General features: G+C 47.8%; 38 protein-coding genes, 2 tRNA genes and 9 pseudogenes (2 of these 49 cut by a window edge). 40 read left to right on the forward strand and 9 right to left on the reverse strand.

Annotation, left to right across the window (positions count from 1 at the left end; translation table 11 throughout):
• Positions 1–1051: the 3' portion of an N-acetylglucosamine-6-phosphate deacetylase gene (gene nagA, locus ACTWJ7_RS09185; protein ID WP_301881472.1), read on the forward strand. It extends 143 nt beyond the left edge of the window; the window shows 1051 of its 1194 coding nt (coding positions 144–1194); its start codon lies beyond the left edge, outside the window; the stop codon is at positions 1049–1051.
• A gap of 163 nt (positions 1052–1214) precedes the next feature.
• Here nagA and ACTWJ7_RS09190 read toward each other — a convergent pair whose 3' ends face one another.
• Together ACTWJ7_RS09190 and ACTWJ7_RS09195 are read right to left on the reverse strand one after the other, a co-directional pair.
• On the reverse strand, positions 1215–1694 hold the full coding sequence (locus ACTWJ7_RS09190; RefSeq protein WP_443145354.1) for a HupE/UreJ family protein: 480 nt from the start codon (positions 1692–1694) through the stop codon (positions 1215–1217).
• A gap of 26 nt (positions 1695–1720) precedes the next feature.
• Complete coding sequence (locus ACTWJ7_RS09195; protein WP_443145355.1) at positions 1721–2443, reverse strand: hypothetical protein; 723 nt, start codon at positions 2441–2443, stop codon at positions 1721–1723.
• A gap of 350 nt (positions 2444–2793) precedes the next feature.
• On the opposite strand from ACTWJ7_RS09195, the gene ACTWJ7_RS09200 reads away from it, so the two are divergent.
• The 3 genes from ACTWJ7_RS09200 (at position 2794) to ACTWJ7_RS09210 (ending at position 10214) form a co-directional block, all read left to right on the forward strand.
• Positions 2794–5094: a lamin tail domain-containing protein gene (locus ACTWJ7_RS09200; protein WP_443145356.1), complete on the forward strand. Its 2301-nt coding sequence runs from the start codon at positions 2794–2796 to the stop codon at positions 5092–5094.
• Positions 5000–9658, forward strand: a complete 4659-nt coding sequence (locus ACTWJ7_RS09205; protein ID WP_443145357.1) for an S-layer homology domain-containing protein — start codon at positions 5000–5002, stop codon at positions 9656–9658. Before ACTWJ7_RS09200 ends, ACTWJ7_RS09205 begins: the two co-directional genes overlap by 95 nt.
• A 184-nt stretch (positions 9659–9842) precedes the next feature.
• On the forward strand, positions 9843–10214 hold the full coding sequence (locus ACTWJ7_RS09210; RefSeq protein WP_301881400.1) for a hypothetical protein: 372 nt from the start codon (positions 9843–9845) through the stop codon (positions 10212–10214).
• Positions 10215–10838: 624 nt separating this feature from the next.
• On the opposite strand, the gene ACTWJ7_RS09215 is transcribed toward ACTWJ7_RS09210, so the two are convergent.
• Positions 10839–12194 (reverse strand): dipeptidase, encoded by a 1356-nt coding sequence (locus tag ACTWJ7_RS09215; protein ID WP_285078369.1) that lies wholly within the window; start codon positions 12192–12194, stop codon positions 10839–10841.
• Positions 12195–12423: 229 nt separating this feature from the next.
• On the opposite strand from ACTWJ7_RS09215, the gene ACTWJ7_RS09220 reads away from it, so the two are divergent.
• The 8 genes and pseudogenes from ACTWJ7_RS09220 (at position 12424) to ACTWJ7_RS09255 (ending at position 25211) form a co-directional block, all read left to right on the forward strand.
• Positions 12424–14826: an AraC family transcriptional regulator gene (locus ACTWJ7_RS09220; RefSeq protein WP_301881401.1), complete on the forward strand. Its 2403-nt coding sequence runs from the start codon at positions 12424–12426 to the stop codon at positions 14824–14826.
• A gap of 340 nt (positions 14827–15166) precedes the next feature.
• A pseudogene (locus ACTWJ7_RS09225) lies at positions 15167–16095 on the forward strand (ABC transporter permease).
• Between the two features lie 47 nt (positions 16096–16142).
• Positions 16143–17028 (forward strand): annotated as a pseudogene (locus ACTWJ7_RS09230) (carbohydrate ABC transporter permease).
• A gap of 18 nt (positions 17029–17046) precedes the next feature.
• Positions 17047–18551 (forward strand): annotated as a pseudogene (locus ACTWJ7_RS09235) (extracellular solute-binding protein).
• Between the two features lie 232 nt (positions 18552–18783).
• Entirely contained in the window at positions 18784–20763 is a 1980-nt protein-coding gene (locus ACTWJ7_RS09240) for a glycosyl hydrolase (protein WP_443145358.1), read from the forward strand.
• On the forward strand, positions 20754–22118 hold the full coding sequence (locus tag ACTWJ7_RS09245) for a hypothetical protein (protein WP_443145359.1): 1365 nt from the start codon (positions 20754–20756) through the stop codon (positions 22116–22118). Before ACTWJ7_RS09240 ends, ACTWJ7_RS09245 begins: the two co-directional genes overlap by 10 nt.
• Positions 22119–22221: 103 nt before the next feature.
• Positions 22222–23043: a polysaccharide deacetylase family protein gene (locus ACTWJ7_RS09250; RefSeq protein ID WP_301881404.1), complete on the forward strand. Its 822-nt coding sequence runs from the start codon at positions 22222–22224 to the stop codon at positions 23041–23043.
• A 56-nt stretch (positions 23044–23099) separates the two neighbouring features.
• Complete coding sequence (locus tag ACTWJ7_RS09255) at positions 23100–25211, forward strand: glycoside hydrolase family 88/105 protein (RefSeq protein WP_443145360.1); 2112 nt, start codon at positions 23100–23102, stop codon at positions 25209–25211.
• Positions 25212–25451: 240 nt separating this feature from the next.
• Here ACTWJ7_RS09255 and ACTWJ7_RS09260 read toward each other — a convergent pair whose 3' ends face one another.
• On the reverse strand, positions 25452–26327 hold the full coding sequence (locus ACTWJ7_RS09260; protein WP_301881407.1) for a DUF72 domain-containing protein: 876 nt from the start codon (positions 26325–26327) through the stop codon (positions 25452–25454).
• 317 nt (positions 26328–26644) lie between these two features.
• Here ACTWJ7_RS09260 and ACTWJ7_RS09265 point away from each other — a divergent pair, with 317 nt between their 5' ends.
• The 5 genes from ACTWJ7_RS09265 to ACTWJ7_RS09285 all read left to right on the forward strand — a co-directional run bounded on the left by ACTWJ7_RS09265 (position 26645) and on the right by ACTWJ7_RS09285 (position 30716).
• Positions 26645–27388: a class I SAM-dependent methyltransferase gene (locus ACTWJ7_RS09265; RefSeq protein WP_301881408.1), complete on the forward strand. Its 744-nt coding sequence runs from the start codon at positions 26645–26647 to the stop codon at positions 27386–27388.
• An 18-nt stretch (positions 27389–27406) separates the two neighbouring features.
• Positions 27407–28396, forward strand: coding sequence for an MBL fold metallo-hydrolase (locus ACTWJ7_RS09270; RefSeq protein ID WP_301881409.1), 990 nt, complete (start codon positions 27407–27409; stop codon positions 28394–28396).
• Positions 28397–28590: 194 nt separating this feature from the next.
• Positions 28591–28986, forward strand: coding sequence for a hypothetical protein (locus ACTWJ7_RS09275; protein ID WP_301881410.1), 396 nt, complete (start codon positions 28591–28593; stop codon positions 28984–28986).
• Entirely contained in the window at positions 28983–30026 is a 1044-nt protein-coding gene (locus ACTWJ7_RS09280; RefSeq protein ID WP_301881411.1) for an FAD:protein FMN transferase, read from the forward strand. Before ACTWJ7_RS09275 ends, ACTWJ7_RS09280 begins: the two co-directional genes overlap by 4 nt.
• A gap of 33 nt (positions 30027–30059) precedes the next feature.
• Positions 30060–30716, forward strand: coding sequence for a ferric reductase-like transmembrane domain-containing protein (locus ACTWJ7_RS09285; protein WP_301881412.1), 657 nt, complete (start codon positions 30060–30062; stop codon positions 30714–30716).
• Between the two features lie 74 nt (positions 30717–30790).
• Here ACTWJ7_RS09285 and ACTWJ7_RS09290 read toward each other — a convergent pair whose 3' ends face one another.
• Entirely contained in the window at positions 30791–31357 is a 567-nt protein-coding gene (locus ACTWJ7_RS09290; RefSeq protein WP_079347397.1) for a phosphatidylglycerophosphatase A family protein, read from the reverse strand.
• Positions 31358–31570: 213 nt separating this feature from the next.
• Here ACTWJ7_RS09290 and ACTWJ7_RS09295 point away from each other — a divergent pair, with 213 nt between their 5' ends.
• From ACTWJ7_RS09295 to ACTWJ7_RS09335, 9 genes and pseudogenes are all read left to right on the forward strand, one after another.
• Positions 31571–32626 (forward strand): GerMN domain-containing protein, encoded by a 1056-nt coding sequence (locus ACTWJ7_RS09295; RefSeq protein ID WP_079347395.1) that lies wholly within the window; start codon positions 31571–31573, stop codon positions 32624–32626.
• Positions 32627–32771: 145 nt separating this feature from the next.
• Positions 32772–33530, forward strand: coding sequence for a ribonuclease PH (gene rph / locus ACTWJ7_RS09300; protein WP_024632518.1), 759 nt, complete (start codon positions 32772–32774; stop codon positions 33528–33530).
• 1 nt (position 33531) lies between these two features.
• A complete protein-coding gene (locus tag ACTWJ7_RS09305; RefSeq protein WP_079347393.1) occupies positions 33532–34155 on the forward strand; it encodes an XTP/dITP diphosphatase in 624 nt (207 codons plus the stop codon).
• A gap of 369 nt (positions 34156–34524) precedes the next feature.
• The gene (locus tag ACTWJ7_RS09310) at positions 34525–35367 is read left to right on the forward strand and encodes an STM4015 family protein (RefSeq protein ID WP_301881414.1); all 843 of its coding nucleotides are present in this window, start codon (positions 34525–34527) and stop codon (positions 35365–35367) included.
• A gap of 12 nt (positions 35368–35379) precedes the next feature.
• Positions 35380–35964 carry a hypothetical protein gene (locus ACTWJ7_RS09315; RefSeq protein WP_443145361.1) on the forward strand — a complete coding sequence of 195 codons (585 nt, stop codon included), beginning with the start codon at positions 35380–35382 and terminating at the stop codon, positions 35962–35964.
• A complete protein-coding gene (locus tag ACTWJ7_RS09320) occupies positions 35910–36734 on the forward strand; it encodes an STM4014 family protein (RefSeq protein ID WP_443145362.1) in 825 nt (274 codons plus the stop codon). The genes ACTWJ7_RS09315 and ACTWJ7_RS09320 overlap by 55 nt, the downstream gene beginning before the upstream one ends.
• A pseudogene (locus tag ACTWJ7_RS09325) lies at positions 36727–37511 on the forward strand (STM4013/SEN3800 family hydrolase). Before ACTWJ7_RS09320 ends, ACTWJ7_RS09325 begins: the two are co-directional and overlap by 8 nt.
• Before the next feature lie 67 nt (positions 37512–37578).
• Entirely contained in the window at positions 37579–38976 is a 1398-nt protein-coding gene (locus tag ACTWJ7_RS09330; RefSeq protein WP_301881416.1) for an STM4012 family radical SAM protein, read from the forward strand.
• Positions 38973–39835, forward strand: a pseudogene (locus ACTWJ7_RS09335) (STM4011 family radical SAM protein). Before ACTWJ7_RS09330 ends, ACTWJ7_RS09335 begins: the two are co-directional and overlap by 4 nt.
• Before the next feature lie 141 nt (positions 39836–39976).
• Here ACTWJ7_RS09335 and asnB read toward each other — a convergent pair.
• A pseudogene (asnB, locus tag ACTWJ7_RS09340) lies at positions 39977–41820 on the reverse strand (asparagine synthase (glutamine-hydrolyzing)).
• A gap of 195 nt (positions 41821–42015) precedes the next feature.
• Between asnB and ACTWJ7_RS09345 the strand changes: the two are divergent.
• The 3 genes from ACTWJ7_RS09345 to ACTWJ7_RS09355 all read left to right on the forward strand — a co-directional run bounded on the left by ACTWJ7_RS09345 (position 42016) and on the right by ACTWJ7_RS09355 (position 42908).
• Entirely contained in the window at positions 42016–42306 is a 291-nt protein-coding gene (locus tag ACTWJ7_RS09345; RefSeq protein ID WP_443145363.1) for a hypothetical protein, read from the forward strand.
• 25 nt (positions 42307–42331) lie between these two features.
• Positions 42332–42688, forward strand: a complete 357-nt coding sequence (locus tag ACTWJ7_RS09350; RefSeq protein WP_079347381.1) for a hypothetical protein — start codon at positions 42332–42334, stop codon at positions 42686–42688.
• 91 nt (positions 42689–42779) lie between these two features.
• Positions 42780–42908, forward strand: coding sequence for a hypothetical protein (locus ACTWJ7_RS09355; protein ID WP_301881421.1), 129 nt, complete (start codon positions 42780–42782; stop codon positions 42906–42908).
• Positions 42909–42987: 79 nt separating this feature from the next.
• On the opposite strand, the gene ACTWJ7_RS09360 is transcribed toward ACTWJ7_RS09355, so the two are convergent.
• Positions 42988–43281, reverse strand: coding sequence for a DUF4870 domain-containing protein (locus tag ACTWJ7_RS09360; RefSeq protein WP_079347379.1), 294 nt, complete (start codon positions 43279–43281; stop codon positions 42988–42990).
• A 281-nt stretch (positions 43282–43562) separates the two neighbouring features.
• On the opposite strand from ACTWJ7_RS09360, the gene ACTWJ7_RS09365 reads away from it, so the two are divergent.
• The 5 genes from ACTWJ7_RS09365 (at position 43563) to ACTWJ7_RS09385 (ending at position 49038) form a co-directional block, all read left to right on the forward strand.
• Positions 43563–43636, forward strand: a tRNA-Arg gene (locus tag ACTWJ7_RS09365).
• A 264-nt stretch (positions 43637–43900) separates the two neighbouring features.
• On the forward strand, positions 43901–44665 hold the full coding sequence (locus ACTWJ7_RS09370) for a class I SAM-dependent methyltransferase (protein WP_367620553.1): 765 nt from the start codon (positions 43901–43903) through the stop codon (positions 44663–44665).
• Positions 44666–45047: 382 nt separating this feature from the next.
• Positions 45048–46010: a S8 family serine peptidase gene (locus ACTWJ7_RS09375; protein ID WP_443145364.1), complete on the forward strand. Its 963-nt coding sequence runs from the start codon at positions 45048–45050 to the stop codon at positions 46008–46010.
• Positions 45962–48820, forward strand: coding sequence for a S8 family serine peptidase (locus ACTWJ7_RS09380; protein WP_443145365.1), 2859 nt, complete (start codon positions 45962–45964; stop codon positions 48818–48820). Before ACTWJ7_RS09375 ends, ACTWJ7_RS09380 begins: the two co-directional genes overlap by 49 nt.
• A 2-nt stretch (positions 48821–48822) precedes the next feature.
• Positions 48823–49038, forward strand: coding sequence for a hypothetical protein (locus tag ACTWJ7_RS09385; RefSeq protein ID WP_443145366.1), 216 nt, complete (start codon positions 48823–48825; stop codon positions 49036–49038).
• A gap of 230 nt (positions 49039–49268) precedes the next feature.
• Here the strand turns inward: ACTWJ7_RS09385 and ACTWJ7_RS09390 are convergent, their stop codons facing one another.
• Together ACTWJ7_RS09390 and ACTWJ7_RS09395 are read right to left on the reverse strand one after the other, a co-directional pair.
• Positions 49269–50501, reverse strand: coding sequence for a CynX/NimT family MFS transporter (locus tag ACTWJ7_RS09390; RefSeq protein WP_301881424.1), 1233 nt, complete (start codon positions 50499–50501; stop codon positions 49269–49271).
• A 553-nt stretch (positions 50502–51054) separates the two neighbouring features.
• A tRNA-Arg gene (locus ACTWJ7_RS09395) sits at positions 51055–51128 on the reverse strand.
• 232 nt (positions 51129–51360) lie between these two features.
• Here ACTWJ7_RS09395 and ACTWJ7_RS09400 point away from each other — a divergent pair.
• The 6 genes and pseudogenes from ACTWJ7_RS09400 to lonB form a co-directional block, all read left to right on the forward strand.
• Positions 51361–52293 carry a hypothetical protein gene (locus ACTWJ7_RS09400; RefSeq protein ID WP_443146356.1) on the forward strand — a complete coding sequence of 311 codons (933 nt, stop codon included), beginning with the start codon at positions 51361–51363 and terminating at the stop codon, positions 52291–52293.
• A gap of 138 nt (positions 52294–52431) precedes the next feature.
• A pseudogene (gene tig / locus ACTWJ7_RS09405) lies at positions 52432–53771 on the forward strand (trigger factor).
• Between the two features lie 377 nt (positions 53772–54148).
• A complete protein-coding gene (gene clpP, locus ACTWJ7_RS09410; protein ID WP_024633993.1) occupies positions 54149–54739 on the forward strand; it encodes an ATP-dependent Clp endopeptidase proteolytic subunit ClpP in 591 nt (196 codons plus the stop codon).
• Positions 54740–54751: 12 nt separating this feature from the next.
• Complete coding sequence (gene clpX, locus ACTWJ7_RS09415; RefSeq protein WP_024633992.1) at positions 54752–56005, forward strand: ATP-dependent protease ATP-binding subunit ClpX; 1254 nt, start codon at positions 54752–54754, stop codon at positions 56003–56005.
• Between the two features lie 123 nt (positions 56006–56128).
• A pseudogene (ispG, locus tag ACTWJ7_RS09420) lies at positions 56129–57225 on the forward strand (flavodoxin-dependent (E)-4-hydroxy-3-methylbut-2-enyl-diphosphate synthase).
• Between the two features lie 168 nt (positions 57226–57393).
• Positions 57394–57671, forward strand: a pseudogene (gene lonB / locus ACTWJ7_RS09425) (ATP-dependent protease LonB); it runs 1476 nt beyond the window's last position.

A 57671-nucleotide genomic window follows, 5' to 3' on the forward strand; every position in this document is an offset into this window, starting at 1 on the left:
TGAACACATTCGCCGTGAAGCCGTATCTGTGCCTGTTTCCAAGCATGGTGTCATTGTCCCTGGGTTTATAGATATCCATGTACATGGGGGTAACGGAGAGGACTTCATGGACGCGAGTAAGGAAGTGTTGGATAAGATCACTTCATTCCACAGCACACAGGGGACCACTGCAATGCTGGCTACGTCCATGACAGCGCCCAAAGATAGCCTGGATCGGGTATTGTCTGAAGTGCACAGCTACCGTTCCGGTGAAATGCCTTATGCACAGCTGGAAGGTGTACATCTGGAGGGTCCCTTTTTCAGTCCCAAATGGCCTGGCGCACAAAACCCAGATCATATCGTATTGCCTAATGTGTCTTGGCTTGAGGCGTGGGAAAAACAATATCCGGGCCTGATTCGTCAAGTCACACTGGCGCCAGAACGTGAGGGAGCGCTGGAAGTCATTTCGTGGCTGCGAGAGCAGCGAATTACGGCGGCATTAGGTCATACGGATGCTACTTATGAAGAAGTAGAGCGGGCTGTTGAAGCCGGACTGCATCATGCAGTGCATACATTCAATGCGATGACACCGCTGCATCACCGGAATCCCGGAGCTGCCGGAGCGGTGCTCAGTGATCCACGCATTAGTGCAGAGGTTATTGCAGACGGTATTCATGTACATCCAGCGGCGATCTCACTCATCGCACAATTGAAGCAAGCTTCCGATCAAATCGTGCTAATTACGGACGCCATGTCTGCTGCCGGGCTGGATGATGGGGAATACAAAATTGGCGACCTGCCTGTGATTGTTAAGGAAGGCGTAGCCAGATTGAAAGATGGCGGTGCACTGGCAGGAAGCACGCTCACGATGATTCGTGGTTTCCGCTATCTGGTACAGGAAGTAGGTATGAGTCTGAATGCAGCTTCACGTGCAGCCAGCCTGACTCCGGCACGTCTGCTCGGCATTGATCACCGAACGGGTTCCTTTACTAAAGGCAAACAGGCGGACGTCGTTTTGCTGAATGGTGATTTGAAAATTGAGGAAGTGTGGGTGAAGGGTAGAAGGGTGTAAGACTTCAATCTAAAGTTAAACATTAGGAGCCAATTCCACTGAGGTATAGCTCCATGAATAAAAACAAGCGTTGAAAGACAGAGCTATATGTCAATCGACGCTTGTTTTCTTTTTTTGTTTAGCAAGAATGGAAGAATTGTTAATGATATTCATTTTCTTTATCTTACAGAAGACGTTCGAAAAGCCAGAATGCACCTGCCGCTGCGATGAGGCAAGAGGCAACCTTCATACCGTTGTTGTAGGCAGAGCCCTTTTGTAAATATTTAAGGATAGGTACTGCAATTGCTACTAGGGCCAACTGAATGATCTCAATACCAATATTGAAGCTTGCCAAATCAATGGCGACCTCTTTTGCGGGAATGTGCATGCCCATAAGGATGTCTGCAAAGCCCATTCCGTGAACCAATCCGAACAGAAACGTAATTAGCCAGCGGAATCGGATGTTTCTGAGGAAAATATTTTCCACCGCGACATAAACAATGCTAAGTGCAATGCCGGCTTCAATCCACTTCGAAGGCAAATGAATAAGGTCCAGATAGGTCAGTGTAAGTGTAATGCTATGGGCAACCGTGAACGCGGTGATAGTCAGGGCATATTGCTTGAAAGTCTGCCTTCCAAGCAAGAGAGCAAGTAAAAATAACAAGTGATCATACCCTCCAAGGATATGATTCATCCCCAATTGCAGGAAGGATAACCATGCGGAACGAGTTGCAGGAGAATGTGATGTGGTTTGTTCCACCTCCTGGGTCGAACCTGAGCCTGATGACGACAGGGGGCTGGCGTTGTCATTCCTTGCTGTTCAACTGAGGGCTCGTCCTGACTGATCTGATTCTCGGTAAGCAGAATGGTCCAATCCCGTTCTTTGCCCTGAAGAATGGCCTGACTTAGCTGTCCACCCTGTGTAGCCGCAAGAAGGTTGGTATATGTTGTATTTCCGTTATCGTAGTACAGTCCGTCATTGATCGTAATGGTTGTACCAGGTGAATAGGCAGGGAACTCCCAGTGAATGGTCACATAACGGGTACCGTTCTCATCCTTCATGTCCAGGTTCAGCAACGTCTCGGCCTGCTGTCTCCCGTCGGCTTCAAGGGCAATTGAATCCCCGATCCAATCGGCTATTTTATCTCCCCATACATCCAACTCATCCGGATCCAGCTTCTCGTTATTGTTGGTGTCTGCCTTAATGTTTTCAAGGACGGAGGTTTCATCTATGGAAAAATCAAGCGTAGTCCTCTCTTGTTCGAAATCAATATTGGTATAACTGGCGCTTAGCGGATGAGCTTGGGCTACCTGTGGATATGTAATTAACACAGTCATGGTTAATAGGATTATCCAGAATACAGATAGAAGGCGGTTCGCCCCGAGATGAGTGGAAATATGTGATGCGTTCATGAAGTTCCCCCTGATGGTATTTTTGCCAAGCCTGATAATGAGGTGAATTATAAGCTTGTCGTAATTCTGTGTCAATAAATTTAACATATATTTTACTTGTTTTTAACAATTGGTGAAAAATAGTTTACATAAACATAACGCTTTACAAACAAACTCATGTTCATATGTCACTATTTGATGTATATTATCCGTGATAGTGCACATTTGCTAATGGATACTTTACATAATTTCGTGCATTATTCAAAAGTATCTCAAGTAGGACGATTGTGTGGGGAGTGAGATTAGGGAAAAAGTGTTGACGTTTAGATAAGGACTCAAGTCGGAAGGGCATCTAAGAAGGAGAGGGAAACATGAAGTTAAATGTATTCAGAAAATTCAAGCAATGCATAAACATCGCACTTGTTATGTCGCTGATGCTATCGGCTTTGTCGGGGGCATTTGCTCTGCCAGTTCAAGCGTCACCTGCAGTGGACAATGTCGTAATTAGTCAGGTTTATGGCGGAGGCGGGAATAGCGGTGCTCCATATAAAAATGATTTCATTGAACTCTATAATCCTACAGGTAATGATATTGTACTGGACAATTGGAGCATACAATATGCAAGCAGCGCAGGAGCTCAATACACGCCAGAGAACATGACGGTTCTAAGCGGAACAATCCATGCGTACGGTTATTATCTGATTAAGGAAGCCACTGGTGGAGCTATCGGTTCGGATTTGCCTACTGCAGACGTTTCTGGAAATATCGCTATGGCCGCAGGCAGTGGAAAGGTTGCATTGGTTAAATCGAACACAGCTTTGAGCGCATCACCAGGTTCAGTCTTGCTTTTGAATAATTCAGACTTGGTGGACTTTGTTGGATATGGTTCAGCCAATCAATCTGAGAAAAATCCAACAGCTGCTCTGGCCAATGCGAAAGCAGCGATTCGTAAAGCTAACCCTTCGGATACAACTGCTTCTACTGGAAAAGGAGCAGGACAAGACTCAAATGACAATTCACTAGACTTCGTTGTAACTACCCCAAATCCACGCAATTCATCTATTATTGAGACTCCTTTTGATGCTGGAGAACTGCCGCAAAGCGTCCGGCCTGTAGGGGAGAACATCCTGTTTTCAGGAGTAAACGTTATTGGCTATGATGGCGCGGCTAAAGCATCGGTCACTGTCAGTGTTTACAGCGCGGATCCATTAACAGGAGGGGTCCCCGAGATTGCCCGGACACAGTCTACACCAAGTGGGGCTTTCAGCGTGGATCTGACAGGCACTACACTTGAGACGGCCAATACCATTTACTTGACTTCAACAGAATCGGACAAGCAAGCTAGTTTCGCACTTCAGTTAAATCGTGCTCAGACTTCTGCTGAGGTGAGTGAGGCTTCATATCTGGTAGAAAACTCAAGCGGAACCGTTACCGGAATCACAGAGGCAGCAGGCAGCCTGATCTCGGTGTACGCGGACGTCGAGAAAACCCAGCCATTGGCAGCGACCTCGGGTGCGACGTCTGTCGCATCAGGTCCTGATAAGAAATTTACTTATAAATTGTCGAGCACTCCGAGCACCATCTATGTGACTCAGGTGACATACGGGAGCACCGGACGCAGTCTTGAAAGCAAGCCGGTTGCCGTACAGAAGCTGGATCTTGCGGTAATAACACCAATTCAAGATATCCGTACAGTAGACAGTAAAGGCTCATCTGTATATACGAACGGAAAAATATTCACTATTGAAGGCGTGGTTACTGTTGACAACAATGTGTTTGGAACAGGGGCCAACTATTTTTTCATTCAGGATGACACAGCCGGCATTTTGATTTATGCGGGAACAAGCCTGGGGAGCAGCATCGTCAAAGGCGATCGTCTGAAAATTACAGGCACCATTCTTGAATACTATGGCTTACTGGAATTTCAACCGCTGCAGATAGAACGGACGGCGGTCCAACAGTCGCTTCCACAATTTGTTCCAATCACAGTAACGGATCTTTCAGCTTTTGCGACGGCAGAGCCGTTGGAAGGCAAGCGTGTGCAGTTGAATGCCACAGTAACTAACGTCCCTTCGACAAGTGGGAGTGTCAACGTTACAGTTAAGGACCCTGATTCAACAAAAACTACAACTGTCCGTGTGCTTCAGGGAGCCGGCATTGATTTAACGTCCACATTACAAAAGGACAGAATGTATACAATTACAGGTATCATCGGACAATATGATTCCTCTTCTCCATATACATCGGGTTATCAGTTGATGCCTACTTCGGCCGCAGATATCACCCCGATGCTGGGCATTACACATACCCCGATCAAACAGGCTTATGTAGATGCCGATGTGACCGTAACGGCAACAGCGGATGCAGCAGAACAGGTAACCCTGTATTACCGTAGCGAAGGGGAAACTGCATATATTCCGATAACGATGAGTTTATCTGATTCATCAACATATTCGGTTGTCATTCCGGGCGAAACCATTGGAACACGCAATTTCCAATATTATATTGAAGCTGTCAACGAGGACAATAAGGCATCTACCGGAACACCGGAGACACCTTATACTGTAGTGGTGTTGGATGACACTACTGGTCCTGAATTCGGTACGCCGACACCTGCACAGGATTATCGTCAGGAGAGCTATCGTCCGAAAATTTCACTCGAAATTCAGTGATCTTAGCGGTGTGGATACTTCGACAATTGCGATGAAAGTGGATGGAATATCAGTAGAACCTGTCATCACACCGGGAGCGATCTTAACCTTGGTAGCGTATACTCCTGCTTCTGAGATGGCGCTTGGGCCGCATACCGTAATGGTAAGTGCAAAGGACAAAAAACAAAATGCAAATTCATTCTCATGGTCCTTTGAAGTTGTAGAGCCTTTCACTGGTGGTCATCAATATGCTGGGACGACACACAATCATACGAATGTGTCCCATGATGCAAGCGGAGAGCCCATAACCGCAGTTGAAGAATCCAAAAAGTATGGTTATGACTGGTTCGCCTTCTCCGACCATTCGCATGACATTGACTCGGCCCAGATTGACCAAGATACCGTTACGAATAGCGGTGGAATGCCGGAACGTACCGGCGGAGAAAAATGGAAATTGGAAAAACAGGTAGCTGAGCAGTACACCGAGGATGGGAAATTTGTTGTTTTTCCGGCATTTGAAGCGACCTCTACAACCTGGGGGCACTCTAACGTCTTTAATACCGATAATTTTATCGACCGGAAACAAAATGGCGGTCTTTATCAGAACCTGAACCAATATTATGCCTGGGTGCTGACGCAGGATCAGGCGATTGCCCAGTTCAACCATCCGGATACACCTGCTGGATCATTCAATGGATTCACTCCATATAACAAACAAGTGGATGATGTGTTCACTATGTCCGAAGTGGGTAACGGTTCTGGGCATTATGCTTACTATAATATGGAAGACACATACTTCAAGGCCCTCGATCTGGGCTGGCATCTTGCACCGACTTACGGCGAGGATAACCATGATGCTACCTGGGGACAAACGCTGAAGCGGACGATTATTGTATCCAAGGATCTTACTCCTGCTTCCTTACTTGATTCCATGCGCAAGATGCGGGTATACATGACCGAAGATCCGAATTTTAGAATGGATTTCTCGGCGAACGGCCAGTACATGGGCGCCGTGGTGGAAGGTAACACCCTAAATTTCAGTGTTTCCGGTCATGATGATGTCGCGGAGAACAAATCGATGGCAGAGTATAATTTTCTTAGCAACTCGTATGTCTCCAACGATACGATTGCAAAAGTAGAGTTGCTTTCCAACGGTAAAAAGGTTATTGACAGCATCGAGCCGAATTCAACCTCGTTTGAATGGCATCCAACGGTTGCGGTGACTGGCGGTCAGCAATGGTACATGATTCGTGTAACCCAAAAGGATGGCGAGCGTGCCTATTCAGCTCCAATCTGGTCGCAGGTTGTGCCTGTGGACGTCAAAGTATCTGGAATTGAAGTTGTAGACAATGCATTGGTGGGCAACACACCTGCAAATGTCAAGATCGGCGTATCGAACGCAGGTACAGAGGCATTGTCGAACCTGACCGTAGACTTGTACTATGACAGCAAGGACGCCGAGCATAAACTCGGCAGCGCAGCGGTCAGCTCAATAGAAGCAAATTCCGTCGCTTATGTGACTGTTCCATGGAGCAATCCGGTTTCCGGGGAGCATAAGCTGATTGCCGTTGTGTCAAGTCCTAACGGGGATGATCCATCAGATAATACGTATGAACTAAATGTGAAGGTGAAGGAGCCGCTTGGTCTAACCGTCATGATTGATGCGGCACACAAAAATGAAAATACGACAACAGATACTGGTACGTATGTCGACAAACTGCAAAATTTCACAAGCATGGTTAGACAGGAGGGTTATACTGTCGTTGAGAACAAATTGCCATTGACGGCAGATGTGCTCAAGGACGTCAAGGTACTGATGATATCCCATCCAAACGTCGATCTGACCTTCGAGGAGAATGCGGCCGTAGCGACCTTTGTCAAAAATGGCGGGGCTTTGTTAATGACCGAGAAGAGTAACTTTGGTGCCAATCCAACACTGAACAATGATTTGCTGGCAGAGATCGGTTCTCATATTCAGGTTTCCAATGATGGAATTTATGATGATTCTATCAGTGGCAACTTCTGGAGTACACCGGCTACTGCGAAGTTTGCTGTCAGACTGTTCCCAGAAATTGTAGACAACTATATCATGGATCGGGTTCCACCTATTGAGTATTACAGTGGGGCAAGTTTGTATAGGCTTGGAACGAGCGGACCGGAGCCGTTGATCACAGAGGATAACGTGCAGGTGCTGGCATTTGCCAATGAAACCTCTTACCAAAATAGTGTAAAGGCTCCGTCATATACCTATGATACGGTATCAGATGAATCGGGAGGTTCTGCTATTCCGGCCATTGCTTCCGAGCAGGTGGGTAGCGGACGTGTCATTGTGTCGGGGATGAACGTTGTTAATGATCAGCAGTGGGATGATGCTTTCGGAGATAACGGAAATAACGATTTTGGAATGAATGCAATCAACTGGCTTGCTGGAAGGGAAACCAAGGTATCGGAGATCGGTACGGCCCGTTCGTTACCGGATGGCTCCGAAGCCGTAGTGCAGGGCGTGGTGACTTCAGCGGCAGGTGTGTTCTTTGATGCTTTCTACCTGCAGGATGCAACAGGGGGTATCATGGCGTTCAAGGAAGTAACGGATGATTCGCTAAAACTAGGCGATATTGTTCGCGTATATGGATCGACTCATAATTTCGAAGGCAACAGGGAAATCACATTTGATCAGTTCAGCAAGGATGTCGTGATTGTGGGGCATGCTGATCCGGCGGAACCTAAATCAATTCATACGGGAGACTCGGAGGTAGTTGGTTATCAAGGTCTGCTTGTAAAGGTAACGGGTAAAGTTTTGTCAAAATATGATAGTAATTCTTATGTCATTGATGATAACAGTGGCCCAATGATTGTGTTTACGGACGGTTATATCACCAATCAGTCTGGTCCAGTACCGGAGCTGCAATCAGGAGATACACTTGAAGCGGTTGGAATCCTTGGCGGATTCGCCGAAGGTAGCCGCATCAGGGTGAGAGATACGCGCGAACTGAAAAAATTAGCCTCCACAGAATCTCCTGATTCAGAGGCAACACTGTCGGAGTTGGTGTTGAAAGACAAAGGCGGCAATACAGTGCCTTACACACCGCTATTTTCTAGTGAAATGATGCAATATACGACAACCGTGCCTAACAATGTTGATGCGGTTAAGATTTATCCATCAGCATCAGCAGGTGCTTTGGCAAGGATTGATATTAATGATATTGCCTTGTCGGGTGAAGGTTATACGCAGCTAGCGCTTGCTGCCGGAGCCGTTACCACGATAACGATACAGGTGACTGCTGAGGATGGCACAACTGTGAAGGTATACACCTTGAAGGTAACACGCCAGTCCGATGACAATTCCTCGGGTGGTAATGGTGCTTCACCTGGAGATAACGTAGGCACTCCGTCCATTGGCGACAATTCCTTGTCGGGTGGTGGAACAACTGCATCCGGAAGTGGCAGTACGGGCGAAACAACAACAAATATGGTTGATAAAGACAAGATGAATCATGCATTGAGCTCGGCAACAACGAAAGTACAGATTGACATGGGTACACAGGGTGAGATCACCGTAACTTCTGAGGCACTTGGTCTTTTCCTAAATCAATCCAAAGTACAGCAAGTGGTTCTCCAAAATGCACAGGGGCAATACACATTGACACCTGACCAAATCAACTGGAGCAAACTAGAGGAGCAGCTTGGCGTGACCAAAGATAAGCTTTCGCTCAACTTGAGCATCACTGCCAATGTGAACGCCTCCAGACAGGCCACCAATGCTGGAATGACTGTCATTGGAGCAACGGCGTTCACATTAACAGCAATGAACCCTGCGGGACAATCGCAGAACATTCAGCAATTGGACGAGTATGCCAACCATCAAGTTAGCGTTCTTAAAGGAACGGACACTGGTCATCTGGCTGTGCTTCGTGTGGATCAAATTAATGGCAAGACGGTATTCACACCGGTTCCGTTCACCTTGGACGGAAACAATGTCAACATTTACAGCCGAACAAACGGGTCTTATGTACTTGTTCAGCACACAGCTTCCTTCAACGATACGATGTCCCATTGGGCCCGTCAGGAGATCGAAGCTTTAGCCGGCAAATATATTATCCAAGGAGTAAACGACAAGGTATTTGAACCTAACCGTTCCATTACCCGAGCTGAGTTTACCGCTCTGATGATTCGTATGTTCGGTCTGTCTGTACCGGATATCGAAAGAAGCAGCTTTAAAGATGTATCCAATACATCATGGTATGCACCATATATTGCATCCGCAACAGAGGCTGGTCTGATTAATGGTTACACGGGCAGCAAGTTCAAGCCTGAACAGACGATCTCCAGAGAAGAAATGGCGGTCATCATCTCCAGAGGATTTGCTCTGGCGGGGTATGACACCAGCAGCACGACGAGTGTGGCATCGTTCGCCGACGGAGAACAGATTCAGAATTGGGCAAAATCAGCCGTAGGACTGTTGAATCAATATGAGATTGTCAAAGGCAATCCGGATGGAAGCTTCAAACCTAAAGGATTGGCAACACGTGCCGAAAGTGCGGCGATGTTGGGTCGTTTGAGTGAGATGCTAAAGTTTAATCCATGATTTCGATGTGAAGCTCCAATAAAACTTCATCGTTAATAGAAACAACCCTTCGTGCTGAATAGCATCCGAAGGGTTGTTTTTTTATTGTGTATACACTGGCATTTGTCGCAATGGTCCTGTCTCTGTGGTAAAATACCTGCAAATGAATTCTTACTCCTTGATCAATCGAATGGAGGTACTATACATGGAACGTAACGCTATGCTCGAATTCGACCCGTTCATCACAGAGCTGGCGGAAAAGCTGCACGTACACGGATATTATGCCTTTTATGGTGAGCACTACAATGAGACCGATATGGAGCAGTATCGCAGACATCTGTTCACCTTATTCAGCAATATCGTATGGGTGGAGCTGGAAGCACGCAAAAAATATATGATTGTTGATCATCGTGGACGCAACACGGTTATGAAATTGGTTGACGGCATGCTGAACACCCGCAGAACGCTGCGGGCCAATCTGGCGATGGCAGGTACTGACACCTCCGAAGTCCAGCAGGAAATCACGCACATGATGCAGCTTGTGCATATGTTAAATTTCACAACCTTCCGCTCATAGGTGGAGGTATATCCCGACTGTTGGTTATCTCCTTCTATTCTAGTCACAGTGCTAACGAACCTATTACACCTTATTATGAGGATTAGTCTGGATTGGAATGTCTAACGAACGTCAGCCACGCTATTCCGGTGAAAACTTGATGATCAACATGCAAAATGAGGAAATAAAGCGCCTACGATTCGTTAATTCCCCAGAACTGCGGATTTTCATCGAATAGCACGTGCTCGGTTCGTTAAAAGGAAAATAACGAGTCGTTGCAACGAATGTATCCAGATCTACCAATTACAAAAGGGGTGTGCCGTCATAAATAGGACGGCACACCCCTTTATCTATTTATATACCTACCTACTACCCATCATTTGTAAAGTAGTTCAATCGTAAAATCAGTCATGGAAAAGCGGCAAAGTAGTGCAGGGGACGAAATCGATTCTGTAGAAGCGGAGCGTTCGCCTAAAAGCTTTCTGCAAGAAAGCTACTTCGGAAGCATATGCTATCGTCGGATTTTACCCTTTGAGAAGGGGAATTCAAAAAAATCCGACGATAACAGCGATCGAAAGAACGATTCGGCACCGGAACGGCCACTCAGCACGCTTTCCAGCACTTATTTTTCACATGAACTCTACTTTACAAACTCTTCATAAACTGAACAATCGTCAACAACCCTTTATCAAAGTTCTCCAGGTTGAAATGCTCATTCGGTGCATGCAGATTCTCATCTGGCAAACCGAAGCCCATCATGACAGCCGGAATACCGAGCACGCGTGAAAGTTTCTCCACGATCGGAATGGAGCCGCCGTCTTTCGTAAACAGAGCACGAACGCCGTACACTTGCTCATACGCATCGGCTGCTTTTTGCATTACCGGATCGGAAGGATCGGTATTGAACGCAAAGGCTTTCTCAATCTGCTTCACATGCAGCGTCGCGCCTGGCTGAAGGTGAGCGCGCAGATGTGCTTCGATACGATCCAGCACATGTTGTGGATCTTGGTCCGCAACAAGGCGGCATGTGATTTTGGCATGAGCATCCTTCGGAATAACGGTTTTGGTGCCTTCCCCTTGAAAACCGCCCCATACGCCATTCAATTCCAGCGTTGGACGTGCGCCAACACGTTCCACGAATGAGTAGCCTTCTTCCCCGTACAATTGCTCCAGTCCCAGGTCTTGACGAAGCTGTTCTTCATTGAAGCCCTGCTTCACGAATTCTTCTCTCATCTCAGGAGAAAGTGGCAGAACACCATCATAGAAACCATCAACACTTACGCGACCTTGCTCATCATGCAGCGAAGCGAGCAGGGAAACCAATGCGTGCAGTGCGTTCGGTACACCGCCTCCAAATGAACCGGAGTGCAGGTCCGTATTGGCTGTGTTCAGATCCACTTCGAGCGAGCAAAGGCCACGCAGACCCGTGGAAATCGCCGGTTTTCCTTTTTCGAGCAGGGACGTATCCGAGATCAGTATCATATCTGCACGCAGCTTGTCCGTATTGTCATTCAGATAGATCGGCAGGTTTGGGCTGGAGATTTCTTCTTCCCCTTCGATGCAGAATTTTACATTCACGGGAAGTTCCTTGTTTTCGGCAAGCAGAGCTTCAACCGCCTTAATATGTATGAAGATTTGTCCTTTGTCATCCGTGGCCCCACGTGCAAACAGTTTGCCGTCCCGCACGGTAGGTTCGAATGGAGGTGTATCCCACAGGTTTAGCGGATCGACAGGCTGTACATCATAGTGCCCATAGATCAGTGCGGTAGGTTTCCCGGGTGCATGCAGGTGGTCTGCATAGACAATCGGATGTCCCGCCGTAGGAATAACCTCTACATTTTCCATACCTGCACGTGTGAGTGCATCCGCAGCCCATTGTGCCGCACGGTTAATATCCTCTTTATGCGCTGAAATGGCTGAAATACTTGGAATGGATAACCATTCATTTAATTCTGCCAGGTGTTTCTCTCTATTTTCTTGAAAATAAGCTTGTTCCTTCATTAAAAAGGGCCTCCTTCATGTTTTGCTTTACCTTATTGTAATCCATTTTGATGTGTTAATAAAACATTGGTTAAAAAATGATCTGCTACGTACCGTTTCATTCCCCTGGAAATTATGCGTATAATACAAGAAACGGATTTCATCCATATATTCTCAGATGTATTTTGCAGGGGAGTTGAGGGAGTTCCCATGACAGTTAGACCATACGCAAGCAGGCAGGTGAGCGCTGATGGAACCAGCTAGGAAGGTAAGGCTATCCGGTAGACTCACGCGTTGGCCAGGGTTCACGACAGGACGACATAAAGGGCGTTTTTACCGAAACAGTCTAATGCTTATTTTGCTCATTGCCAGCATTCCCGGACTGATTACAGGCATCGTGATGTACCAGTTGGTCGTTGGCCGGATGGAAAATGAATTTAATCAGATGCACCAAAGCCAGATTGAGAATCGGGCACGCAACGTGGACGATCAACTCGCATATCTGGAGATGACCTTGTCCCATTGGGCTTTTGAACCCAGATTTGGCAACGCGCTGCGAACGCTGGACTTTGTGTATTATTTCAACGAAACACAGGAGATTGTCACCACTCTTTATGTGCTGCAAGGCTCCCATCCGCTTATCAAAACCGCACAGCTATATTTACAGGAACCGAAATCGATTTTGTTTAACCGGGATTATAACGAGTTGAAGGATGATGCGAAAATAGAGGCCTATGATCGCTATCTGACGATGGGCAACCATGTGTATTGGACAGATTGGGTTGCGAGCCAGAGCAGCGATCAGGCAGCTCAAGCGAAGGATAGTATTCTGCATACCGATTCAGGTAATGCACTGGTTCTTGTACATAAGATTCCGGGAGAAAGCATTAATCCATTCGGTGCGCTGATCATTACGCTGGATAATGAGAAAGTCGCCAGCTTATTGAAAACGCTTACTCCTTATGACGAAGGGTTAACGTTTCTCATGGACCAGGAGGGAAATACGCTCGTTACCGGGAATCCGGCAGCTGGGAAGGGAGACCTTGCTTTTGAGCAGCAGCTCAAAGAAGAAGTCGTCCTGCATGCAGACAGCCATTCCTTCCTCTTCAAATATGAGGACGAGACCTATTCCGTATCCTATGGATCTTTGAGTCGGATTGATTCGGACTGGACGTATGTCTCTGCAGCCCCCCTGACATCGGTGACCTCGCCGGTGAAGCTTGTATCCAAAATTATTGTTATTGCGAGCGCAGGCAGTCTTCTCCTGGGGCTGGTGTTATCCTGGTTTGCTTCACGCAGGATATATTCTCCCGTAGCCAGGATGCTTCACTTATTGACGCCGGGCAGGAATGAAGTGACACCAGACACCAGGCTGGATGAATTCCAGCTGCTGGAGCAGCAGTGGAACGAGTTGACTTCGCAGAGTTTAACGGCGCACCGGCAACTGCAGGAGCAGCTGCCGCACTTGCGGGACAGTTTTGTATTACAACTGGTGCAAGGGCATCTGTATGCCTATAACGAGCAGGACCTCCAGCGGCGAATGAGGAATCTTGGCTTTGAGGTGGAAGGCCAGCAGTTTTTGCTGCTTCAGATGTATTTTACGGGATATGCTCAACTGCAGGGTCGATTTGGTAGCCAGGATACGGGGCTGGTTACCTTTGCGGCAGTCAATATTATTGAAGAAGTTGCCAAAAATGTTTTCAGTCAAATTAGCGTGATGAACTTTCATGACCTGTCTTCAGCCATGCTTGTGATTGCTCCCGAGGACGAGCCTGTAAAGTCACAAGTGTTGTTATGGGGACAGGAACTGGTGGAAGTTATTGGTCAGACATTGAAAATGAACGTGACGGTGATGGTAAGCCGTCCGGCTGCTTCCCTGCAGGAATTGCCGGGATTATTCGTAGAGATGGAGCAGGCGGTTGCTTATCGCAGCGTGGAAGCAGGGAGCCAGATTCTCGATCTGGAGGATGAGCAATGTTTCCGCAGGACGGAAGAAGCCTCGTATCCACTGGGGCTGGAACGTGAGATTCTTCAGGCGATCAGGCTTGGGAAGAAGGATGAATCGGAGCGCGTACTGGAGCAATTTATGAGCGAGGTCACCCGAGCAGGCGGTTCCGAATTCCAGGTGCAGCAGATGATGCTTCAATTGCTGGGAAGTATTCAGCATATGATGCTGCAGACCGGGGTAACGCCTTACAAGCTGTTTGGGGGCTGCAACATGTATGAGCGCTTGTCCACCATTCGCGAACCTGCCCAAATGATGAAATGGATGATCGGAGAAGTATTACTTCCTTATATACAGGAGATCGAAATGCGATCCCACGAGCCGCTGAAGCAGGTGGTGGAACGCACGATGTTGTTTATCGATGAGAATTATCAAAATGAGCTTTCCCTGGAAGGCTGTGCAGATGCGGAGCAGATGACCCCTTACGCATTAAGCAAAGCATTCAAGCAGGTATCCGGTATGAATTTCATTGATTATTTAACACGGGTACGAATGGATGCGGCGAAGCAATTGCTGCGTGAGACCACGATGAAAATCAATGATATCGCAGGCGCTGTTGGATACCAGCACAGTTACTTTAATCGGATTTTCAAGAAACAGGAAGGCTTAACGCCGAGCCGGTATCGGGATCAATGGATGGGTAAATAAACCTGTGCATAAGACTTCAACGCTGACCGGAATCCCGCTTCATGGGACTCCGGTTTTTCACGTTTTACCTCGGAAACACCTTGGGAGCAAAGAAGGATAATATTGCAAAAATGTGCAATCTCCACTGCCAAAATAGGTCCAAGTCGAAGTGCAAATGGCGTTATAGCGGGCTTTCGGGTCACTTTGCGTAACCATGCAAAAAATGAAGGTTGCCGGAAACAGGGCAGCTGTATAGTCTGAATAACAAGTCATTTGATAACGCTTACATAAATAAGGGGGAGACAATATGAGCGGGAAGACGGACTGGAATGGAAATGGCGCTACAGCAGCTCAAGTGGAAATGGCCGCATTGCCGATGAAGCGGGAGTCCAACTGGAAGAGGCAGATCAAACGAAATAAATGGCTGTACGTGCTTGTGCTTCCCGGATTTTTGTACTTTGTCATTTTTAAATACTTGCCTATGTGGGGATCGTTATTGCCTTCCAGGACTATCAGCCTTTTCTGGGCATCCGCGACAGTCAATGGGTGGGCATGGAGAACTTTACGAACTTCTTCTCCAATCCGGACTTCTTCCGATTGCTGAGGAATACACTCGTCCTTGCCTTATATGATCTTATATTCTTTTTTCCGGCGCCGATTATTATTGCTTTGTTACTCAATGAAATCCGGGTCGCTTTCTTCAAAAGAACCATTCAGACGCTCGTTTATGTACCTCACTTTGTATCCATGGTTATTATAGCGAGTATCACTTATGTATTTCTGACACCGCAAGGCGGGGTACTGTATGACCTGATCTCCTGGATCACAGGCAAACCGATCGATGTATTGGCGAGTCCGGGATCATTCCGTCCGCTCATTATTGTTCAGATGATGTGGAAAGAGATGGGCTGGGGAACGATTATCTTCCTGGCGGCACTGGCAGGTGTGGATACAGAGCAGTATGAAGCTTCAATTGTGGATGGTGCAGGACGATTGCGGCGTATGTGGCATATCACGCTTCCAGCCATTCGCACAACCATTGTCATCTTGCTCATTCTAAGACTGGGGAACTTCCTGGATACCGGCTTCGAACAGATCTATCTGATGACCAACTCGCTGAATCGTGATGTGGCAGACGTATTTGATACGTATGTATACACCGTCGGGATTACGCAAGGTGCATTCAGTTACAGTACGGCTGTCGGGTTATTCAAGTCTGTGGTCGGGATCATTCTGGTGCTCGGCAGTAACAAACTGGCCAAGAAATTCGGTCATCCCGGAATCTATTAAGGTGTGTTGCCATCCATTGCCATCCATTCATAAGGAGGAAATCGCCCATGAACAGCCGTCTATACAACAGCCCTGCCGGCAGAGTATTCGATATTTTCAATTACGTCATGCTGGGGATTCTGGGCATATTAACCGTCCTTCCTTTCCTGTATATTATAGGAAATTCATTCGCGACCGAAGCCGAGATAACCGAACGCAGCTTTTTTCTTATCCCGAAGGTATTTTCATTCAGCGCATATGAGTATATTTTCTCCTCGTCCACCATCTTCCGCAGTATAGGGGTTTCCATATTTGTAACGGTTGCAGGTACATTGGTCAATCTATTTTTCACGCTGACGATGGCATACCCGCTGTCCCGAAGTGATTTTTGGGGGCGTAATGTCATGATGAACATGGTGATTTTCTCCATGCTGTTCGGTGGCGGGATGATTCCAACCTATCTCGTCATTCGTGGACTTGGACTTCTGGATTCCTATTGGGCCCTCATGCTTCCTGGCGCGATCAGCGCTTTTAACTTAATTGTTGTCAAAAACTTTTTTCAGCAAATGCCGCCCGGGCTGGAGGAAGCGGCCCGCATTGACGGCTGTTCGGATCTTGGGGTGCTGTGGCGCATTGTTCTGCCATTATCCAAACCGGTGATTGCCACATTTGCGTTATTTTACGCCGTAGGGCACTGGAATAACTTTCTCGGCCCTCCTGTACATTTCCGACAGTGACAAATGGCCATTGCAAGTCATGCTGAGACAGATCGTTCTGCTCTCGCAGGCCAGTGTCGGCGATATGGCGAACATGGACCCCAACTTTGTACAGCCACCGGAGCAGTCCATTAAAATGGCGGTCATTGTGGTCGGTACCATTCCGATTTTGCTGGTGTATCCGTTTTTGCAGAAACATTTTGCCAAAGGTGTCATGTTAGGTTCAATCAAAGGCTAAAGCCAAGGGGGAGAACGTATGGGACAAAAGACGGGATTTAAAAAAGGTGCATTGCTACTCTCTGCATTATTAGTACTGAGTACGGTTCTGGGGGCTTGCTCCACAGAGAAAGCAGGTTCAGGAACCGCTGCAGGGGGCACGGATCAGATTACGATCATGCTTCCGAACTTTGAAGCGGAGAATCCGCCAGATAACAGCCCTGTGATTCAGAAGCTTGAGGAATTGACCAAGCTGGATGTGAATCTGCAATGGGTACCGAGCAGCTCCTATGAAGACAAATTCAATATTACGCTGGCTTCGGGCAAGCTGCCCGATGTTATGGTAGTGCTTGGCAAATCTCCGAGTTTCATTAATGCGGCTCGTACCGGAGCGTTCTGGGAGCTTGGGCCCTATCTGAAAGACTACCCGAACCTGAGCCAGATGAATGAAATTATCACCAACAATGCTTCCATCGATGGCAAAACCTATGGCATCTACCGCGCACGTGCCCTTGGACGTAACGGTGTCACGATCCGCAAGGATTGGCTGGAGAAGCTTGGTCTGGAAGAGCCAAAGACCATTGACGAGTTTTACAACGTATTGAAAGCGTTCACGAAGGATGATCCGGACGGCAATGGTAAGGACGACACTTACGGTCTGGTGGCGAGCAAATTTACGGGTCCTTGGGATAACATGCAGATTTGGTTCGGTGCACCTAACAAATGGGGCGATGATGGAAACGGAGGTTTGATGCCTGCACATGAGACACCGGAGTATATGGAAGCGCTGAAATTTTTCCGTCAAATCTATAGCGAGGGTCTGGTTAACAAGGACTTTGCCGTGATGGATGCAACCAAGTTGTCCGATCCTTTTGTGAACGGGCAAGCAGGCGTGATGGTGGATGTGGCGGATAATGCACAGCGCATGGATCAGAAAATTTTGGAGAAAGATCCGGCAGCAACGGGACACGTGGATGTGCTTCAAGCAATGGAAGGTCCAAAGGGCCTTCGTGACATGCCAACATCCGGTTATTCCGGCATGATTGCCATTTCCAAAAGCAGTGTCAAAACGGAAGAAGACCTGAAAAAGGTGCTGAGTTTCCTGGATCAGTTGAATGAACCTGAGCTGCAGGCGCTGTTGGGGAACGGTCTGGAAGGCAAGCAGTATGAGAAAAAGAGGATTACATCATTCCGACGACCGACAAACTGGCGCTGCGAGACGTACAGGGTCTTAACCAGATCCTGATGTTTATTCCAGAGGACAAAACGCTGCGTGTGCAGCAGACACCTGTTCGCCAAAAGGTTGCAGAGGTGCAGAAAGCCAATGAGGAGATCGTCATTGCCAATCCTGGCGAACCGCTGATCTCTGACGTGTATGCCCAGAAAGGACCACAGCTGGATAACATCATTAATGATGCGCGTATCAAATTCATCGTAGGGCAAATTGATGAAAAAGGCTTCCAGGATGCCGTAGCACTGTGGAAAAGCAGTGGTGGTGATGACTATGTCAAAGAAGTGAATGAGCTGTACGCTGCACTGAAGTAGATTGATGTTCCAGAGCCCGGCAGCCTTGCTCGCAGTGTAAGGGCGGCAGCCGGGCATTTCCGTATATGCATTGCTCAGGCTATCTGAAAACCAGCTTCATCTCTTTTTGTGAAATATGGCTTCCAGTCTTTGGATTTTGATGTATAATCAATGCAAAACAAACTGATTTGAACTTAAATGAACGATATTGGTAGACGAATAGCCACTCTTGAACATACAGGGAGGAAGCGACATGTGGAACGGGGATGCATTTGAAAATCCTGAAGCGCAATACCGGGTTCATCCCTTTTGGTTTTGGAATGGGGATATGGAAGAAGGGCAAATCAAACGGCAAATCGCTGAAATGTTTGCACAGGGCGTAGGCGGTTTTTTCATCTGTCCACGTCAGGGGTTGGAGATTCCCTATCTGTCTGAAGCATGGTTTGACAAGGTACGGATTGCGGTGGAAGCGGCTGCTGCCTGCGGCATGCAGGTCTGGTTATATGATGAGTACCCTTATCCAAGCGGAATGGCCGGCGGTGAAGTGACACTTGATTTTCCCGAGGCGAAGCAGCGCCAGCTTGTACATCATCAATTTCATGTTCCTGGAGGAGAAGCTGTGGAGCATGAATTGCCATGGGGAAGAGTTCTAGTCGCAAAGGCAATACCCAAGGATGCGCACGGCAAACGATTATGGCATGAATCCATTGATTTGCGCAGCAATATCGGCAATATTCAGACGGATCAGGTATATCAAGAGACAGGACTCACGTCGTATAACCGTAAGCGGTTTTTTACATATCGAACGGCTTTCCGACTGTTGTGGGAAGCCCCCGCTGGGGAATGGGACGTAATTATCTTTCAGGAAGAAGAGATAGATGATTTCAAATATTACGGCAACTTTGTTGACCCGTGTCACAAGGAAGCGATGAGCCGTTTTATTGAACTGACCCATGACCGGTATAAGGAGGCAGTTGGAGAACAATTTGAAAGCGTAATCAAAGGCATGTTCTCCGATGAAATCGCGCCACTTGGGCGTATCCCGTGGTCTCCACAGCTTCCCCGATATTTCAGTGAACGCTGTGGTTACAGTCTGATTGAGGCCCTGCCCGCTCTGTTACATGGCGATGTTCCAGATGCAGAACGAATCCGGTATGACTATTACCAGTCGCTGCATCTGCTGCTCAGGGAGTCGTACCACAAGCAGGTACATGACTGGTGCGATGAGGCGGGGATTGAATATGCGGCAGAAGTGCCCGGGGTTCGGATGACCACGCAGTTGTTCAGCCACATGCCAGGTGGAGATTCAGCGCATGAGAAAATCGGACGCCCCTTATCCTGGATTCTGGAACGGTATGGCAAGAAAATGCGCGACAATCCGAAGATGGTCAGCTCGCTTGCCCGACAGCTGGGCCGAAGCCGTAATCTGATGGAGTGTTTTCACAGTGTAGGCTGGTCGATGACGTTGCAGGATGCCAAGTGGATGATTGATCGGATGGCAGCCATGGGCACCAACTTTTTTAACTTCCATGCCTTTTTCTATACGATTGGCGGACTTGCCAAACACGATGCACCACCATCCCAGTTCCTACAGAACCCGTATTGGCGTCATTTCCGACAGTTGGGAGATTACACGGGACGTTTAAGCTATCTGATGAGCACCGGAACAGCGGATATCCGAATTGCTGTGCTTGATCCAACGACTACGTTCTGGAGCCTGATGGGTAATCCGCTACACGGATTTGAATATGGTGGAGAGGACGAAGCAGAACGGACCAAGCTGGATCGTCTCACGAACGACTGGATGCGCATTAGCTCCCACTTGCTCGAAAACAGACGTGACTATGACCATCTGGACCCCGAGCTGTTGGCCGAAGCCGTGCTGGCCGATGGCACAATTCAGATTGGCGTTGCACGTTACGAGGTACTGATTCTTCCACCGATGCTTAACCTGGAGGCAGCAGCCTGGCAGCAGGTGAAACAGTTCGTGGAACAGGGAGGAACGGTCATTTCCGTAGGCATGCCACCATATGTAGCCATCCAGCCGGGGAGCCCTGTGGGAGATGAGGCCGCTCAGTTCTTTGGTGCAGGCAACCAGCCGCACGAGGCATATTGGGGCAATACGGAAGAAACAGATCACGACAGCGGAGAATCCATGTGGCGACGGGGGCAGGGTAATGCCTATTTTCTACCTGCGGGAACAGGTCGGGGGATGACTTCTCCTTGGAATTGATCTCCCTGCTGCTGGATCAGGTACTGCCCGAACCGATCTGTTGGATTATGGAAGAAGAAAGTGCGTCGCTGCTTATGCAGACCCGTCAATTATCGGACGGAGAGTTTATGATCTTTTTGTCCAACCAGGAGGGCCAACACCTTGAAGGGCAGTTGAAAATAGTAGCCAAGCGGTTATGGTCGAGTGTGGATCTATCGGCAGGTACACGTCTGCTGGCGGAACGGCTCGATCTGGAGACCGGACAGTGTGATCCATTACCATATACCAGCAGTGGTGGGGAGTGGTGCATTTCGCAAAAGCTTGCTCCCTATGAAGCCCATGCTGTGAAGCTTACTTTACAACATGCCCAAGAGGCATCTGAGGGGGATACTTTTACTCTGAACCAAACAGGGACGAAGTCTGGCGCGGGCCGTTTAGTTACTGAGACTGAAAACGCACCCTATACCATTCAGCTACCTTCGGAAGGGCCATGGCGTCTGGAAACCGTGCAGTCCAACACACTTCGAATGGGACAGTTCAACCTAAGGGCTTCCAATGCCAACGGTGTAATTTTTGAACGTAATCCTGTTGCAGTCAAACCTTTTATTGACCAGGCGGCAGAATTATCGGAGCAACATCACCTGCCGCTCCAGTTTAACCAGGTATTTGGCACACCAAAGAAAGCATCCGTTGCCTATCCAATCCAGTGCAAATATACGACTTCATTTGAGCTGAGGACGGCATTGCCAGAATGTCTGTTATTCATGGACAGGGTGGCTATAGCGGGTGAATGGACCCTAGAAATTAACGGACAACAGATTGGACCGGATCAATTCGAGTCGATTGAAATTACCGATCACCATAATATTGGCTGCAATATAACAGAGTTGTTACACAGTGGTTTGAATGAAATGAGCGTTACCGTACAGGTCACGAGGGATGAAGAAGGTATCGTTGATCCGCTGTATCTGCAAGGGAGATTTGGTGTGGAATTCCATCATGAGGGGATGATCTCTCTTGTTCCTGAACCGGATACAGCGATTCGGATTCAGCCAGATCCCCAACCGCTTTATCCCTACTTTGCAGGAGAGATGAGTTATAAACGTAACTTCTGGCTGGATGAGCCTGCTGAAGAGATGGCGTCTTTTGACCTGGAATTCATCGACTGGCGGGTACAGGATGTGGTAGAGGTACGGGTGAATGGTTATAGTCTGGGCATTCGATGTTGGTCTCCATATCGCTGGACGGGTGAAGCCTCCTGGCTTCGAGCAGGGGATAACGATATTGAAGTACGTGTTACCAATACATTGATTGGACTGCTGGAAGGTACGTATTTTGACTCAGCCAGTCATAGCTTGCGTGAAGCGGGTCAGTGATCCGCTGAAAAATTAACATTACGAGAGAAACGGGTATGTCGGGATTACGCTCTATCATTTTCTCATCTGGAGATTCTGACTACTCAAGAGGAGGAGGAACAAGATGGGACATCGCATTCAATTCGACCGGTATCCGGGTGGCATGATGAAAGCCTTGACGTTCAGTTATGACGACGGGGTAATACATGACCGCAGACTGGTGGAACTTTTCAATCGACATGGACTGAGGGGCACATTCAATCTGAACTCCGGTACGCTGGGCAAGCCGGGTCGGATCGAGACGGCAGAAGTAGCGGAATTGTATGCCGGGCATGAAGTGGCTGTACATACGGTCACCCATCCTACATTGCCTTACGTTCCGGATGAGCTGCTGACCGAAGAGATTATGGAGGATCGGAGAGCGCTGGAACAGCTTGTCGGTTATCCGGTACGAGGTATGGCCTACCCGAATGGGGGCTATGACCGTTCACTCAGCACCAAGCTTGAATGGCTCGGTATCGATTATGCACGCACGGTTGAATCCCATGGCAGGTACACACTGCCTGAGCGACCGCTTGAATGGCATCCAACCTGCCACCATAACCATGATTTGGCGGCTCATGCTGAACGTTATATCCAGCATACGAAGACAGGTACGCCACTCTTGTTATATGTATGGGGTCACAGCTACGAATTCAATGATAACGACAACTGGGAAATTATAGAACAGTTTGCTGAGCAGATTGGCGGCCGGGAGGACATCTGGTACGCTACGAACATTGAAGTGATAGCTTACTGGAGAGCAGTCAAACGTCTGGAATGTTCAGCAGATCGGTCCATCATTCACAATCCATCGGCCATCTCCGTCTGGTTTACGGTGGATCAGCAGGTGGTTGAAGTGAAGGCTGGAGAGATATTGCGACTAACCGAACGAATCAAGGTATAGGAAGGGAGCTGACGATCATTCGTTATTTTCATGAGAACGAGGCGATTGCAGGCAAGGTGTATGATTCAATTCCGGATATTTTGACCACGGTGGCCCAGCGTTATATTGGGGATCATCCGAAACACTCCTTTTTGTTCCGGGCGTACCATCGGGGAGGCTTTCGCAGGCTTGGGGATTACCGTTATGATCTGAATCTGGATGCCAAGTGGAAAGAGGCTCGTACAGGACAGTATGTGTACGTGTGGGGCAAGCTGTGGAGTCAGCAGGAGGCTACATTAAATACGGGACTGAACTGTTATAGTCCGGTGACGGTCTACGTGAACGGAGAAGAAATCTTCAAATCCGAGCTGTTGCAGGAGTTATTTCCCGAGCGTAGAACCCAGATTCCCATTTCCGTGAAGTATGGCTGGAACGATGTGTTACTTTGTTTTGTAAAAACAGAGGTGGGTTTCGGTGGTATTTACGGCACGGCTTCATTTAAAAATTTCCCGCTTCACTTCCTCACGCCAGGCGTCGATCGCCAAGGTCAGGAGGGCTGGTTGTACTCGGAGCCAGTCGATGAACCTGTATCAATACTCCCTCGTGATGACATGACTGAAGCAGAAACGGGTCTCTCCTGGTACCCGCGCAGGGACTGGACAGAGGAGGAATTGGGAGCGGGGTGTTTTAACAGAATTCTGACAGGTGCCACGGATTCGACAGATAAATCAGATTCAGCAAATCCATCCGACACCGAACAGCATCTGGTGGCTTATGCTTGGTCCAAGCTGGATGTAATCCAGCCTGGATCGTCACCAGTAATTTTACAAGGAACGCATGACGGTGCACTGACTTTATATATAGATGGCAGGGAAGTGTACACTGCTGCGGCTACCGGAACTTTCCATGTTGAGCTGCCTCGTCGCTATGGTGCTTGTGATCTCGTAGCCAAAGGTGAAACGAAGGCTGGGAACGGCTCCTGGGGATTTACATTGAATACTGGGGAAACCTCAGATTCAAAAGGCTGGAGATTGAGACCACCTCATCCGGTTGCAGGATGTTCCGATGTGTGGCTGTACACAGGTTTATTTTCGCTCGGCTCTGAACCATCTCCCGAAGACATCGTGGTAACAGATACCGTATTTGATGATGGAGCCCAAGGGGTGTACTGGCATGTAGATCTTCCCGAAACCAGTGTTCGTCCCTATTTGGAAAATACCCATTACGGGAAATGGAATTATCCACTTGGTGTTACCCTGCTTGGCCTTCTACAGATTGGACAGGAGTTGGGGCGCGACGACTTCGTTCAGTATGTGCGGGACCATATCGGCCTGAGTACGTCGTTTGACCGTTACGGTCTATGGGATCGGGAAGGGTACGGCGCCGCGGGAATCAATAATCAGTTGTCTGCCATCGACAGTCTGGATGATTGCGGTTCATTTGGCTCTACGCTGCTCGCAGCAATGGAACTAGGCGACATTCGTGGAGGCCGGGATACCGCAGATCGTATTGCAGACTACATCACGAATGAACAGGAACGTCTGGAGGACGGGGCCTTTTACCGTGTTCGTGGCAGCGGCGAGATGCGTCAGGAAACGATGTGGTGCGATGATCTGTATATGAGCACACCTTTCCTGATGCGTTACGGTCAGTTGACGGGAGATACTTCTTATTGGGATGATGCGATCAACCAGTTTCTCATGTTCCGCAAATATCTCTATATTCCCGAACAGAAGATCATGTCCCATGTGTATGATTTTGTGCGTGGGCGGGCGACAGGTATTCCATGGGGGCGCGGAAATGGATGGGTTCTCTTTTCGCTAACCGAACTGCTATCGATTCTGCCAAGTGATCACGTCAAACTCCCGGAACTGCTGAGCTTCTACCGGGATTTATGTCAGGGCTATCTGGCTCTGCAAGGTGAAAATGGACTCTGGCATCAGGTGCTGAATCGCACGGATTCGTATGAGGAAACCTCCTGCACATCGATGTTCATCTACGCCTATGCCCGCGGTATTCGTGAAGGCTGGCTGGGGCAGCCAGAAGCCTATCTGGATGCGGTGCGCAAAGGATGGGAAGGCATGACCCGTCTGTCCATCGATTATAAAGGCAATGTGTACGGTGTATGCCGAGGTTCCGGTTATTCCTTTACTGCACTCTATTACCGGGATGATCTGGGTGGATTCTGAACGATACCCACGGTATCGGCATAGTGCTCCTGGCAGGAATTGAGGCGTATAAAATGAACCAGCAGCTGAGCGGCATTTCGCTCGACTCTTCAGTTACAGCCGTGCAGCATTAGTACAGCAACCATGGGTTCATCACATATAGCCTAATGACCAATAAAGCGGCATAGCCCTGAGGCTTGCCGCTTTTTCTTTATGGATGGAAATATTCCGTTTACATTCTGAATTGCACTGAGTTGAAGCTTAAAACAGCTCCAATTGCTCCGGTCCCTCTTCCTCCTCCGGCTCCGTACGGTCAGGAAAGGGCTTCACAGGCTGCTCCAGCAGCTCCATCATCATCTGTGCATTCGCAGCGGCGTCGCCGCCTGAGTTGTTGTTGAAAATCACATAAACATCCTTGCTCTGCTCCTGCAATTGCTCCAGATAACCCTTCCACTCCAGCAGCTCTTCCTGGTTGTAGCGATAGAGATAACGGGTCTCGCGCCAATTAGGTGCACCATTCTGGTGCCAGCCTGATACATTGCGTCCGTGCATGCGCACCAGCGTCATCTCGGCATCGGTTGCCTCGGGGACGATGGGAATAGACCCCTGGCCTGCCTGAGGTTCATCACAGACACTGTGAATCCAGCCTTGCTCCTTCATAAAAGCCAGCGTTCGCTCGCGCATGCCTCCTTCATACCAGCTGCGATGACGAAATTCGAGAGCACATGGGATACCTTCCATTCTCAGCTTTACGTCACGCAGCTCATTGACATTGTCCCGATTGCATTCAAACCACGGCGGGTACTGGAACAAGGCTGCTTGCATCTTGCCTGCTTCCATAACAGGCTCCAGCGATTCGCGAAAAGCCTTATACATCTCTGAGGTGCTGGTGAAATAGGGCTTTCCTCGCAGATGTCCTGTCATCCCTTGATAGGCTTTGACGATAAAAGCAAAGGATTCCGGCGTCTCCGCTGCCCAGCGTGCCATCCGGTCCCGAGGCTGAACGGCGTAGAAGGAACTGTCTACCTCTACGGTCGTAAAATATTGTCCATACAGACGGAGCTTGTCTTTCGCTTTGGTACGATTGGGGTATAAATCTTCCTGATCTCCCCAGCCCGTAAGTCCAATCCGAATCATAAATAACACCTCCTGTTGCTGCTGCATATCTTATGTTAGCGTTATGTTTCAGTCGTCACCTGTCGTTCATGATGTGAAAATGCCATACTGGTTTGATATCAATCCTCTATGTATAGTTAACCGATTCGCGAGGGCCTGACTATGTTTAACATTATATCGTGTGGTTCCCGGCCGTTCAACGCAGACAAATCGTGGATATTTTTGAGTTTGAAGGATAAAGACGGTACAATGGCTAAAAGCTATAGAGAAATGATCCGGCTGGTATAACAGCGTATTACGGATAGTTGGGCCAGTGACCATGTGGAGGGCGATACGTAATGACGGAATGGTATGAAAAGAGTTTTGGAGAAGACTATCTTCTTGTGTATAAGCATCGGGATGTGCAGGGTGCATACCAGGAAGTACATAAAATGATAAGCTGGTTAAAGCTTCAGCCAAAATCCAAGGTACTGGATCTGTGCTGTGGTATGGGCCGACATTCTTTGGCCCTTGCTGACGCTGGTTTCCAGGTGACCGGTATCGACCTTTCTGATGTGCTTTTACGTGAAGCACGTGAAATGGATACCGAACATCGTGTAGAGTGGTATCACGCCGATATGCGCGAGCTTCCACTGAAAGGCGGATTTGACGCCGTGGTCAATCTGTTTACCTCATTTGGTTATTTCCGAGAGGATGGAGAGCAACTTCGAGTATTATGTGCCATTCAACGGATGCTGAAGCCGGGAGGCAGCTATATTATTGATTTTATAAACACGGCTTACGTGACTCGCCATCTGGTGCAGCATTCAACACGTGAAAGCGAAGGACAGTATATTGAAGAGTTTCGCAAGATCCAGGATGGATTTGTGCAAAAAGAAATACACATCACCGATATCGCATCCGGGCAGAAACCGCGAATCTATCAGGAACGCGTCAAATTGTACACCCGCGAACAACTACGTGATCTGCTTCACGAGGCAGGACTCGTGGTGGATCAGGTACATGGCGGTTATGATGAAGAAAAGTACGATGAGCAGACATCGCCGCGGATGATTTTTGTCGGTCATCGGCCTGTGCAGTAGAGTTGGAGGAGAAAATTAATGAAGCAAACGGAATCCATATCCATGCCAGCAGGCATGCATCGGGTCAAGATTACGATGGCTTTTCCACTGCGCTGGGTGAACAGCTATGTACTTCATGAACCGGACGGAACAATAACGATTGTTGACCCGGGACCACGCAGTGCTGAGACGGAACAGGAGTGGCACGAAGCGCTGGCCGATTTCAATTTAACTTTTCAGGATATTAAGCAAGTTGTACTGACCCACCATCATCCCGATCATCTGGGGTTATCTGGCTGGATACAGCAGCAAACGGGTGCGCCTGTCCGAATGTCCACACGATCCCGCCAGGAGGCAGATTATATGTGGGGTCCTGAGGCGACCATTAACACAGTGCTACCGGAATACTATGGTTGCCATGGGATGCCGGTAGACAAGACGCAGCAGATCCGCGAACATATGGAGGGATTCAACTCACAGATTACGCCACTTCCGGTTGTGACACCGATTGAAGATGGAGAATGGCTGGTTATGGGCGGGAAAAAGTGGATTGCGGTGGAAACAGGAGGTCACGCGCCTGGACATCTATCCTTCTATGCGCCCGACTCCGGGGAAATCCTGTGTGGAGATGCGGTATTGCCACAGATTTCCCCGAATATCAGCCTGCAGCCGGGAAGTGACGATCAGCCTTTGTTGTCTTACATGGAAGGGTTGCATCGATTGGGGGCTTTGGATGTAAAGGTGGCATATCCTGGTCACCGGAATCCGTTTGGCCATTTTGCCGATCGAACCGTCCATTTGCTTACTCATCATGAGGAACGCCTTCAGAAGATGGGTGAGCGAATCTGGGAAGCACCGACGAGTGCATATGATATGTGTATATTTATGTTCGGCGACCGCTTGGGAGCACATCAGCTTCGCTTTGCGATGAGTGAGACGTTAGCGCATCTGCAAGAATTGATCCGGCGTGAGGTTATTGTACAGGAGCAGCGGTCGGACGGAGAATTCTTTTTTAGGGAGCATGGTTAGGGAGTATGCTTGGGATTACAAGACTTTGAGGCAGGGGATATTCCTGGTCAGAGTCTTTTTTTGCGTGTAACGACTTAAATAATGACTTGAATAAAATAAAGCTTTAGTCTCTCTTAACGGTTCATTCATCTTCTTTTAAGCCTGCAACTCTATGATAAATGCATGAACTTCGCCACAGAAAGCAGGGAAGAGCGATGACTAGAAAAAAACGAAACCAATGGAGAAAATGGCAAGCCTCGGCGGCAGCAACGCTGACGGTGGCTGCACTCTTTCAATATGTAAGAACTTCTGATGCCTTTGATATCGCTTATGCGGCGGCTAATGGTAACGGTATAAGCAGTACAGCCTCTACCCGGGTGGATACCCAGGATGGTGTCATGGACGAATGGACAGATAACACGGATAGCATTTCCAATGCACCGTCCAATGAGGGCTATAGCCTGGATGAGGGGACAGCCGATGGAACCAACGCCATCGTTCCGAATCAAGGCAGATCGTCGGATGGCTGGATGTCAGATCAGAGCAGCAATCAGGATACAGACTCCGGTTATAGCCGTGGCAACTATCAGTCACGCACAGGTGCATCATGAGCCGCACAGAGCAAGCCTCCCGTCTGCTTAGGTTCCGTTTCCGGGCGATGAACACGGACATCGAAGTCCAGTTGGCAGCGGGACGGGAAGAGGCTGAGCATGCGGCAGCGCTGGTGAAAAATTGGTTCGAAACGCACGAACAGCGATTCAGCCGATTTGCGGCAGATAGTGAATTGAATCGTCTGAATCGTTGCACAGGCTGGATGCCCATCTCTGCAGCAATGGATGAAGTGTTAAGTTTGGCATACGGTTATATTGGTCAGACGGAAGGGATTTTTCAGCCAGGTATCTCTCAGGCTCTGCGGGCTTCTGGTTACGATGTCAGCTTCGAGCAGCTGAAGCAAAGAGAGCTTCATCCATCAGGAACCGAACGCAAAAGGGACATCCGACAATCGGATATAACAGATATGCTGAGAGACGAATATGACTATAGCCGCCCAAGCTGGATTCAAAGGGAAGGCAGCCGAATGGTTCATAAGGACCCTGGAACCGAGCTGGATCTTGGGGGCATAGTTAAGGGCTGGGCCGTTGAGCGTATAGCGGATTGGCTGCAACGTACACTTCATATTCCGGCGGGGTTGATTAACGCAGGTGGAGATATTCAGGCATGGGGGACAATGGATCATCCGATGTGGTCCGTACATGTCACCGATCCTTATCAAGAGGAGTGTAATCTGATAGGGAACATTCAGTTTCGGAAAGGTGCAGTTGCCACTTCTGGTATTGTGCGAAGACATTGGCAGAATACGGATGGTAGCCTATCGCATCACTTAATTGATCCCCGTACGATGAAGCCAGCGGATACCGATGTGCTGCAGTGTACCGTTCTGGGCCAGCATGCATCGCAATGTGAAATTATTGCCAAGACCGTTTGTATCTTGGGAAGCATCGAAGCGGTAGGCTGGTTAAACCGACATTATGATCGGCATGACGTCCTCTGGATGACTCGGAATGGGAGCACTTATTTTAGAGGCAATACCGATACGCTTGCTGAACGCTGGCCTGGTTTTGATCCGGATCACCGCTTCAGCCTTATATAAACGCCAAGTCTATCAGATATGGGGGAGCCGCTTATGGCACAATGGATTGTAGATTACCTGCCAACGTGGAATATCATTCGAATTAGTGGGATAGTCGCTTATTTGCTGCTCTTTGCGGGTGTGTTTCTGGGGATTGCCCAAGGGATGCCCATGGCCAAAGGCAAACCCAAAGCGGCCATGTATACATGGCATACCCGGACGACCTGGCTCGCCTTCGGACTTGGACTTGTGCATGCGTTAACCCTATATATTGATCACTATAGCCCGTTCACCTGGAGTGAATTGCTCATTCCGTTTACGGCTTCAGTGCATCCAATCGGAAGCGGACTGGGTACGTTAGCCTTTTATGGTCTGGTGATCGTATTGTTATCCAGTGACCTGCGTAACAAGCTTGGCCGCAAATGGTGGTTTATGTTCCATATGCTGTCTTATCCCGTATTTATCGGTTTACTGTTCCATGGCATGGTTACCGGTACGGATTCCGGCAACGTCATTATGCGCCTGATGTATGTATTTACTGGGTTGAGCATACTTGGTATTACTGTACTTCGTGGTTTGTTGCGAGAACGCAAAGGCCCGGAAATTACGATTGGACCCAGTCGTATACAAGCTAAGCCAGCTTCAGCCGAACAGAATTGGAGAGAAGTGTATCGTTTGGCGGGAGCGGGAAGACAGGAGCATATGAAATAACGTATACCGAAATAAGTGAATATACAAAAGAAGCGGCCTGGTGGCCGCCTTTTTGTCATGATCAGAATCGTAAACTATACGATATCATCGCTGATCGGTTTTTGTCCCAAAGCTTCTTCAAGCTCCGATTGTTTGCGATGTGCAATCCGGCTGCTGGCCGCCGAGGCAATAGCCCCCACGATATCATCCAGAAACGTATGCACAGGCCCAAGGCTCTTGTCGTTCAGACGTTCAAGCACGCCGGGTTTTAATTTGTCTACATAACCGTAATTCGTGAATCCGATACTGCCGTATACGTTGACGATGGAGAACGCGAGAATCTCATCCACACCATATAACCCCTCATCATTCTCAATCATCTCCTGCAAAGGCGAAATGAGTTTGCCTTGCTCTGCCAGCAGGTCCAGCTGAATGCCTGTCAGGAATGCGTTCTGGACCTCACGTTTGCGTAACACTTTCTCCACATTGTCGATACATTCTTCCATCGTCAGATCTGGATAATACTTTTTCTGCAGCATCATGACCAGTTCCGCGATCTCAGAGATTTTGACGCCCCGCTTGTGCAGCCATTCCCTCGTGGCCTCTTCCACTTTGCGGCTATTCAGGCTGTAAGGGATTTTTTCTTGCTCAGGATGTTCCATGGGCGATTCCTCCTCTGAAGTTAGCAATGTCCTTATGCTTGTATCCTAATACGTTATTAACCGTTTTGGGTTTCTTTGCTACTTTCGATGGGGATGGAACGCCTGTTTTTGACTTTATGCATGATGCACTTGTTTAAAAAGTAGTTATTTTTTGGGCAAAGGCTCGTATACATGGTAGTACAAACTGTAAAAATGATGAGGGGGAACGTGATCATGAGTAAGATCCGTTATTTGCGTACAGCTTCTGCAGCTGCGCTGTTGAGTATTCCTGTGGTGTTATCCGGATGTGGCATGTTTGGGGCACAGTCCTCCGAGGCAATCGATCCACCGCCGCCGATTCAGGAAGCGGCTATGATTCAGGCGGCCGAAGGCAACGGATCACTCGCCAAGCTGCCGCTTACAACCGTGTATTTGCAGGACCAGCAAGGTTTGCTTGCTCCGGTATCCATGACGCTTCCGTCGGGCACGGACGTTAGCAGCCCCAAAACAGCTCTGGATACACTCGTGACGGGCGGTCCTTATGCAGGGATGTTGCCTGAAGGATTTCAGGGCGTTCTCCCGCAGGGCACTGTTGTTCAGAACGTAACGATTCATGCGGATGACAAGCTGGCAGTCGTGGAGTTCTCGGGCGACTTCGCCAAGTATGATGCCAAGGACGAGCGCAAAATGCTGGAGGCTGTCACTTGGACACTCACGGGTACACCAGATGTGCAGAACGTACAGATCTGGGTAGACGGCAAAAAGCTGACGCAAATGCCAGTAAACAGCACACCGCTGCCGGAACCGTTGAACCGGGCGGTGGGCATCAATCTCGATTTGGGTGATACATTCACCACCAACAGCAGTCCGGTGACGGTTTATTTCTCAGCCGCTACGCCAGCAGGCATCCAATATTATGTTCCGGTTACACGTCTTGTGACACCAGGTGGAGACCGGGTGCAGGCGGCGTTGAATGAACTGATCAAGGGGCCAGCCAAAGGCGGGGAGCTGGAAGAGGTTATGACAGGCGGAACCCAGCTGCAATCGGTCAAAACGTCCCAGGATGGAACCGTAACGGTTGCACTCAAAGACGACATGTTTACCGAGGGAGATGTCGTGCCAAGTGAACTGCTGCAATCCGTCGTGTTGACCACGGCTGAGAACACAGCAGGCAAGGAAGCTAAAGTCCAGATTGAATGGAATGGCCAAAAGACAGTCATGAGTGATGATAATCGGGATTATAGTGCCCCCGTATCGAAGCCTGAATATATCAACGAGATTCCAATTTAAGCCACAAAGAGCCTTCTGGCGTAAGGTTGACAGAACTCTTTGGGGACAGGATGCTTTTAACTGAACTCTTTGGTAATATAGAAGGGATTAGTAAAAGTGTGAACAAGCTCGACATTACAGGATGCTTAAGTCGTAGGAGGCAGAAATGATGAGATCTAACGGACGAACAAGCGACCAGCTGCGCCCGATGAATTTAACAATTAACACAAATAAATACGCCGAAGGTTCTGTACTGATTGAAGTGGGAGATACCAAGGTTATTTGCACAGCTACTGTGGAGGAACGTGTTCCTCCCTTTATGAAAGGGCAGGGTAAAGGCTGGGTAACGGCTGAATACTCCATGCTGCCACGTGCAACACATACCCGGAATCAGCGTGAAGCGAACCGCGGCAAATTGACTGGGCGCACCATGGAAATTCAGCGCCTGATTGGCCGGGCACTGCGCTCAGTCGTTAATTTGCAGGCGCTGGGTGAGCGTACGATTACACTGGACTGTGATGTTATACAAGCAGACGGGGGTACACGCACAACGTCCATTACCGGTTCGTTTGTAGCTCTGGCTCTCGCTGTGAACAAAATTTCCCAACAACATAAACTGCAAGTGTTCCCGATTACAGATTTCATTGCCGCGGTAAGTGTGGGTGTAGTTGGAGAACAACCTGTACTGGATCTGAACTATGATGAAGATTCCAAAGCCAAAGTGGATATGAATCTGGTGATGACAGGCGGCGGGAAATATGTGGAGCTTCAGGGAACAGGCGAAGAAGCACCATTTGACCGTCGTGAGCTGAACGCGATGTTGGAGCTGGGTGAACAGGGTATTCTGGAAATGATTGAGCGTCAAAAAGAAGTTCTTGGTCCCATTGCACTCAAGATCGGTGCTCGTGGATTAGGAGAAGCTTAAGATGAGTCTGGATAGCTCAATTATCATTGTTGCAACCCGCAATGCGGGGAAAGTACGTGAATTTGCTCATGCATTCGCTCCGCTGGGCAAAGAGGTCAAAAGCATGTTTGACTATCCGGAGCTGCCGGATGTTGTTGAGGATGGCGTAACCTTTGCGGAGAATGCCTGGAAGAAAGCCAAAGCGGTGGGTGATGCCCTTGGGCTGCCTGTCCTGGCTGACGATTCGGGATTGTGCGTGGATCTGCTGGACGGTGACCCAGGAGTGTATTCTGCGAGATATGCAGGCGAGGGTGCAACCGATGCGAAGAACAATGCCAAGCTGCTTGAGACGCTGGAATCGCTCAAATCCGGTGAAGATACCGAGCAGCCGCTGCTGAGTCCGGCCCGTTTCGTCTGTGCACTGGTGTTATATGATCCGGCAACCGGAATCAAGTATGAATCAGAAGGCATGGTGGAAGGCTGGATCACAGCTGAAGCAGCCGGTGGTGGCGGATTTGGATATGACCCACTCTTCTATGTGCCTGAATACGAGATGACGATGGCTGAGCTTACGTTGGAGCAAAAGCAGGCGATCAGTCACCGGGGTCATGCGCTGAGAGCGCTCGTATCCACACTGGAAGGCTGAGCGTCAACCGAACCGGCTCATACGAATATGAATGTATAAGGTGAATTCATAGCCTTGCTTCAATATCAAAGCGTTAGTGGAAGGTAAGAATCATTCCTGTGGAATGGTTTACCGACCATTAACGTTTTTTTATTTTTAAATGAGTGAGCTGACTTAATAAAGCCAGTACGTTAGACCCCCAATAAACCCCAAATTTCTTAGGATAAACATTAGAACGTATGTTCCTATACCTATAAAGGAAATATGAAGATTTCACGTTTGAGCAGAGCATTAGGACCGGGGTTGGAAGAAGTTGCAAGTCTTGTACTGTATGGGTTAACATTCAAGGTAATTGAATCATCAATGAACTCAAACGGAGGGGATTTGCTTATGCAAGAAGTGAAACTTACGGTGTCTTATGATGATTATGAGAACGGTATTCGTATGGAAACGTTGATCAGGGAGCTGGCTGCCAAACCGGAGGCTGGTTCGTTGGAGAGCCTGATTATTGGAGACTGGGGACAGGCTTATGAAAATTCGCCGGATGAATTCTTGGGAACACTCACCGAATTGGCTCCAAGCTTTCCGTCCTTGAAGAAACTGTTCATCGGAGATATGGGCTTTGAAGAATGCGAGGTATCATGGATTATTCAGACGGATCTCACACCACTACTGGTTGCTTTTCCTGAATTGAAGTCGTTTTCAGTAAAGGGCAGCAGCGGACTAAGTTTGGAGCCAATGGAGCATGCCAAACTTGAAGAATTGATCATTATTTGCGGTGGTCTGCCCCAAGGCATATTAGCTTCAATTGCCCGCGCTAAGTTGCCTGAATTGCGCAAACTTGAACTATATTTGGGTGTGGAGGATTACGGGTTCGATGGTTCGCTTCAGGATGTACTTCCATTCTTGGAACAAGGCTTGTTTCCAAAGCTCGTCTACCTGGGTCTGAAAGATAGTGAGATTCAGGATGAGATTGCAAAAGCTGCAGCAGAGGCGCCGATTTTGGATCAACTGGAAGTTCTTGATCTGTCGGAGGGCACGTTGTCTGATGAAGGGGCCGAAGCGCTGCTTGCCAGTGACAAGATCAAAAAACTTAAGCATCTTAATCTTAGTTACCACTACATGACGGACGAAATGCTCATTCGCTGGAAACGTTCTGGCATATCTGTAGATGTCAGCGAGCAACAACAGAGTGATGAAGATGACTGGCGTTACCCGTCGTTAACGGAATAAATGATGTCAGGCATGACGGAGATGGAACAACATTTGCAACGCCCATTGAAGGATTCGAATAAAACTCTGGAGCAGCCGTTATTGTTAATTGGAAACCCGAACAATCGTCGTACCCTTGGATTACAGGAGGCAAGACAGCGCCTTGGCTTACAACCTGCACTTGTGCTGCCTTATGCTTGTTTGCTACAAACTTGGAGACAGGGCGGAACCTTAACGGATGCTGTACAGCAATGTCTGGGAGCGCGAGGGACTACGCACATGTACGGAGAGCCGTGGATATCTTCACCAACGTCGATGTCATATGCGAATCATGATTCAGTTCATGGAGCGATTAACATACCTCTTATTCGAGTGGATGCTCCTGGTGAGGAATGGGAGGTAGAGCGTGAGCTGCTCTTTCTTGGAGCTATGGTGAGTGATACAGCTCAGTTAAAGGATGGTACTTCTGCAAGCATGATTTCGGCAGAACAGACACTCGTTCTTGAACAGGAGTGGGGCGAATCCACGCACCCGGCCAATGGTTTCGTGGCTGGAAGGCGTGTTTGGAACGAATCGGTTGTGAAGCGCGGGAATATTGGCCCAATGCCCGGTTCATGAATGATCCCCATGACATTGCGATCATGTTTGATAAAAGGAAATGTCAGCAGCATCTAAACTCACACGGGGTTCAGGTCCCTCCAATGCTCCCCTCTTCGGAACCAATCAGAAACGCTGCCGAGCTTCGTATCGCAATGAAGACAGCCGGTATGAATCGCGTTTTCGTGAAGCTAGCGTGTGGTTCCGGGGCTTCAGGCGTTGTTGCCTATCAAATTAATCCCCGAACGGGTGCTGAAATTGCCATAACCACGGTGGGAATGGAGAGGGATCAAGGAAAGACCATTTTTTATAATGAAGGCCGGATGCGCAGGTACACATGTACTTCCGAGATTTCAGCGCTCATGGATTGGCTGTGTGCTGAGGGTGCCCAGATTGAACGCTGGATGGCCAAAGCGTCTCTGGGTTCAAGCGTGTTTGATATCCGCCAGCTTGTGGCAGGCGGACAAGCAGGTCATGCCGTCGTACGGCTTAGTCAGACACCGATCACCAATCTGCATTTACGCAATGAGCGGTTGCTGCCCGCAGAAGCGGGGCTGGATGGACAGCAGATGGAACGGGTTCAGACGGCAGCGAAAGCGGCGATGGCTGCCTTTCCCAACTCATGGTCTGCTGGTATTGATGTGATGCTCAGTAATGGCACTGAACCCCACGCTTATGTTCTGGATGTAAATCCGTTCGGAGATTTGTTGTACAGAGTACAGCATAACGGACTTGGAACGTATGAATGGGAAATGGAACTTTTGCGAAAGGGGCCTTACAACCATGCCTGATATGAACACCATCGTAGGCTCCCATGATCTGTTAATGATTACGCTGGACACGTTGAGGTATGACGTGGCAAAGCTGGAGGAACAGAATTGCCCCAACCTGTGTGGCTCGGGTTCCTGGGAGCAGCGTCATACACCGGGAAGTTTTACGTATGCGGCACATCATGCCTTTTTTGGTGGCTTCATGCCTACACCTGCCAATACGGACAAAGCCTCCCATGTGCGACTTTTTCATTCCCGGAATACCGGATTAAAGACTCATCCGCATACCTGGCTGTTCGATACACCGGATATCGTATCCGGGTTCGCTGCTGAAGGGTACCGTACGATCTGTATTGGCGGGGTCATTTTCTTCACCAAGAAAATCCGCTCGCCAAAGTGCTGCCGGGTTATTTCCAGCAGAGCTACTGGCGGATGAACTTTGGGGTAACCAATCCCAAATCGACCGAGCATCAGGTTCAGCATGCCCTGAAGCTGCTGGAGCAGAGCGCGTCGGATGAAAAGCTGTTTCTGTTCCTAAATGTGTCTGCCATCCATGGACCCAATCGCTATTTTGTGGAAGGGGCAAGAGAGGACTCAATAGAAACACAGCGTGCTGCGCTTCGGTATGTAGACCAGGCCCTCGGACCATTGTTTGATGCAATGAGGCAGCGTTCACGGCCTACGTTTTGTCTTGCTTTTTCCGATCATGGCACGGCCTATGGTGAGGATGGTTATCAGGGGCACAGGCTGGCGCATGATGTCGTCTGGAATGTGCCTTACCGTGAATTTGTTTTATAGAACTGCTGAAACTGCTGGAGACAGCTTGTACTACGAACGATAACAAACCGGAGTAAGGAGGAAACTGATGGACGATCAATCTCAACATACGACAGCAGGTCATTCCGCACAGTCCGGCTCTAATACAGCTACCAGTCTTAGAGAAGTGCTTGCTTCACCCTATCGCTCTTATTTATATTCGTATCCCCACAAGACCGCATATCGGGACTTGAACCCGCCGTTACCGCTCGGTCCGTTGTGGGAACGTGAGAATACCGATACGTATTTTTTATATATGCACATTCCGTTTTGTGCCGCTCGTTGCGGATTTTGCAATCTGTTCACGCTGCCGGATCGCCGTGATGACACCCATGTACGTTATGTGGATGCGCTGGAACGGCAAGCCAGGCAGTGGGCCCCACTCACTTCACGCAGACCCTATTCGAGGTTTGCCATCGGTGGTGGGACACCCACATTATTGAATGAAATGCAGTTGAACCGCTTGTTTGATATTGCGGAACAGGTGATGGGGCTTGATCCGACGCAAGCTTCGATCTCGGTAGAAACGTCACCGGATACCGTGACGGAAGCGAAGCTGCAGATTATGAAGGCGCGAAGCGTGGACCGGGTAAGCATGGGCATCCAAAGTTTTATTGAAGCGGAAGCCGCTGCGATCTACCGTCCACAGAAACCGCAGGAAGTGGAACGCGCGCTTGAGAAACTTGCGCGTTTTGAATTTCCTTTGTTGAATCTGGATCTGATCTATGGGCTGCCGGGACAAACGGTGGAATCATGGCTGTATTCCCTGGAACGTGTCCTCTCCTATGAACCGGGTGAGATTTTCATTTATCCGCTGTACACCCGTGAGAATACCATTGTGAAACCGGACGATATTCAGCGTCAGGGACCGGATATCCGGATGGAGCTTTACAGGGCTGCGCGTGAGACTTTAAAAAGCCGGGGCTATGTCCAGTATTCCATGCGCAGATTTGCCAAAGAGCAATCCTCTTTTGGCAGTAAGGAGCTTCTGCCCTACAGTTGTCAGGAGGAAGGCATGGTTGGTCTGGGATGCGGTGCACGCTCGTATACCAGTGAAGTACACTATGCTTCCAAGTATGGTGTGAGTTATAAGGCCACACAAAGCATCATTGCTGATTATGTGGCGACCGAGCGCTATGATGTGGCCGATTACGGTATTGTCCTGAGTCGGGAGGAGCAGAAGCGCCGCTTTATTCTGAAAGCCTTGCTGCATCGGGAAGGATTGGCACTGTCGGATTATGATCAGCGATTCGGGACGGAAGTTATGTCAGACTACGGATGGTTGAGTGAATTGCTGTCAGAGGGCATGGCTGAGCTTGGGCAGGACGATAAGGATAACCAGGTGCTGCGTCTGACAGAAGAGGGATTGGGCTACTCGGATGCCATTGGAGATTGGCTCATCTCCGCTGAGGTTCGTGAACAAATGGAAGGGTTTGTGTTCTCATGAGAGCAACCTTGTATTATCGGGGCAAGCTGTCGTCCTGTAATTACGACTGCCCCTACTGCCCGTTTAGCAAAACGGTAGATTCCAAGGAGACGCTGGAAGTGGATGAACAACAACTTCGTCAATTTGTGAATTGGGTGGGTGAACAGGAGAACGCAGGACATCAATTTTCGATTTTCTTTAACCCGTATGGAGAAGCCCTGGTACGTCGCTGGTACCGGGACGCCATGATAGAGCTGTCACATATGCCGCATGTGGACAAAATTGCAGTCCAAACCAATTTATCTGTCAAACTGGACTGGGCCCGTGAACTGAATCATCAGAAAGCGGCATTTTGGGCGACCTATCACCCGCGTGAGACGAAGGAGTCTTCCTTTGTCAAACAATGTTTGACTTTACGTGAGATGGGGCTTGCTTTTAGTGTGGGGACGGTTGGATTGCGCAGTGCATTTCCGGCTATTGAATCGATGAGGCAGGCTTTACCCAAAGATGTATATATGTGGATCAATGCCTTTAAAGATCGACCGAAGTATTACACCGTAGATGAGGTCGCCTTTTTACGGTCGATTGACCCGCTGTTTGAAGGGAATTTGCAGGATTACGATAGCTTGGGCAAGCGCTGTTCCGCTGGTTCGCAGGTATTTTATGTGCAAGGGTCAGGGCATGTAAAAGATGTTATAAAGATCGTCGGATCATAGGACATTTATACCGCGATGGTTTGGAAGCTTTAGCCGCAGATCGCCCGTGTGGCATGAAGAAGTGTGGCTGTTACATCGGTTATATTCATATGGAGGATACACCGTTCAGAGAGATCTTTGGCAGTGGATTGCTTGAACGAAATCCAGTTGCAATCCATGGATAGGCGGAAGGCCTCCAACCAAAATTTCAAAGTGAATATTATTTTGGTTTTATATATTAAAATGGGTGCTTGGTAAGATCAGCTATGCTGTTCACCAAACACCCATTTTTAATATTGACCCATACATGTGAACCTTAGTACAACTTACCGAATGGCCACCTTGTACGTACGGAGCCACGAGTTAATCTGTGTCAGATAAGCAAACAGCTGTGGACCCGACATTAACTGTCCAAACCAAGGCAGGTTCGATGAAGCATCCGATGAGGAGGCCAATTTGCGAATTTGAGCTTTATCGATTAATGGCAAGATCGGAGAGCTTGCGTCATCCAAAATATCAAGCACCTGCTGTTTAACGGCCGCCAGGTACTGCGGGTTATGTGTTTTCGGATACGGACTTTTTTCCGATATAACACATCGTCAGGCAATACACCTTCCAGCGCTTTACGCAGAATTCCTTTTTCCCGTCCGCCTGTCATTTTCATTTCCCAAGGGACGTTAAACGCATATTGAATTAAACGATGATCACAGTAAGGCACCCGAACTTCAAGCCCGGCGCCCATACTCATCCGATCTTTTCGATCCAGGAGTGTAGGCATGAACCGGGTGATGTTCAGATAGGACATGACTCGCATTTGGGCTGCCTTACCAGTTTCTCCATCGAGTAACGGCACTTCAGCTACAGCATCTGAATAACGATCCGCGAGATATTCCAGCGGCTTGATCCATTCCCGAATGTCCGGGGATAACAATCCTGCTCGCATGTCAGGCGCTACAGACCATGGGAATGTACCGGAGTTCAGCATCTCTTCCCGATGGAACCAGGGATAACCGCCAAATACTTCATCTGCCGCTTCGCCTGAAATGGCAACCGTGGCTCCTTTTTTGATTTCTTTACAGAAGAGATAGAGGGAGGAATCCACATCTGCCATGCCCGGCAAATCACGCACGAGCATCGCCTGAGTCAGGGCATGAACCAGTTCACCATTTTCAATCTCAATCCAGTGATGATCCGTCTTCAGTTCATCCACCATTCGCTTAATCCAGGGGCCATCAGCACCAGGCTGGAAGGAATGGGCCTGAAAATGCTTTGCATTATCCACATAGTCGACCGAATACGTGCTGACTTGGCCCTGACCGGTACGGTTGTAATAATCCACCGCTAAAGCAGACAAAGCGCTGGAATCCAGTCCTCCTGACAACAGGGAGCAGACGGGAACGTCCGAGGCAAGCTGCCGTTCTAATGTATCCTGCAACAGGCTGCGCACCTCGGCAGCTGTTTCTTCCAGATTATGTTCGTGATGCTGACTTTCCAGCTTCCAGTAGGCATAGGTTTTGATACCGTTTCGGTTGTAGATAAGCGCATGGGCAGGTTTGAGCTCGTTAAGCGAGGAATATACGCCGTGTCCAGGTGTGCGGGCAGGACCGACAATAAATACCTCTGCCAATCCTTCAGGGCCAACAGCAGCTTCAACATCCGGATGGAGGAGCAGTGCTTTGGGCTCTGAGCCGAATACAAGGGTATCTTTTGCATTACTGTAGAACAGGGGTTTGACCCCGAGGCGGTCACGTGCGATAAAAACCTGTTCGCGTCCACCATCCCATATGGCAAAAGCAAAAATTCCGTTAAACCGGTCAACACAGGCTGGTCCCCACTCAATATAAGAGGCGAGCAGCACTTCCGTATCACATTGTGTGCGGAAATGGTGTCCCCGCTGGAGCAATTCCTTTTTCAACTCGGGGGCATTGTATAGTTCTCCGTTATACACGACGGTATAGGAGGTGTCTCCCTGTAACGCATGCATGGGCTGAGCCCCGTTCTCCGGGTCCATAACGCTGAGACGCCGATGTCCGAACGCACAAGGATTGGAGATCCATGTACCTGAAGCGTCGGGCCCCCGGTTCGACAAGCTGTCCGTCATCCGGACCAGCAGCTCTGATTCCTGGGTCAAGTCCCGATTCCACTGTATGAAGCCGGTTATACCGCACATGGTTTGTTCATCCTTTCTTAGTCGAGTCATTCATCCGAATGGCTGCTTAAGTTGCTAACAGCCAGCAAATGTTGTCTTTTTCGTCAGAAGTCGTAACAAATATATGCCGAAAGCAGGCATAAAATGTCTGTCCTCTTCGGAAACTAGTTCTAGGGACAACGGCCTCAACATGCCTGTGAAGGAGAGAACTTGCAAATGGACAGTATGACCTATTATGTATCTGTCATGGGGCGCTCCGTTATTCCGGACCTGTACGCAACGTCGTATGAATGGGTTATCCATGCGACGCCTCAAGAGGCGGAACAATTACTGGGACTGCTTAATCTAATGCAGGAAAAAGAGGAAGAAGCCTTTCCAGGAATGGTATTCCCTTTGCCGGAGGAGTCTGTAAACCGTGCATATGAATCTGTATTACAGCAGGTGTATCGGGAGATATATCGCTTGGGAACACCGGAGACCCGATACCAGATCGAACAAAGTACATGAAATGGACAAAGGAGCGCGATAACAAATGTATGCCATTCAGGATGCCAAAATACGCAGATTAACCGAAGTGGATGGATTGTCTTGTGCAGAAGTTGAGGTGCAGCCTGGAAATACGGGGGACCCGTCTTTGCTTGTATACGTTGCGGCAACCCAGCCAGGGAACTCGCTAGAAGTCGTTCGAATTGTACGCAATCATTCGGATGCTGTCCTGGACTGGTACAATAACAATATGCACACAGCGTTTGAAGATGCCACGGAAACGGCGTTTGAGAACAGTGAAGGCATTACAGCAGGAGAGGATAAAGCCCGGTTTCAGAGTGAACTGCTTGCTTTTGGCTTACTGGGGCCGACTCTTCAGCGCTATTTGGTGGGGCAGGCGTAAGGCGAGTGTTCCAACAAATGCCGATAGGGGCAAAGGATAAGCGGAATTACCCGGTGCCATACTAAAATCAAGTTCCGGGGAGGTGATAGCAATGGCTTCCAAGTTCAAGAAAAACAAAGGAAACCTTTACGCGCATCATACCGAGTTTGCCGAGGAAGTGCTAGCCATAAACAGCAAGCGTCCTGTCCAGAAAAATCCGTGGCGTCAGGGAAACAAGTAACCGGAATGCAGAAACCCGCCCTTCTTCCGAAAGGCGGGTTTTTGAATGTTTAATTTAACTTGATTGTGAAAACTTGTGGTCAGGCATATTCACGCAGCACTTGAATCCCTTTAACGATATTGTATACAAAACTTAATGCATAAATGACAAAGAACAGAATTACAAATCCGACAGCGGAACCGAAACTGTGGGCGGTAACGAAGAAATAAAGTAGCGGAATTGCCGCAAGAAACGGGAATATATGCGAAAATAAGGCCCGTTTAGCATGTCCCTCAATATAGTTGTCTTTGGCAACAATCCAAATAATGATGGGAAACAGGAACGGGGCGAAGAAAATACTAAAATAGGATAATGCTGATAACAGTTGTCTCATAGCGTTTCTCTCCTTTATCTAATTCAGTGAAATGTATGTATGCAAAAGATTACCCAGCAATACTCATCGTGAATATGTTTGCCCATTTTCTATATGCATCTGAGCTTAATATCCTCAATATTGCCTGCTTAAAGCATTCATATTCTGTACCTGTGTTGAGTATGAAAATAATACGTTCAAGTCATGTGGAAAGATGCAATTATTAATTTTTTTATAAAACTATTGAAAAATATAGAAAACGGAGTATAATAGGAATCGCGCCGTATTTTTTATACATATTTGTCTCAGTAGCTCAGCAGGATAGAGCAACGGCCTTCTAAGCCGTCGGTCGGGGGTTCGAATCCCTCCTGGGACGTAAGAAAAAGCTTCCTTCGGGAAGCTTTTTTGCGTTCTGGGGATGAGAGCCCCAAAGGTTCGTCGGAGGATAAGCTTCGGGAGGAATACTTCGCAGTCTCGACTGAATACGGCAAGAGTGAGGGAATCTGCTGTTCATGGAAAGAGTCGAAAGTACATAGGTATAACCTATTAAGTATATAGAGTTTATATATTTAAATAATAAACCATCTTGTGACACAATGAAGATATCAATCATGAAAGCGATGGTGGTATCATGCAATCAATGAATCAATGGCAAGCGGATGAATATGATAACAAACTGGCTTTTGTATCGGGTTACGGTAAAAGTCTGATCTCATGGCTTCAACCTCAAAAGGGGGAGTATATTCTCGACTTGGGATGCGGAACGGGGGATTTGACGTACGAAATTTCTGTAGCGCAGGCTGAGGTGGTTGGCATGGATGCATCACCAGACATGATTCGTCGTGCGAGGGAAAAGTTTCCCGATATCGCGTTCGTGGAAGGTGATGGACATCAGTTTGAGACGAGCAGGCTCTATGATGCGGTCTTTTCCAATGCAGCACTGCATTGGATGCGAAGTCCGCGACTTGTAGTGGACAGTATATGGAGGTCTTTGAAGCCCGGAGGACGTTTTGTAGCGGAGTTCGGAGGCAAAGGAAATGTGCAGATCATTGTAGATGCATTAGAGGAAGTATTTGAACAAAAAACTGGCATTCGTGGATCAGAGCGCAATCCCTGGTATTTCCCGACGATTGGGCAATATAGCAACATTCTGGAACAAGACGGATTTTTGGTACGACAGGCCTACCATTATGACCGCCCTACCCGACTAGCGGATGGTGAACAGGGTATAGAGGGCTGGTTGACTCATTTTGGTGGGGACTATTTTGAGGGGTTGAATCAGGAGCAGATTCAGAAAATCTGTCGTGAAACCAGCCAAATGGTTGTGCCAAAACTCTGGAAAGATGATGCAATCTATGCCGATTACAAGCGTCTTCGTATTGAAGCCGTGAAGCCAGAACGTTAAATAAGTAAATGAAATATCTTTGTTAAATGAACTCATATCCTATTTTTTTATCAAAATCTCCGATCACATAAAGGCTGAGAATCTCTTTCAGATGAAGAGGATCTTGGCCTTTTTTTCTATGCAGTAATTAAAAATTGAAATATTCAATCGACAAATAAATACAATTTTACACGTTTCTCTTACTCAAGAACCATATAAGTAATTTTTATATCATAATTGTAATTATTTAGAAGGGAAATCTGTTATTTTAGTAGAATAATTTACCAAGGGTCAATCTTCTTGCAGATAGGGCGGTGAGTTCTCACAGGTATTGCAGTACTTGTCATAGCAGGACCCAGGTGATTGGTGAGGTACTTTCATATTGAGAAGGAGGGGCATAGCCTTGAATAAAAGATTGATATCCATATTGTTAAGTATTCTAATGACTTTTTCTATCATCATGCCAGCGGCCGGAGCCGCTCCTGTAGGTGTTCAGCTTGAGAACTCGCTAAGCAAGGCTGAAGCCACACAATGGAGAGAGATTCTTGCCCAGCGGGAAGAACAGCTTGCAGCAGATCCATTTTTGGACAAGAGCTTGGAAGGTCTCGGGGGAGAGAAAACACGAGTAATTGTTGAGCTCTCCAATAAGCCAGTTGCTGTGGCGCAAGGCGAATCTACCCTCTCAGGTAAATCTTTTACCTCCTCTATGGAAACAAAGGCTGTGACTCAAGTGGAGCAACAACAAGAGTCATTTGCACAGAGCCTCACTCAGAATAAAATCAAACATGAAGTATTGGAAAATTACGCATACGCCCTAAATGGTGTAGCCATCGAACTTAAGGGCAACCAATTGGGACAGTTGCTTCGCATACCGGGTGTTGTCAGTGTATATCCTGACCTTGAAATTACCGTAGCCCCGGAAACAGATGAAGTGAATCCTTATATGAAAGATACCGCACCATTTATTGGCGCCCCTGAAGTATGGAATCTGGGATACAAAGGAAAAGGCGTCAAAGTGGGTGTTATTGATACAGGAATTGATTATGAGCATCCTAATTTGCAAGATGCCTACAAAGGTGGATGGGATTTCGTAGGAAATGACAATGATCCTTACGAAACAACACATGAAGAGTGGAAGGTTTCTGGTCAACCGGAATTCAATGATACGGGAAGCTCCTATTATACTTCCCATGGTACTCACGTAGCAGGTACCATTGCTGCTCGTGAAGCAGGGGACTACGGCATTGTCGGAGTTGCTCCTGAAGCGGATATCTATGCCTATCGTGTTCTTGGACCTTATGGCAGTGGACAGACCTCATGGGTACTGGGGGAATTGATCGTTCCGTTGCTGATGGTATGGACGTGATCAATCTCTCACTGGGTAACGCTGCCAATGATCCAAGTTATATTACCTCGGTTGCTCTTAACAACGCCATGTTGGCTGGCGTGACAGCTGTTGTGGCGAGTGGTAACAATGGTCCTAACCGCTATACATTGGGCTCCCCAGGAGCATCGGCTATGGCGATTACTGTAGGTAACTCTACAGGCCCTAGCCAAACCATTACAGCCAACACTCATTTCTGGATTGGTGAGGAAGGTAAAGGTACGCTTCCTGAAGAACAGCCTGTCCCTGAGGTTGAGCCATCTCCTGAGCTGGGAACAGCACCGGGAACGGATACTTCTGAAATTCCGGCTCAAGGCGAACCATCAACAACACCGGAAGATGCGGTTGGTGAAGCTGCTTTGTCCGAATCGGAGCAAGGTGGAGTATCATCCGAAACACCTGCCGATGCTGCATCACCTACTGCTGAGAACAGTGAATCAGAAGATCCTACTCAACCAGCCTCCCCATCTGCGCCGATCGAAACATCTCCAGAGGTTGCACCTGCAAAAGAAGAGTCTGCGATTGCTCCAACGAAAACAGAACAAAGTCCATTGGCTGTTACTGAGTCGGTGTACCGTCTTGATGTAATGGGCTGGAGCCTTTCAGCTGATCTGGAATCTGTTTTGACAGATCAATATGGGCTTGTATTTGCCGGGTTGGGTAAACCGACCGATTTTGAAGGCAAGGATTTTACGGGTAAAGTGGCTTTTGTACAGCGTGGTGAGCTGGCATTTGTGGAGAAAGTAGCCAATGCCAAAGCGGCTGGTGCTGTTGCAATTATCGTATATAACAATATTCCAGGCCCGATCGGTGTGAGCTTGGGAGATAATTTTGAACTCATTCCAACCTTGAGCATGCCGAAGGAAGATGGAGAAAGTATCAAAGCTGAGCTGGATGCCGGCCAACGTGTTGAAGTGAGCTTCAATGATTTTGTTAAAGGCCAAACGGCTGGCGATGAAATGAATACATCCAGTTCCCGCGGACCAGCCAAGGTGACTCTGGATATCAAACCGGATGTAGTTGCGCCTGGTACCAGCATTTTGTCTACTGTTCCTGCCTATGGCAAGGATGAGCCTGGAGCAGATTATTCACAGGCCTATGATCGTAAATCAGGTACAAGTATGGCTACACCTCATGTTGCCGGACTGGTTGCCCTGTTGATTGAAAAGCACAGTGACTGGACACCATTTGATATCAAAGTTGCACTCATGAACAATGGTAAAGTTCTCGATACGACGAAATATGATGTATTTGATCAAGGTGCAGGACGTATTCAAGCGGTGAAAACAATTGATCCTGCTGCCCTGGTTAAAGTATTGGATGTAACGAAATATACAGAGAATGGGACGGTAGTTGAGAAGCCTAATGTTACAGGTAGTGTCAATTTCGGCAACTTCCTGAACACGGACGAAAAAACCGTCAGCAAAACGATTAAAGTGGAGTCGCTGAATGGCAGCGGTGGAAACTACACAGTGAGCGTGAATCCAACACGTACGGTGCCAGGCGTATCCGTTGTGGTGGACAAGAGCTCTTTTACACTGAGTGGTGAGGAAGAGTTGCAGGTGACCATTACCGTTCCAAAAGGGGTTACTGCGGTATCAGAAGCGCAAGGATATCTTCAGTTGTCTGATGGAACGAACACATTCACGGTTCCTTATGTCGCTCATTTCAACGTAACACAGGCAGGCGTTAAATACATTGAGACTGTAAAAGGTACAGAGAAGAACCCGTTCCATTATCCATTGAAGTCTGATGGTACGCTGGATACACTCAATGTAGCTATGGAATTCCATAATCCCATGAATTTTGCACTTATTGAGATCTTCGATGGACTTAATCCGGAAGGGGGTTATTATGGAGATGGATATATTGGATCTATCTTTGGCAGCTACTACAATTTCGCTGCTAACACAAGATATAATCTGGCTTGGGATGGACAGTATGCAGATTACACTACAGACGAGGTAACTACAATTCCGGATGGTCTTTACACGGTTGACATCACAACAATCGGTGTGGATGGCAAAACATATATTGAAGATACTTCTCCATTTTTGGTGAAAAAAAATGCTCCGGTTGTAACGGCACCAGAAAAGTTGGACTTCAAACAAGATGAAGCTGCTCTCATTAACGGCAGCGTGAATGACTTGTACTTCCGTGTCGCTCCTGCGCTTAAAGATAGCTGGAACATCGAGTTTGACCCGGCGGCTGCCTTGAAAGCAACATACGTCCTGAAAAAAGCGGATGGTTCAACATATAAAGATGGTGTTTTTGAAGTGAAGCCTGATGGTAGCTTCAGTCTTCCTTTGGAGGGCATCCAAGCAGGTGAATATACTGTTGAACTTACGGTAAAAGACCAACAGGGGCTTTCTGGCAAGGCCACTACGGCACTAAGTCTGAAGTCCACGGAGACCGAGCCGGAAACTCCAGCTGTCAAAGCGCCTGGAACACCTGTGTTGTCTCATAATAATTGGGTTGGTAATGGCCTGAGCGAAGGCTCATATATCGTTACCATGAACCTGTGGTGGGGCGAGAACGCCACCAGCTACAAGCTATATGAGGACGGGGTTTTGATCGATACGCAGAAGTTGACCTACAATGCGCCTCTGGCACAGTTTGCCCAAACGAAGATCACAGGCAAAGCCAACGGCACCTATACGTACGTAGCCGAGCTAACGAACGACAAAGGGACCACGCGGAGTCAGACACTGAAAGTCAAAGTTACCAACGCAGCGCCAGGCAAAGCAGTCTCTCTCAAGATAACTGGGATGGCGACGGTAATTATAAGGTAACTATGAACTTGTGGTGGGGAACCAATGCTACCGAGTATCGCCTCTACGAGAATGATAAGTTGATCGACACTCAAGCACTCCATGCGGTTACGCCTAATGCGCAAAGCGCTGTTACTTCGGTGTCTGGACGCACTTCAGGCACCTATACGTACCGGGCTGAGTTACTCAACGCAGCGGGTGTCACCAGCACCGACAAGATCACAGTAAAGGTGAAGTAAGTTCTTCGATACTAATTTATTGAAGGAATTGTTTTGCATAAGCGGTCTTCATCCCGAACTCTTGCGGGATGGAGGCCGTTTTTTATTTTGGTCTTTTATTGCCACATGAATGGATAGCTACACTTTTATAACGAAACGCTCCCCTTGGGTGACAGGTTTTATTAGCCTGCACCCAAGGGGAGCGTAATTAAACGTCAAAATAATTGATAGAAGTTATCCTTTTTTTGAATCTAGCCAATCACTCGATTCTTGCTGGCCTTGATCCCTGCGATCAGTAAAACAATGGCAAGGATAACCTGTACCAGCAACGGAAGGGTCCATCCTTTTGTCCAGTCATGAAGCACGCCGAACAGCAAAGGTCCGAAGGCCGCCAGCATGTACCCAAAGGATTGAGCCATTCCTGAAAGTCCCGCAGCCTGTCTTGCATCAGCCGTACGCAGTACGAAAAGCATGGTTACAAGTCCGAACGATGCTCCGGCTCCAACTCCGGCCAAAGCAACACCGACAGTTACGAGAGAGGAAATACCGCTTAGAAGGAATGCGTATCCCAGAATCAGACATGAGCCTGTAATTGCTGTCAACCCACGTTGATCTTTCATTCGTCCAGCCAGAATCGGAACGATAAACGTTACCGGAACACTAACCATTTGCATCAGGGATAGCATCCAGCCCGCTGAAGAGGAACTGAAACCCTGATCAGATAAAACCTCAGGCAGCCAAGTAATTGTAGTGTAAAAAATTAAAGATTGCAGTCCCATGAACAGTGTGACATGCCATGCTAAGGAAGATGAAATAAGACGAACCGGCTTCGTTTCCGTTCTCGAAGCCACGTAAACTTCGCCGCGCCGTCCAGAACGGACATGAGGCAGCCAGAGAATCAGGGCCAGAATGGACAGTATAGCCCACATGCCGAGTGAGGCATGCCATCCCATGGAGGTTAACCCTGCCGCGGGAACACTGATTCCTGAGGCGATAGCGCCCCATATATTCATGGACACGGAATAGAGACCAGTAACGAGTCCTACACGCAATGGGAAATCCCGCTTAATCAGACTGGGCAGCAATACGTTGCTCAGGGCAATGCCGCATCCGAGAATCGCTGTTCCTGCGAAGAGAACGGGAACAGAGGGTATGAACCGGAGGGCAACACCTATGGTCACAAGAATTATGGCAGTTAACAGAGCAGTTTCAAGTCCAAATCTTCGCGCCAATTTTGGAGCGAAGGGAGAGATTGCCGCAAAGGCAAGCAAAGGAAGAGAGGTCAGCAAGCCTGCCATGGTATGACTTATTCCTGTATCTGTACGAATCAGATCCACGATTGGACCTGTTGCCGTAATCGGTGAACGCATTGTCGCTGCAATAACGATAATGCCTGCCAGTAAGAGTCCAAGTTTCATGGATGCTGACGATGAATTATCGACTGCAGACTGGTTAGGTGAGTTTTGTTGTAAAGATGAGGGCATGATAAATCTCCTATGTTTTATTTGTCTAATATGTATGCATTGATACATACATACACACAAACCAGCATAACATTCCATGTCAACATCAGACAATGAACGTATCCGATTATCCCCAGAACGCAAAAAAAAGCTTCCCGAAGGAAGCTTTTCTTATTACGTCCCAGGAGGGATACTCTCCTTGCAGTCGAGACTGCGAAGTAGTGCTCCCGAAGCTGATGCTCCGACGAACCGTTGGGGTTCTCATCCCCAGAACGCAAAAAAAGCTTCCCGAAGGAAGCTTTCTTATTACGTCCCAGGAGGGATACTCTCCTTGCAGTCGAGACTGCGAAGCAGTGCTTCCGAAGCGGATGCTCCGACGAACCATTGGGGTTCTCATCCCCAGAACGCAAAAAAGCTTCCCGAAGGAAGCTTTTTTATGACGTCCCAGGAGGGATACTCTCCTTGCAGTCGAGACTGCGAAGTAGTGCTCCCGAAGCGGATGCTCCGACGAACCGTTGGGGTTCTCATCCCCAGAACGCAAAAAAAAGCTTCCCGAAGGAAGCTTTCTTTATAACGTCCCAGGAGGGATTCGAACCCCCGACCGACGCCTTAGAAGGGCGTTGCTCTATCCAGCTGAGCTACTGAGACATGAATTTTTTCAAGCAAAATTGATTTTATCATAAATAATGATGAATATCAAACATTTTATTTAAAACTATTTTTCGTATATGATATTTGGCGGCAGTAACGTTTTTTTCATTATAATTAAGGTTATGTTAGAATATCAGAAGAACTCAAAAAATAGATCGACTTTCGTTTAATATACATCTATTTATGGTTGATTGCGACTGGAGATTCAGGATACAGAGGAGGTGCTCCTATTAAGGAATCCACGACCCCGGAAACCGAGCATAGCAACAATATCGTGCTGTTTCCTAAGACGCTGGACTATTACCAGATTCAATTGACGGTTATGCTTGAAAATGAACGCTATGGTGAAGCGATGGACCTGCTTCGCTTTTTGCTGCAATGCCAAGGACAGGAAGAGCGGCATTATGACGAATGGCGAGCGTTGCTCGAATGGCTTGAAGCTGCTTTCCCTCACTATGGAGAGGATTTACCAGTGGTCCATGAAGAGCGTGAGGAAGAGGAAGTCAGTGAAGAGGACATGGCACGCCAACATGCGAGAACCAAGCTTGAGCAGGATGATGGCTATGCGGATAAATTGCTTCATACCGTGATGGAGGAACCTTTATCTGATCAGACAATGTTGGCGCTGGAGCAGCTTGCTTATCTCGATCGGCCAGAAATTGATGATTCGCTTACCGGATGGCTGAAAGACAAGACACTGCATCCTTTGCTACAGTTCCGTGTGCTTCAGACATTACGCCGTCGTGGTGTTCAAGGCATTATTGCATTTACTCGTGGCGAAGAGCCGGTTGAAGTGGAGATTGATACTGTTCCGCTTAGACCTGAGGATTTCCCGCTTCAGATTGTTCAGATTCTTGAAAGGGTGGCAGATCAGACGGAGGTTCATGAGCCTACACTCTTTTATTTTGCACAAGAACTGTGGATTCAATATGTTATGGCTGTGTATGGAACCCGTGATTATATGTCGATGTTGGAAGAAAATGATTCCATGACAGATATATGGGCAGCCGCTCTACATATGACCGTTGCAGATAGTCTGGGCGGTTCGCATGACGAGGAAGATACTCGCTCAATGTATGCTGTGACAGGGGCGATGCGCTTTCGCCTGGAGCAAGCATATCGATCAATGAAACAGTTTGTATCTGCCGGATTGGACGGTTAATAGGAGCCGGAAACGTTTTCCTCAAACCCTATCAAGGGATTCCCCTTGAAAAAGAATCTAATCTTGTTTATACTAAAATGGTTATTTTGTACGTGATTGTCTACGTGAACATGTGAATTTTGGAGGGGAAAGTATACAATGAAAGCAACTTGGGAAAAGATAGAGAAGAACCTTGGGGTTCTTGAGGTTGAAGTGGGTGCAGATCGTGTAACTGCAGCACTCGACAAAGCTTTTAATAAAGTAGTTAAACAAGCAAACGTACCTGGATTCCGTAAAGGTAAAGTTCCACGTCCAATCTTCGAAGCTCGTTTTGGTGTGGAAAGCTTGTATCAAGAAGCAATTGACATTTTGCTTCCTGAAGCTTACACAGAAGCAATCGACCAAACGGATATCTTTCCGGTTGACCGCCCAGATGTAGATGTGGAACAATTCGCTAAAGGACAAGTATTCAAGTTCAAAGCGAAAGTAACGGTTAAACCTGAAGTTACACTGGGTGACTACAAAGGCGTTGAAGTTGCTGTAGCCAAACATGAAGTAACGGATGTAGAAGTGACTGAAGAACTCGAGCGTCTTCAACAACGTCACGCAGAACTCGTTGTTATCGACGAAGGCTCTGCACAAAACGGCGATGTTGCTGTAATCGACTTTGACGGCTCCGTTGATGGTGTACCGTTCGAAGGCGGACAAGCTGAGCGTTATTCCCTGGAACTTGGTTCCAACACGTTCATCCCAGGATTTGAAGAACAGGTTTTGGGTCTGTCCACAGGCGACTTCAAAGACGTTGAAGTAACTTTCCCAGAGAGCTACCATGCGGCTGAACTGGCTGGCAAACAAGCGGTATTCAAAGTGAAAGTGCATGAAATCAAACGTAAACAACTTCCTGAACTGGATGACGAGTTTGCAAAAGATGTTAGCGAATTCGATACGCTTGAAGAGTACAAAGCTGATCTGAAAACACAATTGGAATCCCGTAAAGCAGACGAAGCCAAAGCAGCTCAAGAAAATGCTGTTGTAGAAAAAGTGGCTGAAAATGCTGAAGTGGACATTCCAGCAGCAATGGTTGAAAGTGAAGTACAAAACATGATGCGTGATTTCGACAACCGTCTGCGCAACCAAGGTATGAACCTGGAAATGTTCCTGAGCTTCTCCGGTCAAACTCAAGCTGACCTGAGAGGACAAATGCAGGAAGATGCTTCCAAACGTGTTCGCAACAACCTGGTTCTTGAAGCAGTTGGTAAAGCGGAGAACATCGAAGTGTCTGACGAAGAAGTTAACCAAGAACTCGAAAAAATGGCTGAATCCTACAAGCGTCCTGCTGAAGAGATTCGTGGCATTCTTGAGGGTAATGGTTCCTGGACAGCCTTCGTGATGAAGTGAAACTGCGTAAAACGATTGATGTTCTCGTTGAGAACAGCAAAGTCGTTGAAGCTGTTGAAGCTCCAGCTGAAGAAGTTGCTGCAGAAGCTGACGAAAAATAAGACAAGCTGTTATGTAATGAACAGCTGAATAAACGATAAGGCACGTGAATCATTGCGTGCCTTATTTTTAAATTATGGCATCCATTTTATAGAGGATTCAGTAATAATATGGATGTAATTCTTTGTGGTGTCGCTGATGCATATTCAACGTCCTATGGTTCTCCTGCAAATAAAAAAAAGGCGAAACGGCATAGGATTGCTCCGATTTGCACATACATAGAAAACATGGTTAAATATGATCAGGCTAAAAAGTAAACTCACTTAGGCTTTACACCGCTTGTGAAAAATGACATTGTCACAGGAACGTGTTAGAATGAATTTGGGTTTGCTTTACAGGTAGCCTATGTCTAATTACATGTAGAAAAGAGGTTGGTCTCATGAGTCTGGTGCCAATGGTTGTAGAACAAACCAATCGAGGCGAGCGTTCTTACGATATATATTCGCGTTTGCTGAAGGATCGCATTATTTTTCTAACCAGTGCGATTGATGACGATGTAGCCAATCTTGTCATAGCACAGCTTTTGTTTTTGGCAGCCGACGATCCTGAGAAGGATATCAGCCTGTACATTAATTCACCTGGTGGTTCTGTCACCGCAGGGATGGGTATATACGATACGATGCAATATATCAAACCGGATGTATCAACCATTTGCGTAGGTATGGCAGCAAGCATGGGCTCGTTATTGCTGACAGCCGGTGCTCCTGGCAAACGATATGCACTGACGAACAGTGAAGTGATGATTCATCAGCCGCTTGGCGGCGTTCAAGGACAGGCTGCGGATATCAAAATTCACGCGGAATGGATTATTAAAACACGTCAAAAACTGAATCAAATATACGTCGATCGTACAGGTCAACCCCTTGAGAAAATCGAGCGGGACACAGACCGTGACTTTTTCATGAGTGCTGAGGAAGCCAAAACGTACGGCATTATTGACCAGGTGCTCAGCAGACCGATCAATTCCTAAAGGGGTGGTTTCATGTTTAAATTTAACGATGAGAAAGGGCAATTGAAATGCTCTTTTTGCGGTAAATCTCAGGAACAGGTGCGCAAACTGGTCGCTGGACCAGGCGTTTACATTTGTGATGAATGTATCGAACTTTGCACTGAAATCGTTGAGGAAGAGCTCGGTCATGACGAAGAACTGGACCTCAAAGATATTCCAAAACCAAAAGAAATCCGTGATATTCTGGACCAGTACGTTATTGGACAGGATCAGGCGAAGAAGTCTTTGTCTGTTGCGGTTTACAATCACTATAAACGGATCAACACACAAAGCAAGATTGAGGACGTTGAATTGCAAAAGAGTAACATTTTGCTGTTAGGACCTACGGGTTCAGGTAAAACGTTGCTTGCGCAAACGATGGCCAAAATCCTTAATGTTCCTTTTGCTATTGCGGATGCGACTTCATTGACAGAAGCTGGTTATGTCGGCGAGGATGTAGAGAACATTCTGCTCAAGCTGATTCAAGCTGCTGACTATGATGTGGAAAAAGCAGAGCGCGGCATTATTTATATCGATGAAATTGATAAAGTAGCACGTAAATCCGAGAACCCATCCATTACACGGGATGTATCGGGTGAAGGAGTTCAACAGGCACTTTTGAAAATCCTGGAAGGAACTGTAGCTTCTGTACCACCACAAGGTGGCCGTAAGCATCCACATCAGGAATTCATTCAAATTGATACCACCAACATCTTGTTCATTTGCGGCGGTGCCTTTGATGGGCTGGAGCAAATGATCAAACGCCGGATCGGTAAAAAAGTCATTGGCTTTAACACCGTTACGGAACAAAAAGATCTTAAACCAGGTGAATATCTGGGTATGGTATTGCCGGAAGACTTGCTGAAATTTGGTCTAATTCCGGAGTTTGTAGGCCGTTTGCCAGTCATCTCCACTTTGGAGCCACTGGACGAAGACACATTGGTACGGATTCTTTCCGAGCCGAAAAATGCGCTTACGAAACAATACCAAAAGCTGCTTGAGCTGGATAATGTGAATCTGGTGTTCGAACCAGGAGCATTGCTGGCGATTGCGAAGGAAGCCATTAAACGTAACACAGGTGCACGTGGACTGCGCGCGATTATCGAGGGCATTATGCTTGAGATTATGTACGAAGTGCCTTCCCGTGATGATGTTACGAACTGTGTCATTACTGAAGAGGTCGTTGAGAAGAGAGTCGTGCCTGAATTGAGTCAAAGGAAGGACGACAAGCAGGAAGAAAGTGCCTAACTACAGGTGAATATTCCGTTTCAACACTGAAATATAGACTTGTCAGTTCTCCACTCCTGGCAGAAGACGATTTCATGTCTCTGTCAGGGTGGAGCTTTGACGTTGTGGGGAGAGAAATCACTCATGTTTTTAAGACAAGATACACGTCCCGTAAAAGTGGGGAACTTAACGATTGGTGGCAGCAACGATGTCATCATTCAGAGCATGTGTACAACGAAAACGGCAGACGTAGAGGCAACCGTTGCAGAGATTTTGCGTTTGGAAGAAGCAGGCTGTCAAGTGGTGCGTGTAACGGTGAACAATGAGGAAGCTGCCGCAGCCATCAAGGAAATCAAGAAACGGATCCATATTCCGCTCGTAGCGGATATCCATTTTAATTATAAACTGGCTCTTCTTGCGATTGAGAACGGCATCGATAAAGTGCGGATTAATCCCGGTAATATCGGTAAACGTTCCAAAGTTGAGGAAGTCGTCAAAGCTTGTAAAGAGAAGGGTATTCCGATTCGGATCGGGGTAAACGCAGGTTCTCTGGAAAATCATTTGCTTGAAAAATATGGTTATCCAACAGCTGATGCTATGGTAGAAAGTGCACTTTATCACATTGGTATTCTTGAGGAATTGGATTTCCACGATATTATCGTGTCTCTCAAAGCTTCGGATGTACCGATGGCGATTGAAGCTTATACCAAAGCGGCTCAAATCATTCAGTATCCTTTACACCTGGGGATTACCGAGGCGGGCACATTGTTCTCGGGTACAATCAAAAGTTCTGCGGGTATGGGTGCCTTGTTATCTATGGGCATTGGTTCGACGATGCGGATATCGCTTAGTGCGGATCCGGTTGAAGAAATTAAGGTTGCTCGTGACCTGCTCAAAACCTTTGGTCTGATCTCCAATGCAGCTACGCTGATTTCCTGTCCAACCTGTGGACGTTTGGATATCGATCTCTTCTCCATTGCTAATGAGGTGGAAGAGTATATTTCCAAACTCAAGGTGCCGATTAAAGTATCGGTGCTGGGTTGTGCGGTTAACGGTCCGGGTGAAGCGAAGGAAGCGGATATCGGTATTGCCGGTGCACGCGGGGAAGGTTTGTTATTCCGTCATGGTAAAATGATCCGTAAAGTGCCGGAAGAAATCATGGTTGAGGAATTGAAAAAGAGATCGACATCATCGTGGAAGCCTATGAAACCACAGGAGTTATTCCTGGTCGCTCGCACTGATTGATTCATATCACTTCTGTAACAGCCCGTCATCAATGACGGGCTGTTTTTTGTTCTTCAACATACAATTTCCAGATCACCCGTTTACGTCTCGGTGAAAAGGCTATACTACCAAGTATTAGCATGATCTCATATGAGAATAGGGATAGAACAGGAGGATGTTGAGACATGGAATTTGGTATGGTCATAATGATGATCCAGTTATTTTTTGGTGTGGTGATCGGTTTGTATTTCTGGAATTTGCTTCGTGGCCAGAAAACGAATCGCAGTGCGGTGGAGCGTGAATCCCGCAAGGAACTGGAGAAGCTGCGGAAGCTGCGCTCCATTTCACTCACCAAGCCTCTGGCAGAGAAGACGCGTCCAGCAACCATCAATGACATTGTAGGGCAAAAAGACGGACTTCGCGCTCTTAAAGCCGCGTTATGCAGTGCTAATCCCCAGCATGT

It is taken from the genome of Paenibacillus sp. 1A_MP2 (assembly GCF_052244825.1).
Taxonomy (GTDB): domain Bacteria; phylum Bacillota; class Bacilli; order Paenibacillales; family Paenibacillaceae; genus Paenibacillus; species Paenibacillus vandeheii.

Bases quoted from the DNA above. Each gene is read 5' to 3' on its own strand.
- ACTWJ7_RS09195 (WP_443145355.1), bottom strand. From the start codon at position 2,443: ATGAACGCATCACATATTTCCACTCATCTCGGGGCGAACCGCCTTCTA.
- ACTWJ7_RS09200 (WP_443145356.1), top strand. From the start codon at position 2,794: ATGAAGTTAAATGTATTCAGAAAATTCAAGCAATGCATAAACATCGCA.
- ACTWJ7_RS09205 (WP_443145357.1), top strand. From the start codon at position 5,000: ATGACACTACTGGTCCTGAATTCGGTACGCCGACACCTGCACAGGATT.
- ACTWJ7_RS09210 (WP_301881400.1), top strand. From the start codon at position 9,843: ATGGAACGTAACGCTATGCTCGAATTCGACCCGTTCATCACAGAGCTG.
- ACTWJ7_RS09215 (WP_285078369.1), bottom strand. From the start codon at position 12,194: ATGAAGGAACAAGCTTATTTTCAAGAAAATAGAGAGAAACACCTGGCA.
- ACTWJ7_RS09220 (WP_301881401.1), top strand. From the start codon at position 12,424: ATGGAACCAGCTAGGAAGGTAAGGCTATCCGGTAGACTCACGCGTTGG.
- ACTWJ7_RS09240 (WP_443145358.1), top strand. From the start codon at position 18,784: ATGTGGAACGGGGATGCATTTGAAAATCCTGAAGCGCAATACCGGGTT.
- ACTWJ7_RS09250 (WP_301881404.1), top strand. From the start codon at position 22,222: ATGGGACATCGCATTCAATTCGACCGGTATCCGGGTGGCATGATGAAA.
- ACTWJ7_RS09260 (WP_301881407.1), bottom strand. From the start codon at position 26,327: ATGATTCGGATTGGACTTACGGGCTGGGGAGATCAGGAAGATTTATAC.
- ACTWJ7_RS09265 (WP_301881408.1), top strand. From the start codon at position 26,645: ATGACGGAATGGTATGAAAAGAGTTTTGGAGAAGACTATCTTCTTGTG.
- ACTWJ7_RS09270 (WP_301881409.1), top strand. From the start codon at position 27,407: ATGAAGCAAACGGAATCCATATCCATGCCAGCAGGCATGCATCGGGTC.
- ACTWJ7_RS09275 (WP_301881410.1), top strand. From the start codon at position 28,591: ATGACTAGAAAAAAACGAAACCAATGGAGAAAATGGCAAGCCTCGGCG.
- ACTWJ7_RS09280 (WP_301881411.1), top strand. From the start codon at position 28,983: ATGAGCCGCACAGAGCAAGCCTCCCGTCTGCTTAGGTTCCGTTTCCGG.
- ACTWJ7_RS09285 (WP_301881412.1), top strand. From the start codon at position 30,060: ATGGCACAATGGATTGTAGATTACCTGCCAACGTGGAATATCATTCGA.
- ACTWJ7_RS09290 (WP_079347397.1), bottom strand. From the start codon at position 31,357: ATGGAACATCCTGAGCAAGAAAAAATCCCTTACAGCCTGAATAGCCGC.
- ACTWJ7_RS09295 (WP_079347395.1), top strand. From the start codon at position 31,571: ATGAGTAAGATCCGTTATTTGCGTACAGCTTCTGCAGCTGCGCTGTTG.
- rph (WP_024632518.1), top strand. From the start codon at position 32,772: ATGATGAGATCTAACGGACGAACAAGCGACCAGCTGCGCCCGATGAAT.
- ACTWJ7_RS09305 (WP_079347393.1), top strand. From the start codon at position 33,532: ATGAGTCTGGATAGCTCAATTATCATTGTTGCAACCCGCAATGCGGGG.
- ACTWJ7_RS09310 (WP_301881414.1), top strand. From the start codon at position 34,525: ATGCAAGAAGTGAAACTTACGGTGTCTTATGATGATTATGAGAACGGT.
- ACTWJ7_RS09315 (WP_443145361.1), top strand. From the start codon at position 35,380: ATGACGGAGATGGAACAACATTTGCAACGCCCATTGAAGGATTCGAAT.
- ACTWJ7_RS09330 (WP_301881416.1), top strand. From the start codon at position 37,579: ATGGACGATCAATCTCAACATACGACAGCAGGTCATTCCGCACAGTCC.
- ACTWJ7_RS09345 (WP_443145363.1), top strand. From the start codon at position 42,016: ATGGACAGTATGACCTATTATGTATCTGTCATGGGGCGCTCCGTTATT.
- ACTWJ7_RS09350 (WP_079347381.1), top strand. From the start codon at position 42,332: ATGTATGCCATTCAGGATGCCAAAATACGCAGATTAACCGAAGTGGAT.
- ACTWJ7_RS09355 (WP_301881421.1), top strand. From the start codon at position 42,780: ATGGCTTCCAAGTTCAAGAAAAACAAAGGAAACCTTTACGCGCATCAT.
- ACTWJ7_RS09360 (WP_079347379.1), bottom strand. From the start codon at position 43,281: ATGAGACAACTGTTATCAGCATTATCCTATTTTAGTATTTTCTTCGCC.
- ACTWJ7_RS09370 (WP_367620553.1), top strand. From the start codon at position 43,901: ATGAATCAATGGCAAGCGGATGAATATGATAACAAACTGGCTTTTGTA.
- ACTWJ7_RS09380 (WP_443145365.1), top strand. From the start codon at position 45,962: ATGGGTACTGGGGGAATTGATCGTTCCGTTGCTGATGGTATGGACGTG.
- ACTWJ7_RS09385 (WP_443145366.1), top strand. From the start codon at position 48,823: ATGAACTTGTGGTGGGGAACCAATGCTACCGAGTATCGCCTCTACGAG.
- ACTWJ7_RS09390 (WP_301881424.1), bottom strand. From the start codon at position 50,501: ATGCCCTCATCTTTACAACAAAACTCACCTAACCAGTCTGCAGTCGAT.
- clpP (WP_024633993.1), top strand. From the start codon at position 54,149: ATGAGTCTGGTGCCAATGGTTGTAGAACAAACCAATCGAGGCGAGCGT.
- clpX (WP_024633992.1), top strand. From the start codon at position 54,752: ATGTTTAAATTTAACGATGAGAAAGGGCAATTGAAATGCTCTTTTTGC.